General features: G+C 69.4%; 52 protein-coding genes, 1 tRNA gene and 1 pseudogene (1 of these 54 running past the window's edge). 37 read left to right on the top strand and 17 right to left on the bottom strand.

What is annotated here, in order from left to right; genetic code table 11:
• Positions 1-397, bottom strand: the beginning of a protein-coding gene (locus tag KCH48_RS33305) for an MFS transporter (RefSeq protein WP_210580095.1). Its footprint begins 839 nt before the window's first position; only the first 397 of its 1,236 coding nucleotides appear in the window; it begins with the start codon at positions 395-397; the stop codon falls past the left edge of the window.
• A gap of 83 nt (positions 398-480) precedes the next feature.
• On the opposite strand from KCH48_RS33305, the gene KCH48_RS33300 reads away from it, so the two are divergent.
• The 8 genes from KCH48_RS33300 (at position 481) to KCH48_RS33265 (ending at position 11,636) form a co-directional block, all read left to right on the top strand.
• Complete coding sequence (locus tag KCH48_RS33300; RefSeq protein ID WP_210580093.1) at positions 481-1,446, top strand: LysR family transcriptional regulator; 966 nt, start codon at positions 481-483, stop codon at positions 1,444-1,446.
• 168 nt (positions 1,447-1,614) lie between these two features.
• Positions 1,615-3,792: a transglycosylase domain-containing protein gene (locus KCH48_RS33295; RefSeq protein ID WP_210580240.1), complete on the top strand. Its 2,178-nt coding sequence runs from the start codon at positions 1,615-1,617 to the stop codon at positions 3,790-3,792.
• A gap of 62 nt (positions 3,793-3,854) precedes the next feature.
• Positions 3,855-5,174, top strand: a complete 1,320-nt coding sequence (locus KCH48_RS33290; protein WP_210580091.1) for a hypothetical protein — start codon at positions 3,855-3,857, stop codon at positions 5,172-5,174.
• Positions 5,175-5,306: 132 nt separating this feature from the next.
• Positions 5,307-6,470, top strand: a complete 1,164-nt coding sequence (locus tag KCH48_RS33285; protein WP_246886251.1) for an amidase domain-containing protein — start codon at positions 5,307-5,309, stop codon at positions 6,468-6,470.
• Between the two features lie 250 nt (positions 6,471-6,720).
• The gene (locus KCH48_RS33280) at positions 6,721-7,329 is read left to right on the top strand and encodes a hypothetical protein (RefSeq protein ID WP_210580086.1); all 609 of its coding nucleotides are present in this window, start codon (positions 6,721-6,723) and stop codon (positions 7,327-7,329) included.
• Between the two features lie 282 nt (positions 7,330-7,611).
• Positions 7,612-8,289 carry an ABC transporter ATP-binding protein gene (locus KCH48_RS33275; RefSeq protein WP_210580084.1) on the top strand — a complete coding sequence of 226 codons (678 nt, stop codon included), beginning with the start codon at positions 7,612-7,614 and terminating at the stop codon, positions 8,287-8,289.
• Positions 8,270-9,181, top strand: a complete 912-nt coding sequence (locus tag KCH48_RS33270; RefSeq protein ID WP_210580082.1) for a hypothetical protein — start codon at positions 8,270-8,272, stop codon at positions 9,179-9,181. Before KCH48_RS33275 ends, KCH48_RS33270 begins: the two co-directional genes overlap by 20 nt.
• Positions 9,182-9,254: 73 nt before the next feature.
• The gene (locus KCH48_RS33265; RefSeq protein ID WP_210580080.1) at positions 9,255-11,636 is read left to right on the top strand and encodes a proprotein convertase P-domain-containing protein; all 2,382 of its coding nucleotides are present in this window, start codon (positions 9,255-9,257) and stop codon (positions 11,634-11,636) included.
• A gap of 101 nt (positions 11,637-11,737) precedes the next feature.
• Here KCH48_RS33265 and KCH48_RS33260 read toward each other — a convergent pair whose 3' ends face one another.
• From KCH48_RS33260 to KCH48_RS33245, 4 genes are all read right to left on the bottom strand, one after another.
• Positions 11,738-11,989, bottom strand: a complete 252-nt coding sequence (locus tag KCH48_RS33260; RefSeq protein ID WP_246886250.1) for a hypothetical protein — start codon at positions 11,987-11,989, stop codon at positions 11,738-11,740.
• A 28-nt stretch (positions 11,990-12,017) separates the two neighbouring features.
• Positions 12,018-13,160, bottom strand: coding sequence for a type VII secretion target (locus KCH48_RS33255; RefSeq protein ID WP_210580056.1), 1,143 nt, complete (start codon positions 13,158-13,160; stop codon positions 12,018-12,020).
• 18 nt (positions 13,161-13,178) lie between these two features.
• A complete protein-coding gene (locus KCH48_RS33250) occupies positions 13,179-13,589 on the bottom strand; it encodes a hypothetical protein (RefSeq protein WP_210580054.1) in 411 nt (136 codons plus the stop codon).
• Positions 13,590-13,716: 127 nt separating this feature from the next.
• On the bottom strand, positions 13,717-14,604 hold the full coding sequence (locus tag KCH48_RS33245) for an SDR family oxidoreductase (protein WP_210580052.1): 888 nt from the start codon (positions 14,602-14,604) through the stop codon (positions 13,717-13,719).
• Between the two features lie 37 nt (positions 14,605-14,641).
• Here KCH48_RS33245 and KCH48_RS33240 point away from each other — a divergent pair, with 37 nt between their 5' ends.
• The 3 genes from KCH48_RS33240 to KCH48_RS33230 all read left to right on the top strand — a co-directional run bounded on the left by KCH48_RS33240 (position 14,642) and on the right by KCH48_RS33230 (position 18,443).
• Entirely contained in the window at positions 14,642-15,214 is a 573-nt protein-coding gene (locus KCH48_RS33240) for a TetR/AcrR family transcriptional regulator (RefSeq protein WP_210580051.1), read from the top strand.
• A 489-nt stretch (positions 15,215-15,703) separates the two neighbouring features.
• The gene (locus tag KCH48_RS33235; protein ID WP_210580049.1) at positions 15,704-17,086 is read left to right on the top strand and encodes a NarK/NasA family nitrate transporter; all 1,383 of its coding nucleotides are present in this window, start codon (positions 15,704-15,706) and stop codon (positions 17,084-17,086) included.
• Positions 17,087-17,291: 205 nt separating this feature from the next.
• The gene (locus KCH48_RS33230) at positions 17,292-18,443 is read left to right on the top strand and encodes a uroporphyrinogen-III synthase (RefSeq protein WP_210580047.1); all 1,152 of its coding nucleotides are present in this window, start codon (positions 17,292-17,294) and stop codon (positions 18,441-18,443) included.
• On the opposite strand, the gene KCH48_RS33225 is transcribed toward KCH48_RS33230, so the two are convergent.
• Complete coding sequence (locus KCH48_RS33225) at positions 18,392-18,928, bottom strand: DUF1772 domain-containing protein (protein ID WP_246886249.1); 537 nt, start codon at positions 18,926-18,928, stop codon at positions 18,392-18,394. The genes KCH48_RS33230 and KCH48_RS33225 overlap by 52 nt on opposite strands.
• 223 nt (positions 18,929-19,151) lie before the next feature.
• Between KCH48_RS33225 and KCH48_RS33220 the strand changes: the two genes are divergently transcribed.
• The 6 genes from KCH48_RS33220 (at position 19,152) to KCH48_RS33195 (ending at position 26,298) form a co-directional block, all read left to right on the top strand.
• Entirely contained in the window at positions 19,152-19,757 is a 606-nt protein-coding gene (locus KCH48_RS33220; protein WP_210580045.1) for an ABATE domain-containing protein, read from the top strand.
• Between the two features lie 329 nt (positions 19,758-20,086).
• Complete coding sequence (locus KCH48_RS33215) at positions 20,087-20,608, top strand: sigma-70 family RNA polymerase sigma factor (protein WP_010039908.1); 522 nt, start codon at positions 20,087-20,089, stop codon at positions 20,606-20,608.
• Complete coding sequence (locus tag KCH48_RS33210; protein WP_374104736.1) at positions 20,608-21,435, top strand: anti-sigma factor; 828 nt, start codon at positions 20,608-20,610, stop codon at positions 21,433-21,435. The genes KCH48_RS33215 and KCH48_RS33210 overlap by 1 nt, the downstream gene beginning before the upstream one ends.
• A 60-nt stretch (positions 21,436-21,495) precedes the next feature.
• On the top strand, positions 21,496-23,943 hold the full coding sequence (locus tag KCH48_RS33205) for a UvrD-helicase domain-containing protein (RefSeq protein ID WP_210580027.1): 2,448 nt from the start codon (positions 21,496-21,498) through the stop codon (positions 23,941-23,943).
• 322 nt (positions 23,944-24,265) lie between these two features.
• Positions 24,266-25,684, top strand: coding sequence for an NAD-dependent malic enzyme (locus tag KCH48_RS33200; RefSeq protein WP_210580025.1), 1,419 nt, complete (start codon positions 24,266-24,268; stop codon positions 25,682-25,684).
• A gap of 332 nt (positions 25,685-26,016) precedes the next feature.
• The gene (locus tag KCH48_RS33195; RefSeq protein ID WP_054220032.1) at positions 26,017-26,298 is read left to right on the top strand and encodes an HU family DNA-binding protein; all 282 of its coding nucleotides are present in this window, start codon (positions 26,017-26,019) and stop codon (positions 26,296-26,298) included.
• Positions 26,299-26,505: 207 nt separating this feature from the next.
• On the opposite strand, the gene murA is transcribed toward KCH48_RS33195, so the two are convergent.
• Entirely contained in the window at positions 26,506-27,846 is a 1,341-nt protein-coding gene (gene murA, locus KCH48_RS33190) for a UDP-N-acetylglucosamine 1-carboxyvinyltransferase (protein ID WP_210580023.1), read from the bottom strand.
• A gap of 250 nt (positions 27,847-28,096) precedes the next feature.
• Here murA and KCH48_RS33185 point away from each other — a divergent pair, with 250 nt between their 5' ends.
• The 11 genes and pseudogenes from KCH48_RS33185 to KCH48_RS33140 all read left to right on the top strand — a co-directional run.
• Positions 28,097-28,669, top strand: coding sequence for a YqgE/AlgH family protein (locus KCH48_RS33185; RefSeq protein ID WP_210580236.1), 573 nt, complete (start codon positions 28,097-28,099; stop codon positions 28,667-28,669).
• Between the two features lie 29 nt (positions 28,670-28,698).
• Positions 28,699-29,001, top strand: coding sequence for a DUF3039 domain-containing protein (locus tag KCH48_RS33180; protein ID WP_210580022.1), 303 nt, complete (start codon positions 28,699-28,701; stop codon positions 28,999-29,001).
• Positions 29,002-29,217: 216 nt separating this feature from the next.
• Positions 29,218-30,513, top strand: a complete 1,296-nt coding sequence (locus tag KCH48_RS33175) for an extracellular solute-binding protein (RefSeq protein ID WP_210580021.1) — start codon at positions 29,218-29,220, stop codon at positions 30,511-30,513.
• The gene (locus KCH48_RS33170; RefSeq protein ID WP_374104735.1) at positions 30,510-31,484 is read left to right on the top strand and encodes a carbohydrate ABC transporter permease; all 975 of its coding nucleotides are present in this window, start codon (positions 30,510-30,512) and stop codon (positions 31,482-31,484) included. Before KCH48_RS33175 ends, KCH48_RS33170 begins: the two co-directional genes overlap by 4 nt.
• Positions 31,481-32,326, top strand: coding sequence for a carbohydrate ABC transporter permease (locus KCH48_RS33165; RefSeq protein WP_210580018.1), 846 nt, complete (start codon positions 31,481-31,483; stop codon positions 32,324-32,326). Before KCH48_RS33170 ends, KCH48_RS33165 begins: the two co-directional genes overlap by 4 nt.
• Positions 32,327-32,342: 16 nt before the next feature.
• Positions 32,343-33,959, top strand: coding sequence for a beta-N-acetylhexosaminidase (locus KCH48_RS33160; RefSeq protein ID WP_210580016.1), 1,617 nt, complete (start codon positions 32,343-32,345; stop codon positions 33,957-33,959).
• A gap of 271 nt (positions 33,960-34,230) precedes the next feature.
• Complete coding sequence (locus KCH48_RS33155) at positions 34,231-35,124, top strand: xanthine dehydrogenase family protein subunit M (protein ID WP_210580014.1); 894 nt, start codon at positions 34,231-34,233, stop codon at positions 35,122-35,124.
• Positions 35,121-37,001 carry a 2Fe-2S iron-sulfur cluster-binding protein gene (locus KCH48_RS33150; protein WP_210580012.1) on the top strand — a complete coding sequence of 627 codons (1,881 nt, stop codon included), beginning with the start codon at positions 35,121-35,123 and terminating at the stop codon, positions 36,999-37,001. The genes KCH48_RS33155 and KCH48_RS33150 overlap by 4 nt, the downstream gene beginning before the upstream one ends.
• Entirely contained in the window at positions 36,998-39,307 is a 2,310-nt protein-coding gene (locus tag KCH48_RS33145; protein WP_210580010.1) for a molybdopterin cofactor-binding domain-containing protein, read from the top strand. The genes KCH48_RS33150 and KCH48_RS33145 overlap by 4 nt, the downstream gene beginning before the upstream one ends.
• Positions 39,304-39,432 (top strand): hypothetical protein, encoded by a 129-nt coding sequence (locus tag KCH48_RS43025; RefSeq protein ID WP_307841020.1) that lies wholly within the window; start codon positions 39,304-39,306, stop codon positions 39,430-39,432. The genes KCH48_RS33145 and KCH48_RS43025 overlap by 4 nt, the downstream gene beginning before the upstream one ends.
• Positions 39,433-39,813: 381 nt before the next feature.
• A pseudogene (locus KCH48_RS33140) lies at positions 39,814-40,452 on the top strand (SUKH-4 family immunity protein); the annotation flags it as partial.
• Positions 40,453-40,473: 21 nt separating this feature from the next.
• Here the strand turns inward: KCH48_RS33140 and KCH48_RS33135 are convergent.
• Positions 40,474-40,548: transfer RNA gene (locus tag KCH48_RS33135), tRNA-Cys, on the bottom strand.
• A gap of 184 nt (positions 40,549-40,732) precedes the next feature.
• On the opposite strand from KCH48_RS33135, the gene KCH48_RS33130 reads away from it, so the two are divergent.
• The 6 genes from KCH48_RS33130 to KCH48_RS33105 all read left to right on the top strand — a co-directional run bounded on the left by KCH48_RS33130 (position 40,733) and on the right by KCH48_RS33105 (position 46,759).
• Complete coding sequence (locus tag KCH48_RS33130; RefSeq protein WP_210579992.1) at positions 40,733-42,208, top strand: MFS transporter; 1,476 nt, start codon at positions 40,733-40,735, stop codon at positions 42,206-42,208.
• Positions 42,209-42,255: 47 nt separating this feature from the next.
• On the top strand, positions 42,256-42,453 hold the full coding sequence (locus tag KCH48_RS33125) for an Arc family DNA-binding protein (protein ID WP_210580233.1): 198 nt from the start codon (positions 42,256-42,258) through the stop codon (positions 42,451-42,453).
• Positions 42,454-42,840 carry a type II toxin-antitoxin system death-on-curing family toxin gene (locus tag KCH48_RS33120; RefSeq protein ID WP_210579990.1) on the top strand — a complete coding sequence of 129 codons (387 nt, stop codon included), beginning with the start codon at positions 42,454-42,456 and terminating at the stop codon, positions 42,838-42,840.
• A gap of 122 nt (positions 42,841-42,962) precedes the next feature.
• Entirely contained in the window at positions 42,963-44,762 is a 1,800-nt protein-coding gene (locus KCH48_RS33115; protein ID WP_210579987.1) for a DEAD/DEAH box helicase, read from the top strand.
• Positions 44,763-45,076: 314 nt separating this feature from the next.
• A complete protein-coding gene (locus tag KCH48_RS33110) occupies positions 45,077-45,718 on the top strand; it encodes an IclR family transcriptional regulator (protein WP_210579979.1) in 642 nt (213 codons plus the stop codon).
• A gap of 246 nt (positions 45,719-45,964) precedes the next feature.
• A complete protein-coding gene (locus tag KCH48_RS33105; protein WP_210579976.1) occupies positions 45,965-46,759 on the top strand; it encodes a S16 family serine protease in 795 nt (264 codons plus the stop codon).
• Here KCH48_RS33105 and KCH48_RS33100 read toward each other — a convergent pair.
• The 7 genes from KCH48_RS33100 to KCH48_RS33070 form a co-directional block, all read right to left on the bottom strand.
• Positions 46,749-46,949: a hypothetical protein gene (locus tag KCH48_RS33100; protein ID WP_210579974.1), complete on the bottom strand. Its 201-nt coding sequence runs from the start codon at positions 46,947-46,949 to the stop codon at positions 46,749-46,751. The two genes, KCH48_RS33105 and KCH48_RS33100, sit on opposite strands and share 11 nt — an antisense overlap.
• Before the next feature lie 14 nt (positions 46,950-46,963).
• Positions 46,964-47,551 carry a helix-turn-helix domain-containing protein gene (locus KCH48_RS33095; protein WP_307841019.1) on the bottom strand — a complete coding sequence of 196 codons (588 nt, stop codon included), beginning with the start codon at positions 47,549-47,551 and terminating at the stop codon, positions 46,964-46,966.
• An 84-nt stretch (positions 47,552-47,635) separates the two neighbouring features.
• On the bottom strand, positions 47,636-48,598 hold the full coding sequence (locus tag KCH48_RS33090) for a glycine betaine ABC transporter substrate-binding protein (protein WP_210579965.1): 963 nt from the start codon (positions 48,596-48,598) through the stop codon (positions 47,636-47,638).
• The gene (locus KCH48_RS33085) at positions 48,595-49,452 is read right to left on the bottom strand and encodes an ABC transporter permease (RefSeq protein ID WP_210579964.1); all 858 of its coding nucleotides are present in this window, start codon (positions 49,450-49,452) and stop codon (positions 48,595-48,597) included. Before KCH48_RS33085 ends, KCH48_RS33090 begins: the two co-directional genes overlap by 4 nt.
• An 11-nt stretch (positions 49,453-49,463) precedes the next feature.
• Complete coding sequence (locus KCH48_RS33080) at positions 49,464-50,732, bottom strand: betaine/proline/choline family ABC transporter ATP-binding protein (RefSeq protein WP_210580231.1); 1,269 nt, start codon at positions 50,730-50,732, stop codon at positions 49,464-49,466.
• Positions 50,733-50,739: 7 nt separating this feature from the next.
• Positions 50,740-51,387 carry an ABC transporter permease gene (locus KCH48_RS33075; protein ID WP_210579962.1) on the bottom strand — a complete coding sequence of 216 codons (648 nt, stop codon included), beginning with the start codon at positions 51,385-51,387 and terminating at the stop codon, positions 50,740-50,742.
• 25 nt (positions 51,388-51,412) lie between these two features.
• Positions 51,413-51,898 (bottom strand): Lrp/AsnC family transcriptional regulator, encoded by a 486-nt coding sequence (locus KCH48_RS33070; protein ID WP_210579960.1) that lies wholly within the window; start codon positions 51,896-51,898, stop codon positions 51,413-51,415.
• Between the two features lie 124 nt (positions 51,899-52,022).
• Here KCH48_RS33070 and hppD point away from each other — a divergent pair, with 124 nt between their 5' ends.
• Positions 52,023-53,168, top strand: coding sequence for a 4-hydroxyphenylpyruvate dioxygenase (gene hppD, locus KCH48_RS33065; RefSeq protein WP_210579958.1), 1,146 nt, complete (start codon positions 52,023-52,025; stop codon positions 53,166-53,168).
• Positions 53,169-53,177: 9 nt separating this feature from the next.
• Here hppD and KCH48_RS33060 read toward each other — a convergent pair whose 3' ends face one another.
• Entirely contained in the window at positions 53,178-54,587 is a 1,410-nt protein-coding gene (locus KCH48_RS33060; RefSeq protein WP_210579950.1) for a tetratricopeptide repeat protein, read from the bottom strand.
• Positions 54,588-54,679: 92 nt separating this feature from the next.
• Between KCH48_RS33060 and KCH48_RS33055 the strand changes: the two genes are divergently transcribed.
• Positions 54,680-56,086 (top strand): FAD-binding oxidoreductase, encoded by a 1,407-nt coding sequence (locus KCH48_RS33055; protein ID WP_210579948.1) that lies wholly within the window; start codon positions 54,680-54,682, stop codon positions 56,084-56,086.
• Between the two features lie 19 nt (positions 56,087-56,105).
• Here KCH48_RS33055 and KCH48_RS33050 read toward each other — a convergent pair whose 3' ends face one another.
• A complete protein-coding gene (locus tag KCH48_RS33050; RefSeq protein WP_210579946.1) occupies positions 56,106-56,516 on the bottom strand; it encodes an SsgA family sporulation/cell division regulator in 411 nt (136 codons plus the stop codon).
• Positions 56,517-56,793: 277 nt separating this feature from the next.
• Here KCH48_RS33050 and KCH48_RS33045 point away from each other — a divergent pair.
• Positions 56,794-57,671, top strand: an 878-nt coding sequence (locus KCH48_RS33045; protein WP_210579944.1) for a DUF2510 domain-containing protein, incomplete at its 3' end; no start/stop codon positions are given.

Here is a 57,671-nt window from a genome sequence, read left to right as displayed (position 1 = left end):
GGGACATGCCGCCGAGGTTGGGGGTGGTGGCGGTCGCGGCGTACGCGGCGAACAGGGTCCAGTCCGGGGCCTCGTGGCGCACGCACAGCAGCAGCGCGAGGCTCCCCAGCGCGGCGAGGGTGGTGGCGGGTACGGCGACCCGGGCCTGCCCGTGCCGGTCGACGAGCCGGGCGATCCAGGGGGCGGTCACGGCGGTCGCCGCGAGGCCGGTGGCGGTGACGGCGCCGGCGAGGGCGTACGAGCCACGCGAACCGGCGATCATCAGGATCGCGCTCACGCTGAACATGCCCATGGGAAGCCGGGCGACGATGTTCCCGATCGTGAAGGCTCGGGTGCCGGGGAGGGTGAAGAGGTGGCGGTAGGGGCTGGACATGGAACGGCGGTAGCGGCTGGGCATGGAGCAACCGTCGCCCGTATGCGATCAAGGGGTCCAACACCTTCTGCGGGCCGATTCACGCACCTGCGTTGTAAGTTCCCGTCATGCCCGCTCACCTCGACCCCCGCTTACTGCGCGCTTTCCTCACCGTCGCCGAGGAGCTGCACTTCACGCGCGCCGCGGCCCGGCTCTACGTCGCCCAGCAGGCGCTCAGCCGTGATGTACGGCGCCTGGAACGGGAGTTGGGCGCCGAACTGTTCGTACGGACCACGCGCCAGGTGACGCTGACGGCCGACGGTGAGCGGCTGGTGCCGTACGCGCGCCGGGTGCTGGTGGCACAGGAGGCGCTGCTGTCAGCGTTCGGGCAGGCAAGGCCATTGCTGGTGGACCTGAACTCGCCGGGTCTCGTCACCGGCCGCCGGGTGCTGCACCGGGCGCGGGAACTCGCCCCCGAGCAGGAGCTGATGGCCCGCTTCGAGAGCGGGCTGACCGGCGCGGCGGGGGAGCTGATCGCGGGGCGGCTGGACGCGTCGTTCGGGCGGTACGCGGGGCTGGACCCGGCGCTGCGGGCCCAGCTCGACCACCAGCCGGTGCGGTACGAGCCGATGGCGGTCGTTCTGCCCGAGGACCACCGGTTGGCCGGAAATGAGGCAGTGCCACTCGAAGCGCTTGCGGGCGAGACCGTGTACGCGGGCGCCGGAAATCCACGGACACCGGAGTGGACCGATCTTGCCCGCCGGCTGTTCGAGGGGCGCGGTATCCAGGTCGCCGCGCCCGCTCCGCTTGCGGTGGGTGACGAGGAGTTCCAGCGGATCATGGCCAAGATGCGTAACCCGATCCTCGCCGTGGTGGATTTTCCGGCCATGCCTTCGACGGTGGTACGGCCCCTTGTGGACCCTGTTCCCCTCTCGCTCGTCAGTTTGGTGTGGCGAAAGGGGCTGGTGCATCCCGGATTCGACGCACTTCGACGGGCCGCGGCTCAGCTCGCCGCGGAGGAGGGGTGGCTGCGGAGGCCCGTCGGGGGATGGATTCCGGCTATCGATTCGGCCGCCGCGAACGTGTGTGATTGACACGACGTCGCCGATATGTCCCATATAGGAAACTATGGCCTGCTATATAGGCCTTCATGTGTGGAGGGGATGTGAAGGCGACTGGTAAATTGTAGACGGCTAAAGGGGAAGGGGGGCGCTGTGGTGCTGATGGGGCAGGGGGAGGAGCCTCAAGAGCGGGACGTCACCATGCAGTTGGCGGTGCCAAGCTCATTCAAGGCGGACGAGACCGTTCAACTTCGGGTGCCGCAGCAGGTGGACTCATCGAACCGAATACGCGACCACGACGCAGTCGATCAACCGAATCGCCGCAGAAATCGGAACCCTCGCAAGGCCCCCCGGCCGTCCCTCCCTTCCCGCCTGACCGCCGCTCTCCACCTGGCGCCCCTGCTGAGCGTCCTCGCCGCGCTGGTCGCTCGCCTCACGCCCTACGTCCGCCGTATGAGGCCGCAGTACCCCCGCCCCGGACGCACCGGCCTGCGCCGATGGCTGCCCTCCTGGCGGCAGTGGCTCGGCGCCTCGCTCGCCGGAGTGAGCCTCAGCGCCCTCTTCCTCACCGTCGCCTACGCGGCCACCGACATACCGGACAACCTCAACTCGTACGCCACCCAGCAGGACAACGTGTACTTCTGGGCCGACGGGACGCCCATGTCCCGTACCGGCTGGGTGCAGCGGCAGGCGATGCCGCTCGAGGGCATCCCCGAGGACGTCCGGTGGGCGGTCCTCGCCGCGGAGAACGCGAGCTTCTACAGCGACCCCGGTATCTCCTTCAAGGGCATCACGCGTGCCCTCTTCCGCACCCTCGGCCAGGGTGACACCCAGGGTGGCTCGACCATCACCCAGCAGTACGTCAAGAACGTCTACCTGAACCAGGACCAGACGCTCAGCCGCAAGCTCACCGAGGCGATGATGGCCCTCAAGCTCGACAACCGGATGAGCAAGGACCAGATCCTCGAGAGCTACCTCAACACCAGCTGGTTCGGCCGGGGCACGTACGGCATCCAGCGCGCCGCCCAGGCCTACTACGGCAAGGACGTCAGCGACCTCGACGCCGGCGAGGCCGCGTTCCTGGCCGCCCTGCTCAAGGGCGCCGGCCTGTACGACCCGACCCTGAGCAGCGCCAACCGGGCCCGGGCCGTGGAGCGCTGGTCCTGGACCCTCGACCGGATGGTCGACATCGGCAAGCTCTCCAAGGCCGAGCGGGCGACGTACAAGAAGTTCCCCGAGCCGCTGAAGCGCAATCCGCTCTACGACACCGGTGAGCAGAGCGACTACCTGGTCGAACTCGCCTCGCAGTACGCCAAGAAGGCCGCGAAGATCTCCGACAAGGAATTCGACCTCGGCGGCTACCAGATCTACACGACCTTCGACAAGAAAAGGCAGGACCAGCTCACCGACGCCGTCACCAAGGCGCGCAAGGAAGCGCTGAAGGACCACCCGAAGACCGCGAAGACCGCGCACTACGGCGCGGCCTCCGTGGCCGCCGACGGCCGGATCGTCGCCGTCTACGGCGGCCCCGACCACCGTAAACAGGGCTACAACGAGTCCAATGCCACCACCGTCCCGGCCGGTACGGCCTTCACACCGTTCGTCTACGCGGCCGGCCTGGAGCACGGTGTCCGCAAGACCCGCGACGGAGCGGCGACCCCGGTCACCGGGGAGTCCCTTTACAACGGCGACGACGACGTGCCGGTGACCACGCCGGAGGGGCCGTACTGGGACCGCAGTGGCCGCAAGGTGGCCGCCGGCAACGACGGGGACAGGTCCTACGGGCAGATCTCCCTGCACCGGGCGATGGCGCTGTCGGTGAACACGCCGTTCATGCAGCTCGGCATGGACACCGGCCTGGACAAGGTGCGCGCCACCGCCGTGGCCTCGGGCCTGCTGCCCTCCAGCATCGGCGCGCGGGTGCCCGCCCTGTCGATGGGCAGCTCCACGCCCAGCGCCATCCGCATGGCCGGCGGCTACTCCACGTTCGCCGCGGCCGGCAAGCACACCGAGCCGTACTCGGTGCGCCGGATCACCCACAACGGCACCAAAGTCCCCCTGGACCTGCCGAACCCGCGCAGGGCGGTCGGCGCCGACGTGGCGGAGGAGGTGACCGCCTCGCTCACGGACGCCTTCCGCGCCGCCCACCCCGACGACGCCTCCGCCACCGCGCAGGTGGCCGGGAAGACCGGGACGACGCAGAAGGACACCGCCGCCTGGTACGTCGGCACGCACAAGTCCGTCTCCACGGCGGTCGTCGTCTACCGCATCGACCTCGCCAAGAGCCTCGAACCACTGCCCTTGAAGGGCATCGCCGGCACTGCCGACGACAGCGTTCCCTACGGCATCTGGTCCGGTGCCATGAGCCCCCTCGGCTGACCTCCGAGCGCTCCGGCCCGCAGGCCCGCATCACCGCCACCCCCTCGCAGAATGAGCCGCACATGAAGCCGAAGCCGGCAACCGGCCGCCGCCGCAGAGCCCCCGCGTCCCGACACCGGGCAGGGCGACCCGAGGTTTCCGTCCGCGTGGGAGCACTGATGGTGGCGGCCCTGCTCTTCGCCTTGGTGATACCCGTGGCCTACCAGAGCCTGACCGGCTCGGACGGCACCACGCCGACCGCGTCCGCCGAGGACCGGGACGGCTCCGACGCCGGCGACGGACCCTCCAGGCCGCCCGAGGAGCCCGAGTGGGACGGGAAGACGGAGGTGCTCGGCGACGGCTCGACGTCGCACACCGGGCCCCAGAAGGGGACATTCAAGCCTAAGCCTCTCAAAACGGGTGAGAAACCGCCCCAGTTCGTCGTCTTCTCCTGGGACGGTGCCCTGGCGGGCGACGACCAGCTCTTCGCGCACTACCGGGAGCTGGCCGAGAAGTACGACGCCCACATGACGTTCTTCCTCACCGGCATCTACCTGCTGCCCAAGGACAAGGCGAAGCTCTACGCTCCCCCGCAGCACGACGTGGGCGCCGCCGACATCAGCTACCCCACCGACGAGCACGTCGGCACCACGCTGGAGCAGCTCGGCAAGGCGTGGCAGGAGGGGCACGAGATCGGCTCGCACTTCAACGGCCACTTCTGCGGTGTCCGTGGTGGCGGCTACTGGAGCGTCGACGAGTGGAAGAGCGAGATCGACCAGTTCTACTCGTTCCTGCAGAACTGGAAGACCAATACCGGCTACAAGGACATGCCTCCCCTGCCCTTCGACGCCGAGCGCGAGATCACGGGCGGCCGCGCGCCCTGTCTGGAAGGGCAGAAGAACCTGATCAAGGCTGCCAAGAGCTACGGCTGGCGCTATGACGCGAGCTCCGCCGGCGACTTCCAGATATGGCCCACCAAGAAGGACGGCATCTGGGATTTCCCGCTGCAGTTGCTCCCGTACGAGGGCGGCGACTACCAGGGTGTGTCGATGGACTTCAACTTCCTCTACAACCAGTCCGGCGGTGAGACCGAGGGCGACCCGGCGATGTACCCCCAGTGGCAGCAGGAGACCGTCCAGTCGTACATGAACGGATTCAACCGCGTGTACTACGGCAGCCGGGCACCGATGTTCGTCGGCAACCACTTCGAGCAGTGGAACGGCGGGATCTACATGCGGGCCGTCGACGAGGTGGTCAAGAACGTGTGCACGAAGAAGGACGTGCGCTGTGTGTCCTTCCGCGAACTGGCGGACTGGCTCGACGTGCAGAAGCCGGAGACCCTGAAGCAGCTGCGCACCCTGGACCCGGCCCAGGCGCCGGACTGGTCGACCGTCGTGCAGTGATGTTCACCTAACACCCTTGCTTTACAGGCGCACCCCTCTTCACAAGAGCCACACAAGTCATGCAAAGATGCGCTGCTGCCCGGCACTCCGTCCGCCGGGCGTGGAGGGGAACTGACAGTGAAGTCAAGGAAATTGAGCCGTAAGCGGCGCCGCGCCACCGTACTCGCGGCGGCCGCCACCTCGGTCGTCGCCGGAGCGGCGCTGCTGCCCGGCTGGAGCGCGGGCGCCGCGGTCGCCGACGGTCCCACGGTGGACGCCAGGACCAGGGCCACCTTCCAGCGGCTGGCGGACGCGGTCTTCACCGACCGTACGAACGCCCTGGTCGAGGGCGCGCAGGGGCACCGGGAGGAGCCGCTGACCGCGGGCTTCTCCGGGGATGTACGGCTGTCGTCCGGCCTGGCCCGCAGCGAGGACGCCGCGCTGGCCGCACTGGATCAGCGCGGGGACAGGCTTGCGGAGCTGGGCGAGACGTACAGCAAGGGCAGCACGACCGTCACCCTGGACGCCACGAGCGTGAAGGGCCGCAAGGCGAAGGCCGCAGTCACCGAGACCACGACCCTTGCCTACGACGAGGCCCGCGGCGGCGAGCCGAGGACCACCGGGTTCCAGGCCCACCACGAGCTCACGTTCAGCGCCGACCGGCAGGGCGACTGGCGGCTGACCGGAGTCCGCGCGACCGACGCGGGATACCTCGGGGTGAACCAGACGGCCAAGCCGGCCGTCGGGCCCATGGCCGCGAAGGCAGGCAGCACCACACCCTCGGCGCCCAAGGCATCGACCGCATATCCCGGCCCGGCCAACCCGAAGAACTTCACCGCCAGCGGCTTGGACTACGCGGCGATGGCCGCCTACGCGAAGCAGTACTGGTCCAACTACAACCCGGCCTACCCGAACTTCAACGGGCAGGGCGCGGGCGGCGACTGCACCAACTTCGTCAGCCAGGCCCTGAAGGCGGGCGGCTGGAAGCACGTCCCGGGCTATGTGTACGACTACACCAAGTGGTTCGGCAACGCCGAGATCCAGTCGCACTCGTTCATCGGCGTCAATGAATGGTCCTGGTTCGCCCAGAATTCGAAGCGCACGACCAGCCTCGCAAACGTCTACCAGATGGACGTCGGCGATGTGCTCCAGCTCGACTTCGACAAGGACGGCTCGAAGGACCACACCATGATCGTCACGTCCCGCGTTCGGGGCGTGCCGTATCTGACGTATCACTCCACCAACACCTACAGCAGGTCGGTGTCGAGCGTCATCGCGTCGCACCCGAACGCCCTGTACTACGCCTACCGCACCTGATCCGATCGGGCCCAGCCACTCCTGGTGGCTGGGCCCTGACCTGCGGTTACCAATCCGCCGCATGATCAGGTCTGTTCAAGATCTCCACAGTGTGCATATTGTGTGACCAACTGACGGAGATCCGGGGGAGTTTGACCCTCCGTCATGCCTGCCTGTGCGGCGGACCTGAGGGGATCTCCGTCAACGAGCGGTCATTTTTTGCGACTCAAGGGGAGTCGCGGGGGGACCGCGAAAGCTGAATGGAGACCAGGTGCGCAAGCACTTCAAGACCATGGCCGTGTCCTGCGGCGTGATCGTGGCCGTCATGTCGCCCGCGGCACTCGCGATCGCCGACGAGGAGCCCATCGCGGTGAGCGAGGAGGGTGTGCCGGTCGACCCCGCCGACCTGTCCGCCGACCAACTGTCGGCGCTGACCGACGAGCCGGTGGCGGAAGGCTTCGACATGACGGCCGAGGAGGCTGCCGCGGCCGGAATCGACACCGAGGAAACCGGTATTCCGGATGCTTCGGACGGGACGGACGACGTAGCGGCCCCCTCGTACGCGACCAGGTACAAGAACGCGTCGTACAAGCGCGGCAGCGCGCTGATGTGGACGCGCGACACCGTGTACTTCGGTCACAACGGGAGCAAGATCACCTCGTCGAAGGGCTGGCAGTCGAAGGGATACATCTTCCCGAACGTCGCCAAGAACTCCGGCATCTCGCGCTACTACGCCTCCACGGGGACCCACAAGTTCCGGGCGAAGAACACTATCGGGGCCGGTGTCGCCACGCCCTGGGGCGCTGTGACGGTCTACGAGCACGACTTCACGCACTGGTTCTCGGGCAGCAAGTCCGGCGCGTGGAGCTGGCGCCGCTAGTGCCCCAACAGGAAACGTTCGCCCCGTCGCGACGCCCGGCACGCTCCCCCAGCCTTCGGCCGGGGGGACCCCCACTCACCGCACCGGCCGAAAGCCCAAGTACATCCAGTACGAGGGCTTCCGGCCGGCACGCCGAGAGCACGCACCGGACGCCGCTCCTTGACGGGCAAACGTTGCCTGCCGGGGCACTGGGCACGACGTCCTGACACCGCAAGGCGGGTGACGCAACGCCCGCAGCCGATCCGTCACCCGCCTTGCGGCTGGCCGACTGAAATGACTTCGATGATTACCGTCCGATCCCTCACCAAGTCCTACGGCGCGCACACCGTTCTCGAGAACGTGTCCGCCGACTTCCTTCCGGGCAGAGTGACCTATCTCCTGGGGCAGAACGGGGTCGGCAAGACAACCCTGTTCAAGTGCCTGACCGGCCTTGAGTCCCATGCGGGAACCGTGGAGTTCGGCGGTCGTCCGCTGGCGGAGGTGCGCGGATGCGTCTTTCCGGTGTTCGACGACTGCGCCTTGTATCCCCACCTTTCCGGTCTGGAGAATCTGCGCCTGCTGCTCGGTCGACAGGTCTCCTGGGAGGACGTCCGCACGGTCGCGGACGACGTGCTCGACCGCACGACAGCGCACAAGCCGGCTCGTGCGCTGTCCTATGGGCAGCGCAAGAAGCTGTACACCGTGGGGCTGCTCCTGGCCCGTCCCTCCTACGTCATCCTCGACGAGCTGGCCAACGGTCTCGATTACGACAGCCTGCAATGGCTGCGTGAAGCGATCGAGCAACTCAAGCAGGACAGTGTGGTGGTCACCGCCGGCCACCAATTCGACTTCTACGACCGTGTGGCGGACGACGTGTTCGCCGTATTCGAGAACGGGTTGCGCAACCTTGACTACAACAATGCCGAGGGCGACCGGCTCGAAGATCTCTATCTCGCCTCTCGTGGAAAGCGTTCGTACTGACCTTCGTTATCAGTGGGCATCGCGGCACTTCCTCTACGCGTTCGCCAGTCTCACCGTGTTCGCCTCGGTTTTCGCTGTCGGCGCGTACTCCAGCGCACGCAGCGCGATCGACAGTCTGCGACGCGAGTTCGCATACCTGCACACTGAAGGCGGCTACACCTTCGAGCGCGCGATCGGCACCGGCAGCGATCCCACGGACGCTCCGCTGAAGGGCACGTGGGAACACGCTTCCCAGGCCGTTGCCAACCTCCACCCCCTCCAGGGCACCACGAACCTCCTTCAGGTCATGTGCTTCGTCATCGCGCCGCTGCTCTTCTTCACCTATGGGGCGATCGCGGCAACTCGTGACGCGCAGTTCAGGACATTGAAGTTCCGGGCGGTACGCGAGGGCCCTCGGCGGCTGTTCGCCTCCCAGATCAGCTCCTTGGCCGTCGCGGTCACCGCGCTGACCACGGCCGCATTCGCTGTCTCACTGCTGATCAGCACCGGCCTGTATCTGGCAGTGAAGGGCCGCTTCGACACGACGAACCTCGACGTGCCTGAAGATCTCGCGATCACGGGCTCGCTGCCCAGTTTCGCGATGATGATCGCCACTGGCCTGTTCTTCGGCTTCCTCGGCATGGCCGCAGCACTGCTCCTTAGGCGTCCGCTGTATGTGGTGCCGGTGTTCCTGGTCGGTTTCTTCCTCGTTCCGGTTCTGGGCCGGTTCGACCCCCGAAACCTCCTCATGGCCATCGCATACCCGCATGTGGAATTCGTCGGCGGATTCGTTCCCTCTGCTCCCCACCCGGTGCCCGAACTCGTTGCCGCCCTCCTGCTGACAGTCGGCGCGGCGGTCGTTCTGACTCTCACGTACGTGGTTCATTCGCGCAGGTCGCACTACGCCACCTGAACGCGGCACGTACCAGAGATCTTTCCCACACGCCTTCTCGGGCTTTTGCGTGCCCGCTTTTTATCGAGGTGAAATGAAGAGACCGATATGGACAGCCGCGGTGGTCGCTGTGGCCGCCATGGCGCTCGGCGCGGTGCCGGCTCATGCCGCGTCGCCCAGTGCCGCTGTGGTGGCCCAGGCGGAGGGCGATCCGGTCGACCCGCCGCTGTTCGACGAGACCTCGGGCGGGGGAACGGTCCGCGTCAATGTGGTCACCGAGAGTCGGGACGACCTGGCCGCCGCGGCGACCGCTGGTGACACAGTGCAGGAGTTCAACCGAGTTCCGGTCATCACGCTCAAGGTCGACAGGAGCGGCTTGGCGGAGCTGGCGGCTCAACCGGGTGTGGTCAGCGTGACCGAGGACATCCCGGTGGCGCCGTCGCTCGACACCAGCGTCCCCCTGATCGGTGGCGATCAGGCGATCAAGGAGGGCGTGACCGGAGAGGGCAGCGCGATCGCCGTCCTGGACACCGGTGTCGCCACCCGGCACCCCTTCTTCGCAGGGCGGGTCGTCGCCGAGTCGTGCTTCTCGCCGGTGGATGCCGCCTACGGCGCTTCCAGCCTGTGCCCCGACGGCTCCCCGGAACAGCATGGCACCGGAGCGGCCGACTCCGAAGGCGGGCCGTGCGCCACCATCGACGCATGCGAGCACGGGACCCATGTGGCCGGTATCGCCGCGGGTAACGGTGCCGGCATCGACGGAGCCCCGGCGTCGGGCGTCGCCCCCGGCGCCGACCTGATCGCCGTCCAGATCTTCAGCAAGTTCGACTCCGAGAAGTGGTGCGGCGTCGGCGGCACCCCGTGCGTACGGAGCTTCACCAGTGCCCAGATCGCGGCGCTGGAGAAGGTGGCGGAGATGCGGCGGTCCGGAACACCGGTCATCGCGGCCAATCTCAGCTTCGGCGGTGGAGCGCACACGGTCGCGTGCGACAACGACGCGCGCAAGCCGGCGATCGACAGCCTGCTCAGCGCCGGTGTCGCCACCGTGGTGGCGGCAGGCAACAACAAGTACGCGGAGGCGGTCAACTCTCCCGCGTGTGTCTCGTCCGCCATCGCGGTCGGTTCCAGCACCGTTGAGGACGAGGTGTCGGAGTTCTCCAACCACGGCGCGCTCCTTGATGTGTTCGCACCCGGTGACGACATCGACTCGGCGGTCTTCGGCGGCGCCTTCGAACCCAAGAGCGGCACTTCCATGGCGACGCCGCACGTGGCGGGCGCCTTCGCGGTGCTGCGGCAGGCCCATCCCGACAAGGACATCACGGAGCTCGAGGCGCTGCTGAAGTCCACGGGCCGGGTCATCCCCGAAGAGGGTGCCGGCGTGCCGCGCGTCGACATCGGCAAGGCGCTCGGCGGAACGGAACCGACCCCGGCCCCCGAACCGGACGCCAAGCCCCGCTCCACCAGCATCGTCAACGCCACGGCCGTCCCGATTCCGGATCCGGGAACGGTACGGTCGCCGATCACGGTCACCGACATCCCCGGCAATGCGCCGAAGGCGCTGCAGGCCCGGGTGAACCTCACCCATGAATGGCGCGGCGAGGTCAAGATCGACCTGATCGCCCCTGATGGAAAGGTCTACCCGCTCAAGACGACGGACTGGACGCAGAACGGCGGAACCATCAACACCACCTACACGGTCGACGCCGGCAGCTCCCCGGCCGCCGGTACCTGGAACCTCCAGGTCGAAGACAGGTCCGCGGGCGCCGTCGGCACCCTCCAGGACTGGTCGCTGGTCATCCCGACACCGTTCGAGAAGACCGGCTCGGTCACTATCCCGGACGCGGGAACCCTCAACTCGGACATAGCGGTGGACGGACTCACGGGCAACGCGTCCGGAGCACTGCAGGTCGAGGTGGACCTCACGCACGAATGGCTCGGCGACGTGAAGATCGATCTGCTGAGCCCGGACGGCACGTGGTACCCCCTCAAGTCCACTTCCGCGACGGACACCCCGCTCCCGGACGCCTACACGGTCGACGCCTCGGCATCGCCTGCCGCCGGAACCTGGAGGCTCCGCGTCCAGGACTCCTCCCAGGGCGCCACCGGAATCCTGAAGGGCTGGGCACTGACCTTCCCCTCCTATGAGAACCAGGTGGGCCTCGCCATCCCTGACGCCGCCGGCCTGACCTCGTCGATCACCGTCGGCTCAATCACCGGAAGCGCACCGGGCAAGCTCAGGGTGTACGTGGACGCCACACACGACTGGCTCGGCGACATGGCGCTCGAGCTGACCGCCCCGAACGGAACCGTGCACCAGCTGAAGCAGGCTTCCGCCACGGAAGCGGGCGGAACGCTCCAGCGCGTCTACCTCGTCGACGCCAGTGCTTCCCCCGCGGCCGGCACCTGGAAACTCCTCGTCCACGACGTCTCGGAGGGGTCTACCGGCACCCTCAACGGCTGGGCACTGGCCTTCTGACGCCCGCACAGGCGCTCGGCTGGGGTTTCCCAGCCGAGCGTTTCGCGTGGTCGGCCCGGCGGCTACGCCCTCAACCACCGGGCCCACGACACCTCGCGGTACTAGAACAACGCCTCGAGCCCGCCGATCAGCGGCAGTGGCGCGATCGCCAGGACCAGCGCCGCCACCGCCAGCCCCGGCCGGATGTCCCGCTTCCCCACGAAACCCGCCACCGCGGCGACGGGGGGCAGGACGCACAGCACCAGGAAGCTCCACTGCCAGCCCTCCTCCTGGATGAGAAAGAGCAGGAGGACCAGGTAGACGGGGACCGACGCCGCGGACATCATCCGGGCGCGGGTGAGGAACAGCTCCATGGTTTCGCTTGAGGAGGGGTAGGGCATCTCAGGCGACCACTCGGTTGTCGTAGCCGGCGGAGCTGGCCTCGGGGAAGCCGTCGGCCGACGAGAAGCCGTTGATCGCCGTGGTCAGTACCGCCCCGAGCCCGGTGATGGCCATCATGGTCGCGTCGAATGCCTTCACCAGAGCGGCGTACCTCTCGATGATCATGACGGCCTGCGCGGCGGCCAGGGCGAACATGGCGGCGGACGCCACCTGCCCGCCGACCGGGATGGCGTTGACGGCCGTGGCCGCGGCCATGTTGGCCATCCAGATGATCGCCATGTCGGCGAGGAAGACGACCCCGGCCTTGAGGACCTCGGCGAGCTGGAACACCATCTGTGCCGCCTGGTCGTAGCAGGTCTTCAGGGAGTCGAAGCTCTCCTTGAAGTCGGCGAGTTTCTTGCTGAACTCGTCGAAGTAGACCTTCGCGGCGTCGTAGGCGTTGCCCTCCCAGGTCACGCCGACGTTCGTGGTGCCCTTCTTCAGGTTCGCGGCCACCGAGTCGCAGAACGAGCCGAGGTTTCCCCAGACTTCGGCGCAGTCCTTGTACTTGTTCCAGTCGCCCAGAACCCAGTTGTTGATCTCGCCGAAGATGTCGATGCCGAAGAGCAGCTTCACCGCCTCCACGGCCACGGTGGAGGGGCTGCCCAGGTCGAGGACGGTGCCGAGGGTCTTCTGCACCGGGTTCATGGTGTATTCGTCGGCGTGCCCCTGGGCGTACTTGACCAGGGGGTTGTCGCTGTCGCCCGCTGGTGCCTTCAGGGTGGCCGCGGCGTCCTGCGCGTCGGCGAAGTCGCTTCCGCTGCCGCCGCCGGACGGTGCGCCTCCGCCGCCCTTGGAGCCCGGGTAGGTGGCGTCCATCTTCGCGGCTTCGTCCGTGTCCGTCTCGCGGTAGTACTTGGCGGATTGGGACAGTTCCTTCTGCGACGCGGTGAGGACGCTCTGCACCTTGCCCAGGGCCTTCTTGGCGGCTTCCACGTAACTGTCGTGATCGCCCGCGACAAGATCCCAGAGCTGCCCTCCGACCATCGTGTCGATCTTCGCGTTGTTGCTCGTGTACTCGACGGCCTTCGTGGCGCCCTCGGCGCCGCGCCCCACGAGCGTGGAGAACCCCTGGATCGCGTCCGGCTCTACTCGAAAACCCACGGTCTGCTCCCGCCCCCGTCAGTACAGTGACCAGCCACGGCCGTCATGCCGGGACTTCTTGTCGGCGCGCTCGTCGGGCGCCGCGCGTCGTTCTTCGTCGATCTGCTCCTGCTCCGCCGCGATCGCGCGCCTGCCCTCTGCGGCCAGTTCCTCGCGCTCCGCCTCGGAGAGTGAGGCCCACTTCTCCGCCATGGGCGCCGCCTGCTCGATCAGCTGGTCGGCGTACGCGGACACGTTCGCGGCGTCCCGCAGGCTCGCCCGCCCGGAGAGGACCTCCTGTGCCATCTCCTTCAGGGCATCGCCGCCGTGCCCGGCGGCGAGGGTCTCCAGGGACTTGCGCAGCAGTCTCGCCTGCGCCGGGTCTCCTTGAGACATCTCCAGAAGTTCGGAGTCGTCGAATTGCCTGCCCGAATCCGGACTCTCGGCCACATGTCCTCCCTCAGACAGATCACGGATGCCGACCAGTCTGAACCTAAGGTGCCTGACGCAAAACATGCGATGCGCTGGAATCACAGATCCGTCACATGCGCGTGACAGAGATACGAACAGCAACGACTCACATGAAGTCAGGGGCGTGATCGTGCGCCCATTGGCGGAAGGTGCGAGCCGGTGTTCCCGTTATCCGGTCGAGTGTGAGGCAGGCATCGTCGTCCCGGGCGCTCGTGTCATGGGGTTCATCTGTGATGCCTTCGACGCCGTCGTAGCTTTCGAAGCCGAACAGGAAGTCTGCGTTCGCGGCCGCGAAGCCGCCCTGGGCTCGGTAGAAGGCGAGGGCTTGTTCGGCGGAGACTTCATCGAGCGTGATCTGTTCTCCGATCGCTTCTGCGATCACGGCAACCTGTTCGCGTTTGGTGACACTGTCCGGTCCGATGACCGTGTCGATCCGTCCGCGGCGGCGTGGGTCGAGCAGGTCGGCCAGGACGACGTCGGCAATGTCGGCCTCATGGACGGGATGCCCGAGCTGATCGGGAAAGGGCTCCACGGCCCGGCGATCTGTCCTGATCGCCGGCCCCCATATGAGGAGTGAGTTCGTCGCGAACTCACCGGGACGCAAGATGCTCCAATCCAGTCCCGAGTCCATGACGGCCTGTTCGACGACCGCGTTGTACGTGGTGTCGTAGCCGGCCGTCACGGCGGCGGAGGAGACCACGACCACGTGCTCGATACCCGCCTGCTGTGCGCGAGAGACGACGGCCGCAACGGTCTCAGGGACCGCGATCAGGACGAGTTGGGCGGCACCGTCGAATGCGTACCTGAGTGTGGACGGGTCCTCCAGGTCGCCGAAGACCACGTCCGCACCATCCGGGAGTGAGGCGCGTTGCGGGCGCCGCGACATTCCGCGCACCGGGTGACCGGCGTCAAGCAGTCCTGCGACGACCAGGCCGCCGATCGCCCCGGTGGCCCCGGTGACAACAATGGGAGAGATCTTCTTTAAATGAGACATAGTTTCTCACTGTAAGACGCCGACGTATCATGCTGCAATGGATCTCTCCCCTCAACGTGCACGGACCCGTCAGGCGATCCTCGACGCCGCAGCAGCGCAGTGGGCTCGTGATCCCACCGTCGGCCTGGGAGACATCGCCGCTGCCGCCGGCGTGGGGCGAGCGACCATTCACCGGTACTTCGCCGACCGTCAGGTCCTTCACGCTGCACTCATCACCGACTCGTGGACGACGCTACGAGCGGCGATCGAGCAGGCCGGCCCCGCCACGGACTCGGCGCTCGAGGTGATCCAGCGGATCGTCACCGCGATGGTGCACGCCGGTGATCGGATCAGCTTCTTGTTCACCGCCACCGAGGGCACGCCTTCTGAGGCTGACGCCGGCATCGCACGAGAGGTCGACGAGCTGATCCTGGCCGAGATCGAACGAGGCCGGCGTGACGGGGCGCTCGACTCGGCAGTTCCCGCGAGGTGGATACAGCTGATGATCTGGAGCACCGTCTACACGGGCCTGCGAGCCGCCGGCGACGGACTCGTACCACGGCATGGCGTGGACGAACTGATACGCCGAACTCTTCGCCGAGCGGTGAGCGAGCAGCCAGGCCCTCTATGACCAGCGCGGTCCGTCCACCGGCAAGCCGCCGCTTCGGATCATCCTGTGCGGCTCCGCGATCTCGACCATGTCGCCCCTCCTCGCCGGAGACCAGGCGCTGCGCGGCCGAGCGGTGCTGGACATGCGGATCGAGCCGTTCGTGTGTTCAACCCCTCCCACATTCTCTTCACCGAGCCCGAGTACCTGCTGGCCGAGGATCCGCGGACAAGCGACCGCGCCACCTACCACGCCATCGTATGGGGAACCTCTACGGCGAATGAGGCTGCGGCTCCATGACACGACGCGAGGGAGCTCAGGGGCGTACCGGCGGCGCCGTCCGCGTTCGTTTCGCCGTACAACCTCTCATCCGCCCCTTCGCCGGGGTGAGAGCAAAGTTCCTTTCCGGTCACTCGACGCCACAGACAGGAAACGCGCCCTCCCTACCTTCAGGACTCATACCGCTCAGCACCGCAAAGAACCGCCCGAGCCCCGGAGCACCGTGGAGGCGTCATGACAGCCCCTAGCCAGGCCCCCGCCCAGAGCAGGGGAGGCCGTTGGATCGATCACTGGGATCCCGAGGACGAGACCTTCTGGAACGAGACCGGAGAGAAGGTGGCCCGCCGCAACCTCGTCTTCTCCGTGCTCTCCGAGCACATCGGGTTCTCGATCTGGACCCTGTGGTCCGTGATGGTGCTGTTCATGGGCCCCGAGTACGGGCTGACCCCGGCCGACAAGTTCGTCATCGTGTCGATGGCGACGCTGGTCGGCGCGCTCGTCCGGGTCCCCTACACCTTCGCGGTCGCGGTCTTCGGTGGCCGGAACTGGACCATCGTCTCGGCCTCGCTGCTGCTGCTCCCCACCATCGCCGCCTTCATCGTGATGGAGCCGGGGACCTCGTTCACCACCTTCCTGCTGTGCGCGATGCTCGCCGGCATCGGTGGCGGAAACTTCGCGTCCAGCATGACCAACATCAACGCCTTCTTCCCGCTCAGGAAGAAGGGATGGGCGCTCGGCCTGAACGCCGGCGGCGGCAACATCGGTGTCCCGGTCGTGCAGCTGGTCGGCCTCGCGGTCATCGGCGCCAGCGGCGGCCCGCGCGTACTGCTCGGGATCTACATCCCCTGCATCGTCGTCGCCGCGGTCCTCGCCGCGATGTACATGGACAACATCTCGTCCGTGAAGAACGACACCGGCGCCGCCAAGGAGGCCGCGAAGGACCCCCACACCTGGATCATGTCCTTCCTCTACATCGGCACCTTCGGCTCGTTCATCGGCTACAGCTTCGCCTTCGGCCTCGTCCTGCAGACGCAGTTCGGGCGTACGCCGCTGGAGTCCGCGTACGTCACCTTCATCGGCCCGCTGCTCGGCTCGCTGATCCGGCCCTTCGGCGGCTGGCTCGCCGACAAGTACGGTGGGGCGCGCATCACCCTGTGGAACTTCGTCGGCATGGCCGCCGCGACCACGGTCATCATCTCCGCCTCGATGTCGAAGTCGCTGGCCCTGTTCACCACCGCGTTCATCGCGCTGTTCATCCTGACGGGGCTCGGCAACGGCTCGACGTACAAGATGATCCCCGGCATCTTCCAGGCCAAGGCCGCCGCCAAGGGCCTGACCGGTGAAGAAGCCGCCTCCTACGGCCGCCGGCTCTCCGGCGCCTCCATGGGACTCATCGGCGCGGTGGGCGCGCTCGGCGGGCTCGGCATCAACCTCGCCTTCCGGCAGTCGTTCCTGAGCGTGGGCTCCGGCACCGGCGCCTTCGTCGCCTTCCTCGCCTTCTACGGCGTCTGCTTCGTGGTCACCTGGGCCGTATACCTTCGCCGCCCGGCCGCGCAGGCTCCGGCCACCGCCACCGCATCGGAGGCGAAATCGCAGCTCAGCTACGCCGAGGTGTGACGTAACACCAGCGACATCCAGTCGAACCGAGCCTGTCACGCACCGTTGACAGGCTCGGTCGGCATGCAGGCAGAAGAGCCGAAATGCCTCATGTGAGGCAGCGCCTGATCTGAGGTAGTGCCTGATGTGGGGCAGTGCCTCATGCAGGGCCTGTGGCCTCACCTGGGTCATACGGTGTGACGACTCGAGTGCGGGACGAGAGTTTATGTACGAGGAACAGCAGCGACCGGAACACGGACCCCTTGCCGGGTTCACCGTGGGTGTCACCGCCGCGCGCCGGGCCGATGAACTCGGGGCACTGCTCCAGCGGCGCGGTGCCGCCGTTCTGCACGCCCCCGCCCTGCGGATCGTGCCGCTCTCCGACGACGGTGAGCTGCTCGCCGCCACCAAGGACATCGTCGAGAACGTGCCGGACATCGCGGTCGCGACGACCGCGATCGGCTTCCGGGGCTGGATCGAGGCCGCCGACGGGTGGGGCCTCGGCGAGGATCTGCTGGACCGGCTGCGCGGCGTGGAGCTGCTCGCGCGCGGACCCAAGGTCAAGGGCGCGATACGGGCCGCCGGGCTGACCGAGCACTGGTCACCGTCCAGCGAGTCCATGGCCGAGGTGCTCGACCGGCTCCTGGAGGAAGGGGTCGAGGGGCGTCGTATCGCCATTCAGCTGCACGGCGAGCCGCTGCCGGGCTTCGTCGAGTCGCTGCGGGCGGCCGGCGCGGAGGTCGTCGGGGTGCCGGTCTACCGGTGGATGCCGCCGGAGGACATCGGGCCGGTCGACCGACTGCTCGACGCCGCCGTCTCGCGCGGCCTGGACGCGCTCACCTTCACCAGCGCGCCCGCCGCCGCGTCCCTGCTGTCCCGCGCCGAGGAGCGCGGACTGCTGGCCGAACTGCTTGCCGCCCTGCACCACGACGTCCTGCCCGCCTGCGTCGGCCCGGTCACCGCGCTGCCGCTCCAGGCCCGTGGCGTGGACACGGTCTCGCCGGAACGTTTCCGGCTCGGCCCGCTCGTCCAGCTGCTCTGCCAGGAGCTGCCGGCCCGGGCGCGGGCCCTGCCCATCGCCGGGCACCGGGTGGAGATCCGGGGCCACGCGGTCCTGGTCGACGGCGAGCTGAAACCCGTACCGCCCGCCGGGATGTCCCTGCTGCGGGCCCTGTCCCGACGGCCCGGCTGGGTCGTCGCCCGCGCCGAACTGCTGCGTGCGCTGCCCGGCGCCGGCCGCGACGAGCACGCCGTCGAGACCGCGATGGCCCGGCTGCGTACGGCACTCGGGGCGCCCAAACTCATCCAGACCGTCGTCAAACGCGGCTACCGGCTCGCCCTCGACCCGGCCGCCGACGCCAAGTACGCCGACGCCTGACGGCCGCGCCCGTACCCGATCAGGGCCAGGGCCAGGAACGCCAGCGCGAGCGTAGACAACACCGCCCGTACGACGTTCCAGGCCACCCACATGTCCTCGAACTCCTCCCGCGCGACCGACGCCGAACTGCCGGTCTCTGCGAGGCCGTTGTTCAGCGGGATGTTCACCACGACCGTGACGAGGAAGGTGAGGACGTACGCCGCGAGGCCCGCCCACACCCACGCCCGGCAGGACGCCGCGCGCAACTGCCACGCCGACACCGCCGCCAGCAGCAGCGCCCCCATGAAGCTCAGGAAGAACACGGGGTTCTGGATCGCCTCGTTCATGTTCCGCATGACCTCGACATACGCCCGGTCGTCACTGCGGGCCAGCCCCGGCATCACACCGCAAGCGAAGACATAGAAGGCCCCGGCGATCAGCCCCATAGCGACCGTGGCCGCCCCCAGTACGAGTTCAGTGCCAGTGCCAGTGCTGTTATGCGTCATGCCTCTCAGTCAACGGCCCCCACCGTGGACGGAACATGGCCCAGACGCGCATCGGCATACGCAGACGTCCACGCCGACCCGGTACGAGGGGTTCCGGCGGCGTGAGAGGGAAGGCACTGTTAAAGGAACGGTTCCTCGAACGCCCCAAAGGGGCGCGGGGAACTGCGCGACCAGCCACAACGGCGCCGCAGCCAAACGAACCGCACAGGTGGGTGACAGGCACATGGCAATGGGTCGTACGGTCACAGACACGTCCGCGTACGAGCTCCGCTTCGACGCCGGACGCATCTGCCTGGATCTCCTCGCGACCGCGACCACGCACCCCGGCGAAAAGCTCGACTCCGTCGAGGTGCTGCACGCCTGGATCACCGGCTCCGGACTCGTCCCACCGGGCACCCCGCTCACCCACGCCGACGCCTCCTGGCTGGTCGGCTTCCGTGAACTGCGCGGCCACATCGGCCGGTTGGTGCACGACAGGCTGTCGCCCACGACACCGCCGTACGACCGCTCGCTCGCCCGCGTCAACGAACTCGCCCGCACCGCGCCCCCGGCCCCCCGCGCCCTGCGTCGCGAAGACGGCACGCTGGTGCGCGAGTTGGACCCGCCGGAGTACCCGGCGCTGCTCGGCGCGATCGCCCGGGACACCGTCGAACTGCTCACCGACCCCGTCGCGCGAGCGAGTCTCAGGCAGTGCGAAGGGGACAACTGCCCCATTGTGTACGTCGACTCCTCCCGTGGCCGCAGGAGGCGCTGGTGCTCCAGTGAGGTCTGCGGAAACCGTGAACGGGTGGCCCGGCACCGCCGCCGCGCGGCACTCGCCCGCGCCTAGCGTCCGATAAGTTCCGTATGTGAAACGGCTGTCGTAGCAATTTCGACGTGATTTCGACAACACTCAGTGACCCTGCCGCATGCCACCGGCAAAGGCGTCGATCTTGCCAATGTGGCGGGAATGTAAAGACAAAGCGGGGGGTATGTGCGGCCATGTCCCCCCTCGTCACGTCACCACTGAGAAAACTGTCACGTCACGTTGAACACACCGCTGTTGGCTTCCGTACCGGTTGTGGAGCGACCGACTGGGGGAACCCCCGGACATCGGAGGTGGGCGTGCGCAAGGATTCCGTCGTGGCCAATGAACGTGCATCGAGGGCCCGACATCGCATGTCCCAGCCCTCGGAACCAGATGAGGAGCTGATGCGTGCGCTGTACCGAGAGCACGCCGGACCTCTGCTCGCTTATGTCCTTCGGCTGGTCGCCGGAGACCGGCAGCGCGCCGAGGACGTCGTGCAGGAGACACTCATCCGTGCCTGGAAGAACGCCGGTCAGCTCAATCGAGCGACCGGATCTGTACGCCCCTGGCTGGTGACGGTCGCTCGCCGCATCGTCATCGACGGCCATCGCAGCCGGCAGGCCCGGCCGCAGGAGGTCGATCCGTCGCCGCTGGAGGTCATCCCCGCGGAGGACGAGATCGACAAGGCGCTGTGGTTGATGACGCTGTCGGACGCGCTCGACGACCTGACCCCGGCCCACCGGGAGGTCCTCGTAGAGACGTACTTCAAGGGGCGTACGGTCAATGAGGCGGCCGAGACGCTGGGTATACCGAGTGGCACGGTGCGCTCACGGGTGTTCTATGCCCTGCGATCGATGAAGCTGGCACTGGAGGAGCGGGGGGTGACGGCGTGATGAGTGTGTACGGGGGACATCAGGGATTCGGCTCGGGTGGTCCGGGTATGTCTGGCCCTATGCAGGGATCTCCGGGCCCGAACGAGCACGAGACCGTCGGCGCCTACGCTCTCGGGATTCTCGACGACGTAGAGGCAACCGCTTTCGAGGCACATCTCGCCGGCTGCGAGTGGTGCGCCCAGCAGCTCGACGAACTCGCCGGGATGGAGCCGATGCTGGCCGCCCTCGCGGACCTGCCCGGCACCGGTACGCCCGCCATCGGTGAGTCGCTGTCGGCCAAGCCCTCCCCGCGGCTCGCGGACAAGCTGGTCAACGAAGTCGCCGAGCGACGCGCCATGACCCGTCGACGCTCCTTCTACATGGTGGCGGCAGCGGCGGCGCTGATCATCGGCGGTCCGGTCGCCGCGGTGGCGACCACGGCCGGCGACGAGGGCACGAGCGGCGGCAACGAGACCTTGGCGGCCAGCCCCGCCAAGGAAGCCTTCGACCACATGTCCGACAAGATCTCGGCGACCGACCCGACCACCAAGGTCAGCGCCAGCGTCGGCCTGGAGCCGAAGGCCTGGGGGACCCACGCGGTCCTCGAGCTCAAGAACGTCAAAGGCCCTCTGAAGTGCTCGCTCATCGCCGTCGGCAAGAACGGCGAACGTGAGACGATCACCTCATGGTCGGTCCCGAACTGGGGCTACGGCATCGAGAACGCCAAGACCGAGCAGGCCCGAAACCCGCTCTACGTCCACGGCGGCGCCGCCTTCGCACCGAACGAGATCGACCACTTCGAGGTCATGACCTTCGAAGGCAAGCGGCTTGTCGAGGTAGACGCGTAGCTTTCCGGGGCCCCCTTCGCGTACCTTTGACGGCTGCCCAGCACGTCAGAAGGGGGCCCGGTGGCCGCTCAGGCTCAGCAGGAAACCGCGCTCGACTCCTCCGCCCAGGATTCCGTACGCGACGACTCCGTGCGCGACCGGGAGATCGGCGTCGAACAGGAACACCTGGACCGGGTGTACCAGCGGCTCGAGGAGAAGATCCACGAGGCCGAGTTCCTCATGAACGACGCCGCCAAGCGCGGCCAGGTCGGCACGCCCGGCGCACTCGCCGAGCGTGATGCGCAGGTCTTCCGGGCGGGTATCCACCTCAGCCGCCTGAACAACGAGTTCGAGGACTTCCTCTTCGGCCGTATCGACCTGCTGCCCGGCAAGGACGGCAAGAAGGGGCCCGACGGCGCGTACACCGCGGTCGAGCCCGCCGACGGCGCCGTGCGCGACGACGGCACGGCCGACATCGCCGAGACCCTGCACATCGGCCGGATCGGTGTCCTCGACCAGGACTACGCACCGCTGGTCATCGACTGGCGCGCTCCGGCCGCCGCGCCCTTCTACCGCTCCACGCCGGTCGATCCGGGCCGGGTGGTCCGCCGCCGGGTGATCCGCTCCAAGGGCCGCCGTGTCCTCGGCGTCGAGGACGACCTGATGCGCCCCGAGCTGAAGGCCACGCTTGACGGCCATGAGCTCCCGGTGATCGGCGACGGTGCCCTGATGGCCGCGCTCGGACAGGCCCGCAGCCACACCATGCGCGACATCGTCGCCTCCATCCAGGCCGAGCAGGACCTGGTCATCCGCGCCCCCGCCGCCTCCGTGACGTACGTCGAGGGCGGCCCCGGCACCGGCAAGACCGCGGTGGCGCTGCACCGGGCGGCGTATCTGCTCTACCAGGACCGGCGCCGGTACGCGGGCGGCATCCTCATCGTCTCGCCGACCCCGCTGCTCGTCGCGTACACCGAGGGCGTCCTCCCCTCCCTCGGCGAGGAGGGCCAGGTCGCCATCCGCGCCATCGGCTCCCTCGTCGACGGCACCGAGGCCACGCTGTACGACTCCCCGTCGGTGGCCCGCGCCAAGGGCTCGTACCGCATGCTGAAGGTGCTGCGGAAGGCGGCGCGGGGAGCGCTGGAGCTGGGGCGGGATGCCGCCGCCGGCCGTCACGGCGCCGCCGGTCACGGCTCCGGTCGTCCCGTCTCCGGCCAGCTCGCCTTCGGCGAGGAGAGCGACGGAAGCGACGACGCCACGCCCGTGCAGAACGGGTCACCCGCCGCGCCGCCCACCCGGCTGCGCGTCGTCGCCTTCGGGCGTCGGCTCGAACTGGAGGCGGCGGAGCTGGAACGTATCCGCCACGCCGTCCTCAGCGGCACCGCGCCCGTGAACCTGCTGCGCCCGCGCGCCCGCAAGCTGCTGCTCGACGCGCTGTGGGAGCAGTCCGGCGCCGGGACCCGGCACACCGACCCGGAGCTGGCCGCCGAGCTGCGGTCGTCGTTCGACGAGGACATCACGTCCGAGGACGCCTTCATCGCCTTCCTCGACGCCTGGTGGCCGGAGCTCACGCCGAAGCACGTCCTGGCCGCCATGGCCGACGAACGCCGCCTCGGCCGTTGGGCCCGGCGGATCCTCAACCCCGGCGAGATCCGCAAGGTGGCCCGCTCGCTCAAGCGGAACGGCCACAGCGTGCACGACATCGCCATGCTCGACGAGCTCCAGGCGATCCTCGGCACCCCTGCCCGCCCCCGCAGGAAGCGCGAGCTGGACCCGCTCGACCAGCTCACCGGGCTCGACGAGCTGATGCCCGTACGCGAGGAGACGCAGCGCGAGCGGGCCGAGCGGCTGGCGCAGGAACGCGTCGAGTACGCACACGTCATCGTCGACGAGGCGCAGGACCTCACGCCCATGCAGTGGCGCATGGTCGGCCGCCGCGGCCGGCACGCCACCTGGACGGTCGTCGGCGACCCCGCCCAGTCCTCCTGGTCCGACCCCGAGGAGGCGGCCCAGGCCCGCGACGAGGCCCTCGGCTCCCGTCCGCGCCGCCGCTTCCAGCTCACCGTGAACTACCGCAACCCGGCCGAGATCGCCGAGCTGGCGGCGAAGGTCCTGGCGCTGGCCATGCCCGGCTCCCAGTCACCGAGGGCGGTCCGCTCCACCGGCGTCGAGCCCCGCTTCACCGCCGTCCGCGACTCCCTGAGCCGCACCGTCCGCGAGGAGGCCGCCCGGCTGCTCGACCGCGTCGACGGCACGGTCGGCGTCGTCGTCGCCATGAACCGGCGCGAGGAGGCCCGCCGCTGGCTCACCGGCCTCGGCGACCGGGTCGTGGCGCTCGGCAGCCTGGAGGCGAAGGGCCTGGAGTACGACGCGACGATCGTCGTCTCGCCCGCGGAGATCGCCGACGAGAGCCCGGCGGGCCTGCGTGTGCTGTACGTCGCACTGACCCGGGCCACCCAGCAGCTGACGGTGGTGTCGGGGGAGCGGGACGAGCCGGACGCGAACGGGGTCCCGGACCTCCTCCAGGATTGATCCAGATTGATCCAGGTGGACTCGAGCGACGGGAATGGGCTTACGGGATCTGTTTGTTAGCCTGGGTGTGGCACCGGCCCGATCCAAGCCCCCGGGCCCAACCTTCGTCGCTACGAGCGACCACTTGCCGCGAGGCGAGCATGGCGGGTCGGTGTCACTGAATGTGCGAGAGGCTCACGTCACCCTGTGACGTGAGCCTCTTTCGCTGTGAACCGCTGTGAACACAAAGTCCGCAATCCGGGGCGGCTACCAGCTACCCGGCAGTAGGTGCGACGATCGGACGGCATCCAGCGTCACACGGTGAAAGCAGAGGAAGTCGGCCATGGCAACGGCGCCCAGCGTCTCCTACTCGATGACGGTCCGGCTGGAGGTGCCCGCGAGCGGTACCGCGGTCTCCCAGCTCACCACGGCCGTCGAGTCCCACGGAGGCTCGGTGACCGGCCTCGACGTGACGGCTTCCGGCCATGAGAAGCTCCGCATCGACGTCACCATCGCGGCGACCTCCACGACACACGCCGACGAGATCGTCGAGCAGCTGCGCACCATCGAGGGCGTCACGCTCGGCAAGGTCTCCGACCGTACGTTCCTGATGCACCTCGGCGGCAAGATCGAGATGCAGTCCAAGCACCCGATCCGCAACCGTGACGACCTCTCGATGATCTACACGCCGGGTGTGGCCCGCGTCTGCATGGCGATCGCCGAGAACCCCGAGGACGCCCGCCGCCTCACCATCAAGCGCAACTCCGTTGCGGTCGTGACGGACGGCTCGGCGGTGCTGGGCCTCGGCAACATCGGCCCGAAGGCCGCGCTGCCCGTCATGGAGGGCAAGGCGGCCCTCTTCAAACGCTTCGCCGGCATCGACGCCTGGCCGCTGTGCCTCGACACCCAGGACACCGACGCGATCGTCGAGATCGTCAAGGCGATCGCCCCCGGGTTCGCCGGCATCAACCTCGAGGACATCTCCGCACCCCGCTGCTTCGAGATCGAGGCACGGCTGCGCGAGGCCCTCGACATCCCCGTCTTCCACGACGACCAGCACGGCACCGCGATCGTCGTGCTGGCCGCGCTCACCAACGCACTTCGCGTGGTCGGCAAGGGAGTTGAGAACGTACGCGTCGTCATGTCGGGCGCAGGCGCGGCCGGTACGGCGATCCTGAAGCTGCTCATCGCCGCCGGCGTCAAGCACGCCGTGGTCGCCGACATCCACGGTGTCGTGCACGCCGGCCGTGAGGACCTGGTGGCCGCCGCCCCCGACTCGCCGCTGCGCTGGATCGCCGACAACACCAACCCCGAGGGCGTCACCGGCACCCTCAAGGAGGCCGTGCGCGGCTCCGACGTCTTCATCGGCGTCTCGGCCCCGAACGTCCTCGACGCCGACGACGTGGCCGCCATGGCCGACGGTGCCATCGTGTTCGCGCTCGCGAACCCCGACCCCGAGGTCGACCCGGCAATCGCCCGTCAGACGGCGGCTGTTGTGGCCACCGGCCGCTCCGACTTCCCGAACCAGATCAACAACGTGCTGGTCTTCCCGGGCGTCTTCCGCGGCCTCCTCGACGCCCAGTCCCGCACGGTCAACACCGAGATGATGCTCGCGGCGGCGAAGGCCCTGGCGGACGTGGTGACCGAGGACGAGCTCAACCCGAACTACATCGTGCCCAGCGTCTTCAACGACAAGGTCGCGGGCGCGGTGGCGGGGGCCGTACGGGAGGCCGCCAAGGCGGCGGGCGCGACGGCGTCGTAGGCTCGTCGGTGTGTGGCCTGCTGTGAGGATCGCCACGACGGGCCCCGGCGCGTCGCGGAACGCAGGGCCTTTGGCCGCCGTTTATCGTTGCGGCCAGGCTCAGCCCTCTTTTCGTGTGACTCCCAAGGGTGTTCTCACGACTCCTACGGGTGCCGGATTGGCTTTCCCGCCGCAGGTAGGGGCAGGATGCCTCCCTGGGCGCGGGGGTCCGATGACGGACCCGGGTCCGGGGAATGTCCGAGGGCCCTGGCAGCATCGACTTCGCAGTGCCCGATATGCGGCTCCGCCGCGTGGCACGCCTCATACGGCAAGAAGAACACGGGAGTAACAACATGAACCGCAGTGAGCTGGTGGCCGCGCTGGCCGACCGCGCCGAGGTGACCCGCAAGGACGCCGACGCCGTTCTGGCCGCGTTCGCCGAGACCGTCGGCGAGATCGTCGCCAAGGGCGACGAGAAGGTCACCATCCCCGGCTTCCTGACCTTCGAGCGCACCCACCGTGCCGCTCGCACCGCGCGCAACCCGCAGACCGGCGACCCCATCCAGATCCCGGCCGGCTACAGCGTGAAGGTCTCCGCGGGCTCCAAGCTCAAGGAAGCGGCCAAGGGCCAGTAGTGACCTCGCCCGTACACCACGAACGGCGGTGTACGGCACCTGAGTAACGCCAATGGGGCGGCCCCTCCACCAGGGACCGCCCCATCGTCGTACGAACCGAATTACCGCTACCCGAGCGCCTTACCCGGCAGTTCCACCTTCGCGCCCAGCCCCGGACCCCCAGCCGAGACCGGCGGCGCCCCGGCTGGGGTGACGAAGCCGCTGCGGTTATCCGAGCGCCTTACCCGGCAGCTCCACCTTCGCGCCCAGCTCGCTCAGCTTCTCCATGAAGTTCTCGTAGCCGCGGTTGATGAGGTCGATGCCGTGGACGCGGGATGTGCCCTGGGCTGCCAGTGCCGCGATGAGGTAGGAGAAGCCGCCGCGGAGGTCGGGGATGACCAGGTCGGCGCCCTGGAGCTTGGCGGGGCCGCTGACGACTGCCGAGTGGAGGAAGTTGCGCTGGCCGAAGCGGCAGTTCGAGCCGCCGAGGCACTCGCGGTAGAGCTGGATGTGGGCGCCCATCTGGTTGAGCGCGGAGGTGAAGCCCAGGCGTGACTCGTAGACCGTCTCGTGGATGATCGAGAGGCCCGTCGCCTGCGTCAGCGCCACGACGAGCGGCTGCTGCCAGTCCGTCTGGAAGCCCGGGTGGACGTCCGTTTCGAGCGCGATGGACTTCAACTGGCCGCCGGGGTGCCAGAAGCGGATGCCCTCGTCGTCGATCTCGAAGGCACCGCCCACCTTCCGGTAGGTGTTGAGGAACGTCATCATCGAGCGCTGCTGGGCGCCGCGGACGTAGATGTTGCCCTCGGTCGCCAGCGCCGCGGACGCCCACGAGGCGGCCTCCAGGCGGTCCGGGAGGGCCGCGTGGGTGTAGCCGCCGAGGCTGTCGACGCCGGTGACGCGGATGGTGCGGTCGGTGTCCATCGCGATGATGGCGCCCATTTTCTGCAGGACGCAGATCAGGTCCTCGATCTCCGGTTCCACCGCGGCGTTGGCGAGTTCCGTGACGCCCTCCGCGAGCACCGCCGTCAGCAGCACCTGCTCGGTCGCGCCGACGGACGGGTACGGCAGCTGGATCTTGGTGCCGCGCAGCCGCTGCGGAGCCTCCAGGTACTGCCCGTCCGCCCGCTTCTCGATCTTCGCGCCGAACTGCCGCAGCACCTCGAAGTGGAAGTCGATGGGCCGGCCGCCGATGTCGCAGCCGCCGAGACCGGGGATGAACGCATGCCCGAGGCGGTGCAGCAGCGGGCCGCAGAACAGGATGGGGATGCGCGAAGAACCCGCGTGGGCATCGATGTCGGCGACATTCGCGCTCTCCACGTGCGACGGGTCAAGGACCAGTTCGCCCGGCTCCTCTCCCGGACGGACCGTCACCCCGTGCAGTTGCAGCAGGCCGCGTACGACACGCACGTCACGGATGTCCGGAACGTTGCGCAGTCGACTCGGCGCGCTGCCCAGCAGGGCGGCGACCATCGCCTTCGGTACGAGGTTCTTCGCACCGCGGACACGAATCTCGCCCTCCAGCGGAGTTCCGCCGTGGACAAGCAGGACATCGTCGTTGACGGTCATGTATCTCGCGTTCCGATGAGTTGGGCAGGGCCGGACAGACAGAGTAATCGCCGCCGACCCCCCTTCCGTAAGCCCAAGTACCACCCAGCACCGTCATAGCTCTGTCACAACACGAACCGTTCGCAAACGGGCACATGGGGTCACCGGCCGAGTCGTGCGCCCGGGACGCACCTGTGAGCCCTGAGCTGCATTCACTCCCGAACCCCCATTGCCTCCCCGCGCGAAGGGAAGATGCGGGATCATGTCTGCCATGACCGAGGTGTCCTCGCTCACAGGGCGGTTGCTCGTGGCAACCCCCGCCCTGGCGGACCCGAACTTCGACCGCGCGGTGGTGCTCCTTCTCGACCACGACGAGAAGGGCTCGCTCGGTGTCGTCCTCAACCGCCCCACCCCGGTGGACGTGGGCGACATCCTGGAGGGCTGGGCGGATCTCACCGGGGAGCCCGGTGTCGTCTTCCAGGGCGGGCCGGTTTCACTGGACTCGGCGCTCGGCGTGGCGGTCATCCCGGGCGAGCCCGCGGCCGGGTACGTGCCGCTGGGCTGGCGCCGCGTGCACGGCGCGATCGGGCTCGTGGACCTGGAGGCCCCGCCGGAACTGCTCGCCTCGGCCCTCGGCTCCCTGCGTATCTTCGCCGGTTACGCCGGCTGGGGCCCCGGCCAGCTGGAGGACGAGTTGGTGGAGGGCGCCTGGTACGTGGTGGAGTCGGAGCCCGGCGACGTGTCCTCCCCGTCCCCGGAAAGACTCTGGCGCGAGGTCCTGCGCCGCCAGCGCAACGAGCTCGCGATGGTCGCCACCTATCCGGACGACCCATCGCTCAACTGAGACATGTGAGCTTCAGTACCCTTGGGCCTATGAGCACTCTTGAGCCTGAGACCCAGCCGCAGCGCGGGACTGGTACGGGGACCCTCGTAGAGCCGACGCCACAGGTGTCCCACGGCGACGGCGACCACGAGCGCTTCGCCCACTACGTCCAGAAGGACAAGATCATGGCGAGCGCCCTCGACGGCACCCCCGTCGTGGCGCTGTGCGGCAAGGTCTGGGTACCGGGCCGCGACCCGAAGAAGTACCCGGTGTGTCCCATGTGCAAGGAGATCTACGAGTCCATGGGCGCCGGCGGCGACGACAAGGGCAAGGGCGGCAAGGGCGACAAGTAGCTCTCCGGACGGTCGTACACAGGTAAGGCCCCCAGTGCACGTTTTGCGTGCCTTGGGGGCCTTTGCGCTGTCCGCGCGTTGCGCAGGGTGCGTCTGCTGGTCACAGAGTGGTTGAGACCTCTTGTGGTCGTGTTCATGCAGTCCCTAGCCTCCGGTGTGTTGTGCAGAGCGAAACCACCATTGCGTATGTTGCAACGCACCCCGGAGGATCACTCCATGAAGCTCTCCCGCAGACTCCCCGCGCTCCTCCTCGCCGGCCTCGTCGTCACGGCCTGCGCACCCCAGACGTCCGACAACTCCTCATCCGACAAGGACGAGAAGACCGGCACGCTGCGGGTCTGGCTCTTCCAAGAGGTCGGCAACCAGCCGAAGGAGAAGGTCGTCGACTCCGTCGTCACTGCCTTCGAGAAGGAGCACGAAGGCGCGAAGGTCGAGATCGAGTACATCCCGATCGAAACCCGCGCCCAGCGTGTCAAGGCCGCCTTCAACGACCCCAAGTCCGCTCCCGACGTCATGGAGTACGGCAACACCGACACGGCCGGCTATGTGAAGGACGGCGGACTCCTCGACGTCACGAAGGAGTTCGGCGACTGGACCGAGGCGAAGGACACCGACCCCACGGCGAAGCAGTCGGTCACGGTGGACGGCAAGGTCTACGGCGCTCCCTTCTACGTCGGCGTCCGCGCCCTGTACTACCGCACGGACGTCTTCGACGAGCTGGGCCTGGAAGTCCCCAAGACCATGGCCGAGTTGGCCTCTACGGCCCGTGAGATCCGCGCCGCGAAGCCCGAGCTGTACGGCCTGGTCGTCGGCGGCGCCTACACGTACGGCGCGATGCCGTTCATCTGGGCCAACGGCGGTGAACTCGCCACCGGCAAGGGCGGATCGTATGCCTCCGCCATCGACAGCGCGGCCGCCCAGAAGGGCATCAAGGCCTACACGTCCCTCTTCGGCGACGACAACTGCCCCGCCGCCAAGTGCGCCGGCTTCGGCGGCAACGACACGATCACCGCGTTCGCGGCCGGCAAGGCGGGCATGGCGATCGGCGGCGACTTCAGCCACACGGCCGTCGAGGCGGGCAAGGTGAAGGGCAAGTACGCGGTGGTGCCGCTGCCGGGTGTCGAGGCCGGGTCGATCGCGCCGGCGTTCGCCGGCGGCAACAACATCGGTGTGCTGAAGTCCACGTCGCATCGGACGCTGGCCGTCGAGCTGATGGAACAGCTTGCTTCCAAGAAGACGCAGGCGTCGATGTTCGATGCGATGGGGTTTTTGCCGACCTTCGCGGACGTGCGGAAGCAGGTTGCCGCGGAGGAGCCGTATGTGAAGCCGTTCGCGCAGACGCTGGCTGCGGGGACGAAGTTCGTTCCCGCGTCGCCTGCGTGGGCGGAGATCGATTCGGCGCTGGTGTTGCCGACGATGTTCCAGGAGGTCGTGAGCGGTAAGAAGGGCGTTGCCGCGGCTGCTGGGGATGCGGCGAAGAAGATGGACGATGCGTTTGGGTCTGTGGGGTGACGGCGCCCACTAGCTCGAGGGGCGCGGATCGTTTGCGGGTGCGGGCCGTGGGTGGCTTGTCGCGCAGTTCCCCGCGCCCCTCACGGCGTTCACCTCGGCCGAGTCAGAAGGCGCCGTGGCTCTATCTCGCCCCTGCTCTCGTCGTACTCGGTGGGTTGCTTGTCTATCCCATCTACCAGCTCGGGCTGATCTCGTTCTTTCAGTACACGCAGGCGCAGGTCAGTGGTGGGGAGCCGACCACCTTCGAGGGGTTCGGGAACTACGCGGAGCTGTTCTCCGACTCGCAGTTCTGGCAGGTGTTGCTGGCTACCGTGGTGTTCGCGGCGGCTTGTGTGGTGTCGACGCTGGCTGTGGGCTGTGCGCTTGCCGTGTTGCTCACTCGGGTGCGGGCCGTGCCTCGGCTGGTGTTGATGCTGGCGGCGTTGGGGGCTTGGGCCACGCCGGCGATCACGGGGTCGACGGTGTGGCTGTTGCTGTTCGACCCGGACTTCGGGCCGGTGAACCGGGTGTTGGGGCTCGGGGACTACTCATGGACGTACGAACGCGTCAGTGCGTTCTTTCTCGTCCTGCTCGAAGTGGTGTGGTGCTCCTTCCCGTTCGTGATGGTGACGGTGTACGCCGGGATTCAGGCGGTGCCCGGTGAGGTGCTGGAGGCGGCCGCTCTGGACGGGGCCTCGCAGTGGCGTATCTGGCGCTCGGTGCTGGCGCCCATGCTCCGGCCGATCCTCGTGGTCGTCACCATTCAGTCGGTGATCTGGGACTTCAAGGTCTTCACCCAGATCTACGTCATGACGAACGGCGGCGGCATCGCGGGCCAGAACCTCGTGCTGAACGTGTACGCGTATCAAAAGGCCTTCGCGTCCTCGCAGTACAGCCTCGGCTCGGCGATCGGAGTGGTGATGCTGCTGATCCTGCTGGCGGTCACGCTCGTGTACTTGCGGTTGTTGCGCAGACAGGGGGAGGAGCTGTGAATCTCGTACGTGGTCTGGTACGGCGTCCCTGGCGGCTGGCCGCCGAGATGTCGGCGCTGCTGATCGCGGCCGTCGTCGCGTTTCCCCTCTACTGGATGGTGCTCAGCGCCTTCAAACCGGCCGGAGAGATCGAGTCGACCGAGCCGCGGCCATGGACGCTGGCGCCCTCGCTGGATTCGTTCCGGCGGGTCTTCGGACAGCAGGAATTCGGCCGTTACTTCGTCAACAGCCTTCTGGTGGCCTGCACCGTCGTGGTCGCCTCGGCGCTCATCGCGTTTCTCGCCGCGACCGCGGTGACACGATTCCGCTTCCGTTTCCGGACCACCCTGCTGATCATGTTTCTGGTGGCCCAGATGGTGCCTGTGGAGGCGCTGACGATCCCGCTGTTCTTCCTCATGCGGGACTTCGGCCAGCTGAACACGCTGGGCGCGCTGATCCTGCCCCACATCGCCTTCTCGCTGCCCTTCGCGATCTGGATGCTGCGGGGGTTCGTGAAAGCCGTTCCGGAGGCGCTGGAGGAGGCCGCGTACATCGACGGGGCGAGCCGGGCGCGATTCCTGTGGCAGATCCTTTTCCCGCTGGTCTTCCCGGGGTTGGTGGCCACCAGCGTGTTTTCCTTCATCTCGGCCTGGAACGACTTCCTGTTCGCCAAGTCGTTCATCATCAGCGACACCTCCCAGTCGACCCTGCCGATGGCCCTGCTGGTCTTCTACAAGCCGGACGAGCCGGACTGGGGCGGTGTGATGGCGGCGTCCACGGTGATGACGATTCCGGTACTGATCTTCTTCGTGCTCGTGCAGCGACGGCTGGTGTCGGGGCTGGGCGGAGCGGTAAAGGACTGACGTGACTGAGACTGGCGTGACTGAACTGATTCCGGCACCTCACCAGATGGAGCGGACCGAGCGCTTCTACGAACTCGGCGACGGCTTCGGGATCGAGGCCGGCCCGGGCACCGAGGACACCGCGCGATGGCTGCGCGCGACGCTCGGCGCGGCGACCGGGCTCGCGCTGCCGCCCAAGGAGGGGGGCCAGTACGACGTCCTCCATCTGTCCGTCCGGCCCGGGCTCGACGCCGAGGCCTACCGCCTCGTCGTCGCCCCCCATGGCGTCCACATCCAGGGCGGCTCGCCCGCCGGTGTCTTCTGGGGTGCCCAGACGCTGCGCCAGCTTCTCGGCCCGGACGCCTTCCGGCGCGCACCCCTTCCCGGCCGTACCTGGCGGCTGCCCCTGACGGAGATCCGCGACGCCCCCCGTTTCCGCTGGCGCGGCCTCATGCTCGACGTGGCCCGGCACTTCATGCCCAAGGACGGTGTCCTGCGCTACCTGGATCTGATGGCCGCCCACAAACTCAACGTCTTCCACTTCCATCTGACGGACGACCAGGGCTGGCGCATCGAGATCAGGAAGTACCCCCGGCTGACGGAGGTCGGCTCCTGGCGCGCCCGCACGAAATTCGGCCACCGGGCCTCACCGCTGTGGGAGGAGAAGCCGCACGGGGGCTTCTACACCCAGGACGACATCCGCGAGATCGTCGCGTACGCCGCCGAGCGGCATATCACCGTCGTCCCCGAAATCGACGTACCTGGACACTCGCAGGCCGCCATCGCCGCGTACCCGGAACTCGGCAACACCGACGTCATCGACACGACCTCCCTCACGGTCTGGGACAACTGGGGCGTCTCTCTGAACGTACTCGCACCCTCTGACAACACCCTTCGCTTCTACGAGGGGGTGTTCGAGGAACTGCTGGAGCTGTTCCCTTCCGAGTTCATTCACATCGGCGGCGACGAATGCGCCAAGGAGCAGTGGCGGGAGTCGCCCTTCGTCCAGTCCCGTATCAAGGAACTCGGGCTCGCGGACGAGGACGGACTGCAGTCGTGGTTCATCGGACACTTCGACCGGTGGCTCTCCGCGCGCGGGCGCAGGCTCATCGGCTGGGACGAGATCCTGGAGGGCGGCCTGGCGCCGGGCGCCGCGGTGTCGTCCTGGCGCGGGTACGCGGGCGGAATCGCCGCCGCCCGGGCAGGTCACGACGTCGTCATGTGCCCTGAACAGCAGGTGTACTTGGACCACCGCCAGGACGGGGGTGCGGACGAGCCGGTCCCCATCGGCTACGTCCGCACCCTGGAGGACGTCTACCGGTTCGAACCCGTTCCACCCGAGCTGACGGCGGAACAGGCCCGGCACGTCCTCGGGACGCAGGCCAACGTGTGGACCGAGGTGATGGAGGACCACGCGCGCGTGGACTACCAGGCGTTCCCCAGGCTCGCGGCCTTCGCCGAGGTGGCCTGGAGCGTCGGACTGCCCGCCCCCGAGGAACGGGACTTCGCCGATTTCGAGCGGCGGATGGCCGTCCACTACCGGCGACTTGACGCCCTGGGAGTCGCCTACCGACCGCCTGCCGGACCGTTGCCGTGGCAGCGGCGGCCGGGCGTGCTGGGCCGTCCCATCGAGGGGGCGCCGCCGAACAGGTAGCCGGACAGGTAGGGGAGCACGCATGGGAACACGCATGGGAACAGGTCAGGGAAAAGCCCTCAAGTGTCACCGAAGAGTGGCAATTCGCGCGCACGGTTGATGTCGTGCGAAAACGGACCATCTCGCTGGTGAGGGGGGCGAATGCCTCCTAGCGGACCCCCGCGTTCGGGCCCTGCGAAGATGTGCCAGAGTTGCCACGTCCGCCCTGTCAGCACGTACCGTACGGCAACACAGGTGGGACCAGGTGGGGCAGCGGGAAGGGGCAGCCGGTTTGACCACGAGCGCACCGCAGGCGGCGCAGGCCGTCACGCTGCCTACGACGCTGGACGAGGCCGTGGCGGCCCTCACGGCCATGCCCGCCGCCGTTCCCGTGGCCGGCGGCACCGACCTCATGACCGCCGTCAACTCCGGACAGCTCAGGCCCGCCGCACTGGTGGGCCTCGGCAAGATCAGCGAGATCCGCGGCTGGCAGTACCTGGACGGGCATGCGCTGCTCGGCGCGGGTCTCACCCATGCGCGCATGGGCCGCCCCGACTTCGCCGCCCTGATCCCGGCGCTCGCCGCCGCGGCACGCGCGGCGGGCCCGCCGCAGATCCGCAACGCGGGCACCCTGGGCGGCAACATCGCGACGGCCGCCCCCACCGGGGACGCGCTTCCCGTACTGGCCGCCCTTGAGGCGACGCTGATCATCGCAGGCCCGGGCGGAGCCCGCCGGGAGATCCCGGTGTCGCACCTGCTGGCCGGTGTGGAGATGCTGCGCGGCGGCGAACTCATCGGGTACGTGCGCGTGCCCCTGCTGCACGCCCCGCAGGTCTTCCTCAAGGCCACCGGCCGCACCGGCCCCGGCCGCGCGGTCGCGTCGGTCGCGCTGGTCCTCGACCCCGCCCGGCGCGGAGTGCGGTGCGCCGTCGGTGCCATAGCGCCGATGCCGCTCAGGCCCCTGGACGCCGAGCAGTGGGTCGCCCGGCTGATCGACTGGGACAACAGCCGCGCGATCGTCCCCGAAGCGCTGGCCGCCTTCGGGGAGTACGTCGCCGCGGCCTGCATCCCCGATCCGGTCCCGGCCGAGGACGGCTCCGTACAACAGCTTCCGCCCGCCGTACTGCACCTGCGGCGCACCGTCGCCGCGCTGGCCCGACGAGCACTGGGGAGGGCGCTGTCGTGACCGACGACCAGCACGGAGAGGGCACGCCCCAGAGCGGCAGCCGCTGGGACCCGCTGCCCCAGGGCGACTACGACGACGGCGCCACCGCCTTCGTCAAACTCCCCGAAGGGGGCATCGACGCCCTCCTGGCCTCCGCCGACAGCCCGCTGGCCGCGCCCGGCCATGGCTATGTGCCGCCGCAGATAACGGCCGACCCCGCCGGGACCGACCCCTCGGCCCCCGGCGGCTGGCCGGCGCCCGCCGAACCGGTGCAGTGGCCCGACCCGAACGCGGTGCCCCAGGACACCGGGAGCGACCGGTTCTCGTACAACCCGGGGGCGACCGGGCAGTGGAACTTCGGGACCGTCGATGGATCGGCGGGATCGGCGGAGCACACGGCAGCGGCGCCGGGCCACGATGTGACCGGGCAGTGGTCGATCCCCGTCGCCGGAGGCGAGCTTCCGGACGAATCGGGCGAGTTCACCACGTCGTCCCTGGTCGAGCAGTGGGGTGGCACACCGCCGGCCACACTCCCCGGCGGCGCGGCCGCTCCCTGGGCGACAGAGGCCGCCGGGCAGCCGTGGGCGCAGGACGCGGCGAACACCGCGCCTCCCGCCGACGCCGCGGTGGACGCACCCGGCCAGACCCACGGCGAGGTGTCCGCGCAGGCGTACACCAGGCCACGCCCGGAGACTCCGGCGCAGCAGCACGGGGGCGCTCCCGCCCGGCCGCACGCGGAGGGGCACGGAGACCGTGCGGCTCAGCCGCACGCGGAGGAGTACGGGGAACGCGCGACACAGCAGCACGCGGACGCGCACGCCCAGCAGCACCCTGAACTCCACGCCTCGCAGCACCCGGAGGACCGCCCGCCGCAGCATCCGGGCGCGCCCGCCCAGCCGCACGCGGACGCTCACGGGGAGGCCGCAGCGCAGCACGCGCAGGCCCACGCCCCGCAGCACGACGAGGCACCCTCCCGACCCGTACCCGACGGGGCCTACGACCAACAGCCCGCGGACGGAACCTCCGTAGCGGACTCACCGAGCGTGCACGAAAGGGCCGTAGCCGCCGCGCAGGCCGCCCAGAGGGCCCGTGAGGCAGCCGAGGCGGCCGAGGATGCTCAGGAGGCCGCAGAGGCCGCAGAGGCCGCTGAGAGGGCCGTGGAGCGTTCCGGGGAGCCGGAGCCGGAGCGGGGCTCGGAGCCGGAGTCGCGTGCCGATGCGGAGGCCGGTGAGGAGTCCGCCGGGGCCGAGGCCCAGGACGAGGCGCCCCCGCCGCCCGGCGAGGAGCACCCGCTCGCCTCGTACGTCCTGCGCGTCAACGGCGTCGACCGGCCCGTCACCGACGCCTGGATCGGCGAATCGCTGCTCTACGTCCTGCGCGAACGGCTCGGCCTCGCCGGTGCCAAGGACGGCTGCTCGCAGGGCGAGTGCGGCGCGTGCAACGTCCAGGTCGACGGCCGGCTCGTCGCCTCCTGCCTGGTGCCCGGGGTCACCGCGGCCGGCAGCGAGGTCCGTACGGTCGAGGGCCTCGCGGAGGAGGGACACCCCTCCGACGTGCAGCGGGCGCTCGCCCGGTGCGGCGCGGTGCAGTGCGGCTTCTGCGTGCCGGGCATGGCGATGACCGTGCACGACCTGCTGGAGGGCAATCCGGCGCCGACCGAACTCGAGGCCCGCCAGGCGCTGTGCGGCAACCTGTGCCGCTGCTCCGGCTACCGCGGCGTCCTGGACGCCGTCAAGGAAGTCGTGGCCGAACGCGAGGCGCACCGCGCGGCCGACGCTGAGACGGACGCGAACGAGGCACGTATCCCGCACCAGGCGGGCCCGGGAGCCGGCGGCGTCAACCCGTCGGCGTTCGAGCCGCACGACCAGGCGTACGGACAGGACGGAGGCCCGGCGTGAGCAACGAAGCCGCCACCGCGACCACGGCCGCGGAGGCAGCCCCCGCCCCCGAGGAGATCCCGCACGGCCTCGGCGTGTCCTTGCACCCCGCCGACGCGGGCGCCAAGACCGAGGGCACGTTCCCGTACGCGGCCGACCTGTGGGCCGAGGGCCTGCTCTGGGCTGCCGTCCTACGCTCACCGCACCCGCACGCGCGCATTGTGTCGATCGACACGTCCCACGCGCGCGAGATGCCCGGCGTCCGCGCCGTCGTCACCCACGAGGACGTGCCCGGCGCCCCCCGGTACGGCCGGGGCAGCGCCGACCGCCCGGTGTTCGCCTCCGAGGTCGTACGCCACCACGGCGAACCCATCGCCGCCGTCGCCGCCGACCACCCCGACACCGCGCGGATGGCCGCCGCGGCCGTCACCGTCGAGTACGAAGTACTCGACCCGGTGACCGACCCGGAACAGGCCTTCGAAGCCGAGGCGCTGCACCCCGACGGCAACCTGATCCGCCACATCCCGCTGCGCCACGGCGACCCGGACGCGGCCGGCGACATCGTCGTCGAGGGCCAGTACCGCATCGGCCGCCAGGACCCCGCGCCCATAGGAGCCGAGGCGGGTCTCGCGGTGCCGCGTCCGGACGGCGGCGTCGAGCTGTATCTGGCGTCCACGGACCCGCACAGCGACCGCGACACGGCCGCCGCCTGCTACGGCCTGGAGCCCGACCGCGTGAAGGTCGTCGTCACCGGCGTGCCCGGCGCGACCGCCGACCGAGAGGACCAGGGCTTCCAACTCCCGCTGGGCCTGCTGGCGTTGAAGACCGGCTGCCCGGTCAAACTGACCGCCACGCGCGAAGAGTCCTTCCTGGGCCACACCCACCGCCATCCGACCCTGCTGCGATACCGCCACCACGCGGACGCCGAGGGCAAGTTGGTCAAGGTCGAGGCGCAGGTCCTGCTGGACGCGGGCGCCTACGCGGACACCTCCTCGGAGGCGCTGGCCGCCGCGGTGTCTTTCGCCTGCGGCCCGTACGTCGTCCCGAACGCGTTCATCGAGGGCTGGGCCGTACGCACCAACAACCCGCCCTCCGGCCACGTACGCGGAGAGGGCGCCATGCAGGTCGCCGCCGCGTACGAGGCCCAAATGGACAAGCTGGCGAAGAAGCTCGGCGTCGACCCGGCGGAGCTGCGCCTGCGCAACGCGCTCGCCACGGGCGACGTCCTGCCGACCGGCCAGACCGTGACCTGCCCCGCACCAGTGGCGGAGTTGCTGCAGGCCGTACGGGACTTCCCCCTTCCGGCGCTCCCCAAGGACACGCCCGAGGAGGACTGGCTGCTGCCCGGCGGCCCCGAGGGCGCGGGCGAACCGGGCGCGGTGCGCCGGGGAGTCGGCTACGGCCTCGGCATGGTCCACATGCTCGGCGCGGAGGGCGCGGACGAGGTCTCCACGGCGACCGTCAAGGTCCATGACGGAATCGCCACCGTCCTGTGCGCGGCCGTCGAGACCGGCCAGGGCTTCACCACCCTCGCCCGGCAGATCGTCCAGGAGACACTCGGCATCGACGAGGTGCACGTCGCCCCCGTCGACACCGACCAGCCACCGGCGGGCGCGGGCTGCCGGGGCCGCCACACCTGGGTGTCCGGCGGCGCGGTGGAGCGCGCGGCGAAGATGGTCCGCACGCAACTCCTCCAGCCCCTGGCGCACAAGTTCGGCATGTCCACGGAGCTGCTGCAGATCACCGACGGCAAGATCACGTCGTACGACGGAGTCCTGTCGACCACCGTCACCGAGGCGATGGACGGCAAGGAACTGTGGGCCACCGCCCAGTGCCGCCCGCACCCGACGGAGCCCCTGAACGAAGCCGGACAGGGCGACGCCTTCGTGGGCCTCGCCTTCTGCGCGATCCGCGCGGTCGTGGACGTCGACATCGAACTCGGCTCGGTACGGGTCGTCGAACTGGCCGTAGCCCAGGACGTGGGGCGCGTCCTGAACCCCGCCCAGCTGACGGCCCGAATCGAGGCCGGTGTCACGCAGGGCGTGGGCATCGCGCTGACGGAGAACCTGCGCACGGCACGCGGCCTGATCCGCCACCCCGACCTCACGGGCTACGCCTTGCCCACGGCCTTGGACGCGCCCGACATCCGTATCGTGAAACTGGTCGAGGAGCGCGACGTGGTCGCCCCCTTCGGCGCGAAGGCCGCCAGCGCGGTACCGGTGGTGACGTCCCCGGCGGCCATCGCCTCCGCCGTCCGCGCCGCGACGGGCCGCCCCGTCAACCGCCTCCCGATCCGCCCGCAGGCCGCGGTGGTGACCGGCCAGTGACGGCCCCCGACCCCGGTCCACCGCGCTACGAACCACCGCCCAGCGCAGGGAAGTTGCTGGTGTGGGCGCTGGTGTTCGTGTTCGCGGCGGTGGTGGTAGTGCTGGGCGGTATCTACTTCGCCTGACCGGTTCTCCCGACCGGCTGTGTGCGACGCAACAGCCTTGGCGTTGCCGGGCTGCGGGGCGTTGTCAGTGGTGCGGCGTAGTGTTCTGGATGTGGGGACGGCGGGGGTTGTGACCGCGCTGGTACGACGGCTGCGGTCTGTGCTGCCGATCCGCGCCCCGCTCGGGGACTGAACGACCTTTCATGCACGGGGGATTCCATGAGCACGACCAGCGTGAGTTGTATCGCGGTGACCGGCCTGACCGAGGGCGAGCCGGATCCGTTCGGGGTGGAAGCACCGGCGGGCCATGGGGTCTGGCGTGAAGCGGAGCCGGAGCCGTGCCTCCGGCAGCCGGGTGGCGATGAGCTGCTGTCGCTCGCCGAGCTGCGCCAGGAGGGCCGGCTGCGCACACTGGTGCGGTTCGCGTCGGCGGCCGATGAACTGGCCCGACTGCGCCACGAGTTCGCGGCCTACGCGGGACGCTTCGGGCCGGGTGCGGTGGCGGAGGCATCCCGCCGACTGCTGGCGGTCTGGGAGGAAGGGACGGGCACCGCGATGCCGGCGTTCCGCAGCATGGGCGCCCTGATCCGCCCACTCGCCTGGATCGCCGAGCCCGGCAGCGGCCTCGCCCTCGACCTACCGCCACGGCTGCTGGACGAGGAGTTCGGCACCGCATCGATCGTCCGCTACGAGGACGTCGACTTCCCCGCGACCCTCACCCACGAACCCACCCGCCGCTTCCTCCGCGACGTGGGCCTCCCCGAAGAGGCCACCCGGTTCACCCTGGACACGGACGTCCCCCCACGGACCCTCGCCGAGTACGCCACGGACGAGCGTGACGGCGACCTCGTACTCCCGCCCGGCACGGCCCACCTGATACGCCTCGGCCACATCGCGGACGACACCAGCCTCGTGATCGACGGCACGACAGGGACGGTCCTGTACTGGAGCGAACGGGACGCCCTGCCCCACCCACTCAACACGGACCTCTCCACACTGGCGTTCACCTTGTGGCTGCTGCGGCGCGAAGAGAACCTAGACGGGAACTGAGCCGGACTTTCCTGGAGGCCGTGGCGGGATTCGAACCCACGTAACTCGCTTTGCAGGCGAGCCCCTCAACCACTCGGGCACACGGCCTTGCTTCGTGTCGACCGTAGGGCGCTGTGGGGGAGGGGCTCAAGGGAAGCGGGGGTCGTGCAACGGGACTGCCATACCGCGTTCATGAAACGGGGCGTGGGGGGCGGTCGTACGACCAAGGGCTGAGGCGGGGCCGTTCTCTCGACAGGGGTCAACGTGGGTTGTGGCCCTTACGCTGGCGACCATGACCGCCCTCGAACCGAGCGACCCCGACGTTGCTGATCCCGACGGCTCCTACTCGGGCGCCGAGCGCGACGAGACCGTTCTGAGCCGTTCCCATCGTGCGCTCAGTGTCGGGATCGTCTCCGTCGTGCTGCTGATCGCCTTCGAGGCGACCGCTGTCGGGACGGCGATGCCGGTGGCGGCGCGGGAGTTGGACGGGGTGTCGCTGTACGCGTTCGCGTTCTCGGGATACTTCACGACGAGCCTGTTCGGCATGGTGCTCGCCGGTCAGTGGTCGGACCGGCGCGGACCGCTCGGGGCGTTGACGACAGGCATCGCCTCCTTCGCGGCCGGTCTGCTGCTGTCCGGCACGGCGGGCGCGATGTGGCTGTTCATCCTGGGGCGGGCCGTGCAGGGGTTCGGCGGCGGGCTGGTGATCGTCGCGCTGTACGTCGTCGTGGGCCGCGCTTATCCAGGGCGGCTGCAGCCCGCGATCATGGCGGCGTTCGCGGCGAGCTGGGTCGTGCCGTCCATTGTCGGCCCGCTCGCGTCGGGCGCGGTGACCGAACATCTCGGCTGGCGCTGGGTGTTCGTCGGCATCCCGGTGCTCGTCGTCTTTCCTCTGGCTCTTGCGCTGCCGCAGATACGGCGGAGGGCGGCGGGGCCGGTGGACGGTTCGGTGTCCGACGGGCCTGCGCAGGTGCGCCGGGCCTCCTTTGATCGGCGTCGTATCCGGCTCGCACTCGGGATCTCGCTCGGTGCGGGGCTGTTGCAGTACGCCGCGCAGGATCTGCGGTGGCTGTCGGTGGTGCCCGGTGTGGTGGGTGCCGCGCTGCTGGTGCCGGCTGCTCTGGGGCTGTTGCCGCGTGGTACGTACCGGGCGGCCCGTGGGCTGCCGTCCGTCGTGTTGTTGCGCGGGGTGGCCGCGGGCTCCTTCATCGCCGCCGAGTCGTTCGTGCCGTTGATGCTGGTCACTCAGCGGGGGCTGTCGCCGACGCTGGCCGGGTTCTCGCTCGCCGCGGGAGGCGGGACGTGGGCGCTGGGGTCGTGGGTGCAGTCGCGGGCGCGGGTGGCGCCGTACCGGGAACGGCTGATGACGCTCGGGATGGTGCTGGTGGCGGCCGCGATCGCCGCCGCGCCGAGCGTGCTGATCGAGTCGGTGCCGGCCTGGACCGTTGCCGTCGCCTGGGCGGTGGGCTGCTTCGGCATGGGGCTGGTGATCTCCTCCACGAGTGTGCTGCTGCTGAAGCTCTCCGCCCCCGAGGAGTCCGGCACCAACTCCGCCGCCCTCCAGATATCCGACGGCCTCTCCAACGTCCTCCTCCTCGCGGCGGGCGGCGCGGCTTTCGCGGCGCTGGGTGGCGGCACGGTGTCGCATGCGGCGACGGAGGCGACGGGCTCGGGTTCGCATCCGGCCGCGTTCGCCGCGGTGTTCCTGCCGATGGCGGGGGTGGCGCTGGTAGGGGCGTGGGTGACTACGCGACTTCGGGCGACCTGATTCCAGTACCACAGTGACCCCAAGGGTGGTACCGTCGTGGTATGGCTATGAACCTTCGTCTGCGCGACGACCAGCAGGAGGCGCTCAAGCTGCGTGCCGAGGAGGAGGGACGCAGCATGCACGCCATAGTGCTTCAGGCGATCGACCGGTATCTGGAGCAAGAGACCGACCGGGCCACGGTCCGTCGCCTGGGGGCGAAGTACGCAGCGGGCCATGCCGACCTGCTGCGGAGGCTGGGGGAGTAGATGAAGTACCTCACGGTCCAGGAGGTCCTGGACCTGGCGGAGCTGGCGTGCGGGGAGCAGACACAGGTTGCCGTGCGTGACCTGGGTCTGCTCAGCTCGGCCGTCCACCGCCCCCAGTCGCAGATGTTCGGCGTCGAGGCGTACACGGACCTCTTCGAGAAGGCTGCGGCGCTGCTTCAGTCGCTTGCCGTGAACCATCCTCTGGTGGACGGCAACAAGCGTATGGCGTGGATGAGCACCGTCGTCTTCCTCGACTTCAACGGGACTGAGATGCTCGAAGTCGATCAGGACGAGGCGTACAAGCTTGTCATCGAGGTGGCATCCGGCGGCCTGGAGGACGTGGGGCTGATCGCCCTCCGCTTGAGGGCGCTGCACGAAGCCATGTGACCTCAGTCCCATCCAAGCCACACCCGGCACAGTCCGCCCGCTGACGGAAACCCGGCGCCGGTAGGGTGGCCCGGTTGTCATACCCAGCCCAGCCGAGCCGCCCGACCCCTTCACCGGAGACCGTGACTACCACCGCCGCCAGCTCCTCGTCGTCGCATCACCTGTCACCCGCGTTCCCCGGCCGCGCCCCCTGGGGTACCGCCAGCAAGCTGCGTGCCTGGCAGCAAGGGGCGATGGAGAAGTACATCCAGGAGCAGCCGCGTGACTTTCTGGCCGTGGCGACGCCCGGTGCCGGAAAGACGACGTTCGCGCTGACGCTGGCGTCCTGGCTGCTGCACCATCACGTCGTGCAGCAGGTGACCGTCGTCGCGCCGACCGAGCATCTGAAGAAGCAGTGGGCGGAGGCCGCGGCGCGTATCGGGATCAAGCTAGACCCGGAGTACAGCGCGGGGCCGCTCGGCAAGGACTATCAGGGTGTCGCGGTCACGTACGCCGGTGTCGGCGTGCGGCCCATGCTGCACCGCAACCGCGTCGAGCAGCGCAAGACCCTCGTCATCCTCGACGAGATCCATCACGCCGGTGACTCCAAGTCCTGGGGAGAGGCCTGCCTGGAGGCCTTCGAACCGGCCACGCGCCGTCTCGCGCTCACCGGTACGCCGTTCCGGTCCGACACCAACCCCATCCCCTTCGTGGCCTACGAGGAGGGCAACGACGGAATCCGGCGCTCCGCCGCCGACTACACGTACGGCTACGGCTCCGCCCTCTCCGACGGCGTCGTCCGGCCCGTCATCTTCCTCTCCTACAGCGGGAACATGCGGTGGCGTACGAAGGCCGGTGACGAGGTCGCCGCCCGGCTCGGCGAGCCCATGACCAAGGACGCGGTCAGCCAGGCCTGGCGCACCGCCCTCGATCCGCGCGGCGAGTGGATGCCGAGCGTGCTGCGCGCCGCCGACCAGCGGCTGACCGAGGTCCGCAAGGCCGTCCCGGACGCGGGCGCGCTCGTCATCGCGTCCGACCAGGACTCGGCGCGTGCGTACGCCAAGCTCATCCGCGAGATCACGGGCACGAAGGCGACGCTCGTCCTGTCCGACGACGCCGGCGCGTCCGGCCGGATCGACGAGTTCAGCGGCAGCAACGACCGGTGGATGGTCGCGGTCCGGATGGTGTCGGAAGGCGTCGACGTGCCGCGGCTCGCGGTCGGGGTGTACGCCACGACCATCTCCACGCCGCTGTTCTTCGCCCAGGCCGTCGGCCGTTTCGTACGGTCCCGGCGGCGCGGCGAGACGGCCTCGGTCTTCCTCCCCACGATCCCTGACCTCCTCACCTTCGCCAACGAGATGGAGGTCGAGCGCGACCACGCCCTCGACAAGCCCAAGAAGGAGGGCGAGGAGGACCCGTACGCCGAGGAGGAGAAGCTTCTCCAGGAGGCCGAGCAGCAGCAGGACGAGGACACCGGCGAGCAGGACCAACTCCCCTTCGAGGCGCTGGAGTCCGACGCCGTCTTCGACCGAGTGCTGTACGACGGCGCCGAGTTCGGCATGCAGGCCCACCCCGGCAGCGAGGAGGAGCAGGACTACCTCGGTATTCCTGGGCTGTTGGAGCCCGATCAGGTGCAAATGCTGCTGCAGAAGCGGCAGGCCCGGCAGATCGCGCACAGCCGCAAGAAGCCGGACTCCGAGGCCGACCTGCTCGAACTGCCCGCCGAGCGGCGGCCGGTGGTCAGCCACAAGGAGATGATGGAGCTGCGCAAGCAGCTCAACACCATGGTGAGCGCGTACGTCCACCAGAGCGGCAAGCCGCACGGGGTGATTCATACGGAGCTGCGGCGCGTGTGCGGTGGGCCGCCGAGCGCGGAGGCCACGGCGGGGCAGCTGCGGCAGCGGATCGCCAAGGTGCAGGAGTGGGCCACCCGCATGCGGTGAGGTGGGGCCCGTAGGGCATCGTACAAATTGGGGTAAACGGTTGTACATCGTCCGGCAAAGAGCGCTAGTCCGTACCGGCACGTGACCGGATTCTGGACGGAGCCTTCCGCTCAGCGGACTCCCTTCGCTACTGTCCCGCTACGCACACGCCCCGTGGCAGCGCCGCCGCGGAGCGCAGCCGTGAAGCGACGCGGTTCGGACAGTCGGTCCGGGCCGCCGACCGATCGGCGGCCTCTGAAGCGCGTCACCGACGGGACTCGGTGACGCATCTGCCGCGAGGGGGCCGTCGACCTCACCACTAAGGAGTGGGCGTCGTGACCGCGGAGACCTCCCAGACGCTCGACCGGGGACTGCGTGTCCTCAAGCTGCTGGCCGACACGGACCACGGGCTGACCGTCACCGAGCTTTCCCACAAACTGGGCGTGAACCGGACCGTGGTGTACCGGTTGCTCGCCACGCTTGAGCAGCATGCACTTGTACGACGTGACCTGGGCGGACGTGCACGGGTGGGGCTCGGGGTGCTGCGGCTGGGGCGTCAGGTGCATCCGTTGGTGCGGGAGGCGGCGTTGCCCGCTCTGCGGTCGCTGGCCGAGGACATAGGTGCGACCGCGCATCTCACGCTGGTGGACGGGGCGGAGGCGTTGGCCGTCGCGGTCGTCGAGCCGACGTGGACCGACTATCACGTGGCGTATCGGGCGGGGTTCCGGCATCCGTTGGACCGGGGGGCCGCGGGCAAGGCGATCCTTGCCGCGCGGCAGCGGGCGGTGGCGGAGCCGGGGTACACGCTGACGCACGGGGAGTTGGAGGCGGGGGCGAGTGGGGCCGCGGCGCCGTTGATCGGGGTGACCGGGGTCGAGGGGAGTGTGGGGGTCGTGATGCTGGCGGATGCGGTGCCGGAGCGGGTGGGGCCGCGGGTGGTGGATGCGGCGCGGGAGGTTGCGGAGGCGTTGCGCTGACCGGCGTTTCAACGAGGTGCGGTGGGGCTGGGTGCCGTGGGGTGGGGCGCGCGCCGGCACGGTGGCTGAGGTGGGGGTGGGTCGCGCAGCCCGGCGCTGACGGGGTGCCGCCTGCGCCCACCCGTGCCGCCCCAGGCGGCACGACTGCCCGCAGCTGAGCGGGACGGCTGCCCGCAGCTACGGCAGCAGCCGCGTGCATGCCTGCCCTCGGTCACCATCCCGAACCCCGCCCGTTAGATTGATCCCGTGTTTCTCTCTCGTCTCACGCGCCCGCAGGCCCTGGTGGTCTGTGCTCTGCCTGTCGTCGGTCTGGTCGGAGCGGCGGTGTTCGCGCCGCTGCCGTTTTCGTTGACGCAGCCGGGGCTGACCGCGGATGTGCTGGGGGAGAACCGGGGGACGCCGGTGATCACGATCTCCGGGGCGCCGGCTCGGGACACGAGCGGGCAGCTGCGGATGACGACGATCGAGGCGACGAACCCGGATACGAACGTCTCGCTCGGGGACGTGATCGACTCGTGGTTCCGTACGGACCGGGCGGTCATGCCGCGCGACTCGGTCTATCCGAGCGGTAAGAGCGTCAAGGAGATCGAGCGGCACAACACGGAGCAGATGCGCGCGTCGCAGGACGCGGCGACCGAGGCCGCGCTGAACTATCTCGACCTCAGCGACAAGAACGTCAAGGTCACCCTGAGGCTCGCCGACGTCGGCGGCCCCAGCGCCGGGCTCCTCTTCTCCCTCGGCATCATCGACAAGATCGACGGAAACGGCAGCGGCGGCGACCTCACCGGCGGTCGCAGCGTCGCCGGCACGGGGACGATCGATGCCGACGGAACGGTCGGCGCGGTCGGCGGCGTCGCCCTGAAGACGCAGGCCGCGCGGCGCGACGGGGCGACCGTGTTCCTGGTCCCGAAGGACGAGTGCGGCGACGCGGAGTCCGAGCTGCCGAAGGGGCTGCGGCTGATTCCGGTGACCACCCTCAAGGGTGCGGTCAGTGCGCTGGTGGCGTTGGAGAGCGGGAAGGGTTCCGTGCCTAGCTGCTAGGGCTGGGAGCGGGGGCCGAGGGCCTGGGGGTGGCCAGACGCAGGCCCACTTCTACGAGGGTCCAGCCGACGCGGGTCCGCAGGGGGCGGCCGGGCTTCGCGGTGGCGCCCGCGAGGCGATGGGCCGCTGCCTCGGCTCGTAACTCGGCGGCGCGGGCGTGGTGCAGGGCGATATGGATCTCGGGGTGCATCGGGCGGTCGCCTCTCACTGCGGCGGGCTGGGAAAGATGTGCGTGTGGACGCGTACCGTCTCCACGTCCGGGGTGTCCTCGGGCAGAGACGGCAGGGATGCGTAGCTGTCCACCAGGTCGTGCATCTTCTTGACGAGTTCCTCGGCGAGCTCGGGAGTGAGTCGCAGGGTGAAGTCGCTGATGTCGCTCGCGCGGTTCCACTCGACGGACCAGCTGCCTTGGGTGCCGACCCAGGTCGAGACCTCCCGGGTGTGGACGTTCGCCAGTTCGTGCATGAACAGCGCGGCCGCACCGCGCACACTGGGATCCGGGTCCCTGCGCAGCTTCTCGTCCAACCGCAGGCCACCGTCGGCCGCCTGCCACCACCGTTCCCGTCCCTTGCCCTGCTCCGGCGCGTCCGCGATGAAGCCGTGCGCGGCGAGCTGGCGCAGGTGGTAGCTGGTGGCGCCGCTCGACTCGCCCAGCCGCTCGGCGAGCATCGACGCGGTGGCCGGTCCATGGCGCCGCAGTGCGATCAGCAGCTGTATGCGCAGGGGATGCGCGAGCCCGCGCAGCGAACGGGCATCAAGGTCGCGCACTTTGGCTTCTTCGGGCTCGGTCACGCGTACAAAGGTAGCGTTGCAAAGAGTCCTTTGCAACGGATTCTTTGCAGCGAAACCTTTGGAACTCCGCCCCTCCGCCCCTCCTCACCCCTCCCTGACAAACCCCTCCTCCACCATCCACTCCAACGCCACCTGATGCGGATCCTCCCCCGCCACATCCACCTTCGCGTTCAGCTCCTGCGCCACCGCGTTGTCCAACCGCCTGGTGATCGGGTCGAGGACATCCGCGATCGCCGGATACTCCTTCAGCGTCCTGGAGTTGATCGAGGGGGCCGCGTTGTAGTTGGGGAAGAACTTCTTGTCGTCCCGCATCACCACCAGGTTCATGGACTTGATGCGCCCGTCGGTGGTGAAGACCTCCCCGAAGGTGCAACTGCCCTTCGCCGCCTGGGTGTAGATGATCCCGGTGTCCATCTGCGTGATGTTGCCCGCCGGTACGTCCATGCCGTAGGCCTTCTGCATCCCCGGCAACCCGTCCGCCCGGTTCGCGAACTCGCCCTCCACGCAGAGCGTCACCGCGCCCGGGTCGGACTTCGACAGGGCGGCCACGTCGGAGAGGGTCTTGGTGCCGTACTTCTTGAAGTTGGCCTGGTTCATGGCGAGGGCGTACGTGTTGTTGAGTGAGGCCGGCGGCAGCCAGGTCAGCCCGTTATTCGCGTCCGCGTCCCGCACCGCCTCCCACTGCTTGTGCGGGTCGGCGATGGGTTCGCTGTTGCCGAGGTAGGTGATCCAGGCGGTGCCCGTGTACTCGTACATCCCGTCCGCGTCGCCGCTCTTGACGGCCTCGCGGGCGCCGACGGAGCCCTGGATGCCGGTGCGGTCGAGCACGTCCGCGCCGGCCGCCTGGAAGGCGATGCCCATGATCGCGCCGAGGATCAGCTGCTCGGTGAACTCCTTGGAGGTGACGGTGAGGTCGGCGCCCTTGAGCGGCTCGCCCTGTCCGATCGAACCCGGGCGCACGTCGTCCACCATCGGCGATCCGCTGGTCAGCCCGCAGCCACTCACCAAGACGGCCACAGCCAGCACCGCGCACAGCCGCCGCCTCATGTCCCCACCTCCAACCCCCGTGGCCGCAGCAGCAGTTCGGCCAGTGAGGCCAGCCAGTCCACCAGCAGGGCGAGTACGACCGTGAGGATCGAACCCAGCATCAGCACGGGCATCCGCTGGTTGGTGATACCGGTCGTGATCAGTACGCCCAGCCCGCCGCCCCCGCCGAACGTCGCCAGCGTCGCCGTACCGACGTTCAGGACGAGCGCCGTCCGCACGCCCGCCAGGATCAGCGGGACCGCCAGCGGCAGTTCGACGCGGGAGAGCACGCCGAGCGGGGACATGCCGATGCCGCGGGCGGCCTCCAGCAGGCTCGGGTCGTTGGCCTTCAGGCCGGCGATCGTGTTCGACAGCACGGGCAGGACGGCGTAGATGATCATGCCGATCAGAGCCGCTCTCCGGCCGATGCCCAGCCAGATCACCAGCAGGGCGAGCAGGCCGATCGCGGGCGTCGCCTGGCCCATGTTGGCGAACGCCATCGCCACCGGGGTCGCCTTCCGGAACGCCTTGCGGGTGAGCAGGATGCCCAGCGGGATCGCGATGATCAGCACGAAGAACGTGGAGATCACCGTGAGTTGGATGTGCTGCCACAGGGCCTTGGACACCTGGCCGTCCGACAGCGCGTTCTCGGAGAGGGGGTCCAGGTCGGCCTGCTCGAACCACAGCCAGGTCGCCAGCAGCACGGCGATGAGGACGACCGGCAGGAAGGTGAGCTTGCGCCAGCCGATCCGGCGCCGCGTCACCGCCCGTGGCGGCGGCGGTTCCTGGTCGCCGGGGGCCTCGCCCTCGTCCCGGAAGGCGTGGCCCTCGACCTCGTGCTCGCCCTCGGGACGCCGGTCGGCGGAGGCGGCCACGCCTTCTCCTCTCACGCCTTCTTCTCCCCTCCGACGCCCTCCTGCTCGGCGTGCGTCTGCTGGGCCCGGATCTCCTCCAGTTCGTGCTGGTGCTCCATGGCGTCCAGCCGGTCGGCGTCCAGCAGCTCGTGCACGGAGTTCATCAGCGTCTCCATGTCGACGACGCCCGTGTACTCGCCGCGCCGCCCGGTCACGGCCACCCGGCCCGCGCTGTCCGTCAGCACCGCCTCCAGCGCGTCCCGCAGGGTCGCGTCCCTGGTCACCGTGTCGTGCACGAGCGTGCCCGCCCGCGCCAGCGAACCCTTGGCCCGCATCATGTCGCCGCGCCGCAGCCACTTGTACGGCCGCCCGCGCTTGTCGAGCAGCAGGACCTCGTTCGTGCCGCTCGTCCGCAGCCGGTTGAAGATCTGCTGGAGCGGATCGTCGACGGTCGCCGTCGGATAGTCGGTGATCTCCACATCCCGTACGCGGGTGAGATTCAGCCGCTTCAGCGCCGCCCCGGCGCCGACGAACCCCGATACGAAGTCGTCGGAGGGGTTGGTGAGGATCGCCTCCGGGGTGTCGAACTGGGCGATGTGGGACCGTTCGCGCAGCACGGCGATGCGATCACCGAGCTTGATCGCCTCGTCGAAGTCATGGGTGACGAAGACGATCGTCTTGTGCAGTTCGTGCTGCAACCTGATCAGCTCGTCCTGGAGGTGATCGCGGGTGATCGGATCGACCGCGCCGAACGGCTCGTCCATCAACAGCACCGGCGGATCCGCCGCCAACGCCCGTGCCACGCCCACGCGTTGCTGCTGACCGCCGGAGAGCTGGCGCGGATAGCGGCCGTGGAACTCGCCCGGGTCGAGCCCGACGAGGTCCAGCATCTCCTCCACCCGCGCTCTGATCCGCGCCTTCGGCCAGCCGATCATCTTCGGCACCAGCGCGATGTTCTGGGCGACCGTCATGTGCGGGAAGAGGCCGGACGCCTGGATGGCGTACCCGACGTTGCGGCGCAGCTTCACCGGGTCCATGTCGGTGACGTCCTCGCCGTTGATGCGGATGCGTCCGCCGGTCGGTTCGATCAGCCGGTTGATCATCTTGAGCGTCGTGGACTTCCCGCAGCCGGACGGCCCGACGAAGATGACGATCTCGCCCGCCTTGATCTCCATGTTCACGCTGTCGACGGCCGGCTGCGGGGCCCCCGGATACCGCTTGGTGAGGTTCTCCAGCTCGATGGAGGCACCGGAGGTCGAGGTCGCCTTCTCGGCTTCGGAGGTCTCAGCTGCGGAGGCCACGGAGGTCTCAGGCACGGATCCCCCTGGGGATGGTCAGCCGTCCGATGAGGACGTACGCGGCATCGAACAACAGCGCCAGGATGATGATCCCGAGCGTTCCCGCGAGCACCTGGTTGATCGCGTTCTTGCTGCCCAGCGAGGCCAGCCCACGGAAGATCACATTGCCGAGGCCGGGCCCGGAGGCGTACGCCGCGATCGCCGCGATGCCCATCAGCATCTGCGTGGAGACCCGGATCCCGGTCAGGATCGGCGGCCAGGCCAGCGGCAGCTCGATCCGCGCCAGCCGGGCCACGCGAGACATCCCGATGCCCTTCGCCGCGTCCACCAGCGTCGGATCGACCCCGCGCAGTCCGACGATCGCGTTGCGCACGATCGGCAGCAGCCCGTACAGGGTCAGCGCGATCACCGTGGGCGGCACTCCCAGCCCGACGATCGGGATGAGCAGACCGATCATGGCGAGCGACGGGATGGTCAGAATCGTCGAGGTGGTCGTCGTGGCGAGGCTTCCGGCCCACTCGCTCCGGTAGGTCACGATCCCGATGAGGACGCCCAGCACGGTCGCCACGACCATGCACTGGAAGACCGCGCTGGCGTGTTGCCCGGCATCCGCGAGCAACTGCTGATGCCGGTTGCCCAGGTACTCCCAGAAGTTCACCCGCGGTCACCTCAGAGGCTCGGTATCACTCCCGTCCGCTGCCCAGGTCCTCCGCCGCCTGCTCCACCAGCGGGATGATCCGCAGCGGAACAGGGTTCTCCATGACGATCGCGGTGGAGGCCCGGACGATGCCATCAAAACCGACAACCAGGTCGATCACCCGCTGAAGATCGGCATTCGAGCGGGCCACGAGCCGGCACAGCATGTCCCCGGTGCCGGTGGTGGTGTGCAGCTCCAGCACCTCCGGCACGGTCGCCAAGTGCGCCCGTACGTCGGCCCCTTGCCCCTGCCGGATCTGCAGCGTCGCGAACGCCGTGACCGGATAGCCGAGCGCCGCCGGATCCACTTCGGGCCCGAACCCCCGGATGACGCCATTCGACTGAAGCCGGTCGAGCCGCGCCTGCACCGTCCCCCGGGCCACCCCCAGCCGCCGGGACATCTCCAGCACCCCGATCCGTGGCTCCCGGGCCAGCAGCCCGATGATCCGCCCGTCCAGTCGATCGATCGCCATACGGGCCCTCCAGGGGTGGTCATCCTGTACAGGAAGCCCGCAGAAACGGGCGCTGCACTGGTCACATTGCCCAGCAATTCCGCAAACTATTGCGCACCTTGCGAACCGGCGCGAGGCTTCCGCTATGACGCAGACCACACACCACACTCCCGACACCGCCCGGCAGGCCGACCCCTTCCCGGTCAAGGGAATGGACGCGGTCGTCTTCGCCGTGGGCAACGCCAAGCAGGCGGCGCACTACTACTCCACCGCCTTCGGCATGCGGCTCGTCGCCTACTCCGGACCGGAGACCGGCAGCCGCGAGACCGCGAGCTACGTCCTCACCAACGGCTCCGCCCGCTTCGTCCTCACCTCGGTGATCAAGCCCGCGACCACCTGGGGCCACTTCCTCGCCGAGCACGTGGCCGAGCACGGCGACGGCGTCATCGACCTCGCCATCGAGGTCCCGGACGCCCGCGCCGCGTACGCGTACGCCGTCGAGCACGGCGCGCGCTCGGTCACCGAGCCGTACGAGCTGAAGGACGAGCACGGCACGGTCGTCCTCGCCGCGATCGCCACGTACGGCCAGACCCGCCACACCCTCGTCGAACGCGGCGGCTACGACGGCCCGTACCTCCCCGGCTTCACCGCCGCCACCCCGCTCGTCCAGCCGCCCACGCAGCGCACCTTCCAGGCCGTCGACCACTGCGTCGGCAACGTCGAACTCGGCCGCATGAACGAATGGGTCGGCTTCTACAACAAGGTCATGGGCTTCACGAACATGAAGGAGTTCGTGGGCGACGACATCGCCACCGAGTACAGCGCGCTCATGTCCAAGGTGGTCGCGGACGGCACCCTCAAGGTCAAGTTCCCGATCAACGAGCCCGCCCTCGCCAAGAAGAAGTCCCAGATCGACGAGTACCTGGAGTTCTACGGCGGCGCGGGCGTCCAGCACATCGCGCTCAACACCAACGACATCGTCCAGACGGTACGGACGATGCGGGCGGCCGGCGTGCAGTTCCTCGACACCCCCGACTCGTACTACGACACCCTCGGCGAGTGGGTCGGCGACACCCGCGTGCCCGTCGAGACCCTGCGCGAGCTGAAGATCCTCGCCGACCGCGACGAGGACGGCTACCTGCTGCAGATCTTCACCAAGCCGGTCCAGGACCGCCCGACCGTCTTCTTCGAGCTGATCGAACGCCACGGCTCGATGGGCTTCGGCAAGGGCAACTTCAAGGCCCTGTTCGAGGCGATCGAGCGGGAGCAGGAGAAGCGGGGCAACCTGTAGCCAGGAGAACTATGTAGGCAGGGGCTCGTCGGCCGGCAGGTCGCCGAGCCCTCGCAACGCCTCCCGTGCCGTGGGAGCGCGCCACGGTGAGAAGTGCGGGTTGATCCGCAGGGCCTCCTGAAGGTGCCGCCGGGCCGGCCCGTACAGCTCCAACTCGCCCTCGATCATGCCCCGGTGATACGCGTACAGGGCGCTGCGCACCCCACCCCCGTGCTTCTCGTCCGTCGCCCGCACCGCGAACTTCAGCGCCTCCTCGTGCTGCCCGGCCCGGTGCAGCGCCCACCCCAGCGCGTCGGCCACGGCGATCCCGGGCTGGCGCTGCCACTCGGCGCGCAGTCGCCGTACCGCCGCCTCCGGGTCCCCGTGGTCCGCCTCGAACTGCCCGAGGACCAGCTCCTCGTCGGCCCCGCCCGCCGCCGCGCTCCGCACCCGCTCCCGCAGCAGGTCGTACTGCACACGCGCCGCCTGATCGAGCCCCAGCGACTCGTACAACTCGCCCAGTTCCAGGGCGTATTGCGGCAGCGGCTGCTTGGCGAGGGCCATCTGGTACGCGTTCAGCGCCTCCGGCGTCCGCCCCAGCGCCGCCAGCGCCCGCCCTTGCCCGGCCTGCGCGGCCCGCTGGTCGGGGTCGATACGGACCGCCTCCTGGAAGTGCCGCAGCGCGACCTCCACGTCCCCGCGCTCGAACGCCAGCTGCCCGCCCCGCTCCAGATACGCGGCCTTCTCGGCGGGCGCCTCTGCTCCGGCCGCCGCGTCGGCCAGCGCGGCGGCGGCGTCCTCGCGCCGGCCGTGGTCGCGGTAGACGGCACCGGCCCACGCGAGGGCGGCGGGCCCGGAGTGCAGCTCCAGCATCCGGTCCAGCGTCCGCTCGGCCGCCTTGTGATCGCCCAGCCCCGTACAGGCGTCGATGAGCACGGGATACGTCGTCCAGCGCTTCGTGTCCAGCTCCAGCGCGGCCTGCCCCCACTTCCGCGCCGCCGGAAAGTCACGCCGCGCGTTCGCCAGCGCCGCCATCCCGGTCAGCGCTTCCACATTCCCCTCCACCCGCGTCCGCAGCGAGGTCCGCAGCGCCTGCTCGGCCCGCGGGAAGTAGGACGGCTCCGCGATCCGCCGCCCCTGTTCGACGTACGCCGTCCCGAGCACCGCCCAGGACCGCGCGTCCTCGGGATGCGCCCGCACCCGTGCCTCGCGCTCGCCGATCAGCGCCGCCAGGCCGGGCAGCGCGGCCGGCACCCCGGAACCGACCGCCGTCAGCGCCTGGGCCCCCGGCGCCGGAGCCGGAACCCGCGATGTGGGCCGTTCCCCGGGCAGCAGCATCAGCACCACACCGAGTACGGCGCACGCGGCGACGGCCGCGAGCGGCACCCAGCGGGCAACAGGCGGGCGCACCTCGGCCGGCGCTTCCTCTTGGTTCCCCATGGCGCTCACTGTGCGTCAATACGACGACCGCATCCCCGCACCCGAAGCCTTGTGCGGACGGGGTTCACACCGATGGCCCCGGGTGCGAACCTGTGATCATGAGCCGTATCGAAGCGCCTAGCGACGAAGCGACTGGCAACCTTCTCGACCGCCTGCTCAGCGGCCTGCCCGCCGAGGCCGTTCTCACCGACCCCGACGTCACGGCCGCCTACGCCAACGACATGGCCAGCTTCTGCCCGGCCGGCGCCCCCGCCGTGGTCGTACTGCCGCGCACGGTCGAAGAGGTGCAGCACGTCATGCGCGTCGCCACCGAGCTGCGCGTCCCGGTCGTCCCGCAGGGCGCCCGCACCGGCCTGTCGGGCGCGGCGAACGCCTCCGACGGCTGCATCGTGCTGTCCCTCATCAAGATGGACCGCATCCTCGAGATCAACCCGGTGGACCGTATCGCCGTCGTCGAACCCGGCGTCATCAACGCCGCCCTGTCCCGCGCGGTCGGCGAACACGGCCTGTACTACCCGCCGGACCCCTCCAGCTGGGAGATGTGCACGATCGGCGGCAACATCGGCACGGCGTCGGGCGGCCTGTGCTGTGTGAAGTACGGGGTCACCGCCGAGTACGTCCTCGGCCTGGACGTCGTCCTGGCCGACGGGCGGCTCATGACCACCGGCCGCCGCACGGCGAAGGGCGTCGCCGGGTACGACCTGACCCGCCTGTTCGTGGGCTCGGAGGGCTCGCTCGGCATCGTCGTACGGGCGATCCTGGGGCTGAGGCCGCAGCCGCCGCAGCAGTTGGTGCTGGCGGCCGAGTTCGCGTCCGGGGCCGCCGCGTGCGACGCCGTGTGCCGGATCATGGCGGGCGGGCATGTGCCGTCCCTCCTCGAACTGATGGACCGTACGACGGTGAAGGCCGTCAACGACCTGGCGCACATGGGACTGCCCGAGTCGACGGAGGCGCTGCTGCTGGCCGCCTTCGACACCCCGGACCCGGCCGCCGACCTCGCCGCCCTCGGCGCGCTCTGTGAGGCGGCCGGCGCCACCCAGGTCGTACCGGCGGACGACCTGGCCGAGTCGGAACTCCTCCTCCAGGCACGGCGGTTGTCGCTCACCGCGCTGGAGGCGGTCAAGGGCACGACGATGATCGACGACGTGTGCGTGCCCCGTTCGCGCCTCGGCGACATGCTCGAAGGGACCGAGCGGATCGCCGAGAAGTACCAGCTCACCATCGGCGTCGTCGCCCACGCCGGCGACGGCAACACGCACCCGACCGTCTGCTTCGACGCCCAGGACCCCGACGAGTCCCGCCGGGCCCGCGAGTCCTTCGACGAGATCATGGCCCTCGGCCTGGAACTCGGCGGCACGATCACCGGCGAACACGGAGTGGGCGTGCTGAAGAAGGAGTGGCTGGCCCGAGAGATCGGCCCGGTGGGGGTGGAGATGCAGCGGGCCGTGAAGTCCGTCTTCGACCCGCTGGGCATCCTGAATCCGGGCAAGCTCTTCTGACCTACGAGTTCTCCTACGGTCACTGGGCGAGCAGCTGGTCGAGCGCGTCGTCGATTCCCAGCTGCTCGCCCTCAGTCCCCGGGGGCACCACCCGCAGCGTGCGCTCGAGCCAGGCCGAGACCTGGGCGGCGGGCGCCTGCAGCAGGGCGTCCCCGTCGGGTGAACTCAGCGCCATCAGGACGACGCTGCGGCCCTCGGCCTTCGTGGGCCACACCCGTACGTCCCCGTAGCCGCAGGGCCGGAACACGCCCTCGACGAGCAGCTCACGGGCGAAGGTCCAGTGCACGGGGGCATCGGAGGTGATGTGGAAGGAGATGCGGACGGCGTACGGGTCGTCGCTGCGGAAGCTCAGCCGGGCCGGGACCGGGATGCTCCGCTCCGGCGACAGGATGAGCCTCAGCTCCAGCTCCCGCTCTACCACGCTGTACATAAGGCGTGTTTCCTCTCTCGTGTCGCTTCTCATGTCGCTCTCGATGGGCCCTGGCGTGGGCCCGTACGAGTGGAGAGAGGGGAGAGCCGGAACCATTACGCGGGTTCCCGTAACTTTTTTCTCCGAGCGGCGTCGCTTGGCTCCGGGTCGTGTGAAGTACGTGTACGAGGTTGCCCGGAAAGGGGTGGGTCCTACGGGACGGGCGGTGGTTGTTGCGCCGGTCTGGTAGATGTTGGAGGCCCCCAGATGACCCCCGAGCAGATACGGGACGACGGACATGAGCGCCCCAACCCCGGCCCCAGGTGACGACAGGCCCCGCGAGGGCTACTACCCGGACCCCTCCATTCCCGGATATGTCCGGTACTGGAACGGCACCTCCTGGGTTCCGGGCACCAGCCGTCCGGCCCCCACGGACGGCGAGCCGCTCGCCCCGCCGACCGGCGAAGACCCGGCTCCGGCGCAGGTCGAGGAGACGGGCCCGCACTTCTTCGACGAGGAACCGGCGGGTGCGTCGGGCGCTCCCAGTCCGGGCGACGCCCAGTACGGCAGCCGGCCCGAGCCGGCGTCCGCGTGGGGCGCCGACCGTTCCCGGCAGACCGGCTTCGGCGGCGACCAGGACCGCCGCGTCTCCTGGGGCGCCGGGCAGGACGCCGACCCGAGGGTGCCCGCCGACCCCCAGGCCCAGCCGGACGGCCAGGCCACCGCCCGCACGGAGGGCGAGGCGACCATCCCGCCCGCCGAGTCGGACGGCGTCGCCTCCGGCAACACCTTCGTCTTCCGCCGGCCGACACCCGGCCCCGGCGCGACGCCCGCGTCCGCGAGCCCCGGCACCGACGAGGCCCCCGACGGCACGATGAAGTTCCGCGCGCTCTCCCCGCGCACCCCCCAGCAGACCGGCTCCGCGACTCCGGCCTCCTCCGCTCCCGCCGCCGAGCCTGCCTCCGGCACCCCCGGAAGCTCCGGCTTCGGCGCCGGAAAGGCCGCCGCCGCCCGTGCCGCGGCGGTGCAGCAGCCCGCCACCCCCGCCGCGGCCACGCCCGCCCCCGCCCCCCCCCCCCGCCCCCCTCCCGCCCCCCCCCCCCCCCCCCCCCCCCCCCCCCCCCCCCCCCCCCCCCCCCCCCCCCCCCCCCCCCCCGCCCCCCCCCCCCCCCCCCC

Source organism: Streptomyces sp. GESEQ-4 (genome assembly GCF_017948455.1).
GTDB lineage: Bacteria > Actinomycetota > Actinomycetes > Streptomycetales > Streptomycetaceae > Streptomyces.
The sequence above is the reverse complement of the archived record's forward strand: the minus strand, read 5'-3'. Positions and strand labels throughout refer to the sequence as shown.

Coding starts and splice junctions, on each gene's coding strand:
- murA (WP_210580023.1), bottom strand. CDS start 27,846: ATGACCGTCAACGACGATGTCCTGCTTGTCCACGGCGGAACTCCGCTG.
- KCH48_RS33175 (WP_210580021.1), top strand. CDS start 29,218: ATGAAGCTCTCCCGCAGACTCCCCGCGCTCCTCCTCGCCGGCCTCGTC.
- KCH48_RS33050 (WP_210579946.1), bottom strand. CDS start 56,516: ATGTACAGCGTGGTAGAGCGGGAGCTGGAGCTGAGGCTCATCCTGTCG.
- KCH48_RS33210 (WP_374104736.1), top strand. CDS start 20,608: ATGAGTGTGTACGGGGGACATCAGGGATTCGGCTCGGGTGGTCCGGGT.
- KCH48_RS33215 (WP_010039908.1), top strand. CDS start 20,087: ATGTCCCAGCCCTCGGAACCAGATGAGGAGCTGATGCGTGCGCTGTAC.
- KCH48_RS33125 (WP_210580233.1), top strand. CDS start 42,256: ATGAACCTTCGTCTGCGCGACGACCAGCAGGAGGCGCTCAAGCTGCGT.
- KCH48_RS33090 (WP_210579965.1), bottom strand. CDS start 48,598: ATGAGGCGGCGGCTGTGCGCGGTGCTGGCTGTGGCCGTCTTGGTGAGT.
- KCH48_RS33240 (WP_210580051.1), top strand. CDS start 14,642: ATGGATCTCTCCCCTCAACGTGCACGGACCCGTCAGGCGATCCTCGAC.
- KCH48_RS33060 (WP_210579950.1), bottom strand. CDS start 54,587: ATGGGGAACCAAGAGGAAGCGCCGGCCGAGGTGCGCCCGCCTGTTGCC.
- KCH48_RS33200 (WP_210580025.1), top strand. CDS start 24,266: ATGGCAACGGCGCCCAGCGTCTCCTACTCGATGACGGTCCGGCTGGAG.
- KCH48_RS33245 (WP_210580052.1), bottom strand. CDS start 14,604: ATGTCTCATTTAAAGAAGATCTCTCCCATTGTTGTCACCGGGGCCACC.
- KCH48_RS33260 (WP_246886250.1), bottom strand. CDS start 11,989: ATGGAGCTGTTCCTCACCCGCGCCCGGATGATGTCCGCGGCGTCGGTC.
- KCH48_RS33230 (WP_210580047.1), top strand. CDS start 17,292: ATGTACGAGGAACAGCAGCGACCGGAACACGGACCCCTTGCCGGGTTC.
- KCH48_RS33120 (WP_210579990.1), top strand. CDS start 42,454: ATGAAGTACCTCACGGTCCAGGAGGTCCTGGACCTGGCGGAGCTGGCG.
- KCH48_RS33100 (WP_210579974.1), bottom strand. CDS start 46,949: ATGCACCCCGAGATCCATATCGCCCTGCACCACGCCCGCGCCGCCGAG.
- KCH48_RS33220 (WP_210580045.1), top strand. CDS start 19,152: ATGGCAATGGGTCGTACGGTCACAGACACGTCCGCGTACGAGCTCCGC.
- KCH48_RS33295 (WP_210580240.1), top strand. CDS start 1,615: ATGCAGTTGGCGGTGCCAAGCTCATTCAAGGCGGACGAGACCGTTCAA.
- KCH48_RS33265 (WP_210580080.1), top strand. CDS start 9,255: ATGAAGAGACCGATATGGACAGCCGCGGTGGTCGCTGTGGCCGCCATG.
- KCH48_RS33300 (WP_210580093.1), top strand. CDS start 481: ATGCCCGCTCACCTCGACCCCCGCTTACTGCGCGCTTTCCTCACCGTC.
- KCH48_RS33225 (WP_246886249.1), bottom strand. CDS start 18,928: ATGACGCATAACAGCACTGGCACTGGCACTGAACTCGTACTGGGGGCG.
- KCH48_RS33195 (WP_054220032.1), top strand. CDS start 26,017: ATGAACCGCAGTGAGCTGGTGGCCGCGCTGGCCGACCGCGCCGAGGTG.
- KCH48_RS33235 (WP_210580049.1), top strand. CDS start 15,704: ATGACAGCCCCTAGCCAGGCCCCCGCCCAGAGCAGGGGAGGCCGTTGG.
- KCH48_RS33185 (WP_210580236.1), top strand. CDS start 28,097: ATGACCGAGGTGTCCTCGCTCACAGGGCGGTTGCTCGTGGCAACCCCC.
- KCH48_RS33290 (WP_210580091.1), top strand. CDS start 3,855: ATGAAGCCGAAGCCGGCAACCGGCCGCCGCCGCAGAGCCCCCGCGTCC.
- KCH48_RS33275 (WP_210580084.1), top strand. CDS start 7,612: ATGATTACCGTCCGATCCCTCACCAAGTCCTACGGCGCGCACACCGTT.
- hppD (WP_210579958.1), top strand. CDS start 52,023: ATGACGCAGACCACACACCACACTCCCGACACCGCCCGGCAGGCCGAC.
- KCH48_RS33130 (WP_210579992.1), top strand. CDS start 40,733: ATGACCGCCCTCGAACCGAGCGACCCCGACGTTGCTGATCCCGACGGC.
- KCH48_RS33070 (WP_210579960.1), bottom strand. CDS start 51,898: ATGGCGATCGATCGACTGGACGGGCGGATCATCGGGCTGCTGGCCCGG.
- KCH48_RS33180 (WP_210580022.1), top strand. CDS start 28,699: ATGAGCACTCTTGAGCCTGAGACCCAGCCGCAGCGCGGGACTGGTACG.